We start from the raw sequence: 57,671 nt of genomic DNA on the forward strand, positions 1-57,671 counted from the left end.
ATATCAATGTTAGACTTGAAATTCATCTCAGCAAAAAATGAATCCTGAAAATTAAATTGTGAAGTTTCAACACGTATATATGCCTTTTTACTACTCAAAAAAATATAATCATTGAGAAAATACCCTTGCTTAGCTTCTTCCACAATTTGGAGTAAGTAATCCAACCTTAAAGAATCATCTTCTACTGCTCTTGGAAGGTAAATAGAAATTTCTGTATCTGCACTTAATTTTAACGTGGAAGGATCTTCTGGGTCTTCTTCCTCTATAATTGATAGATCGTCACAGTATAATTCAATCTCATAATCTAAAAAAAACTTCTTAGCTCTTCAAATCTATCTTTAATTAATTCATTTTCAAATAGCATTTTTCTTCTCCCCCTAAATAAAGCTTGTACTCCAAATTATACAATAAAAAACACAATAGGAAATTAATATCTCATATCAAAATGGATGTCCCCTTTATAAAAGTAGGGAGCAATATTATATTAAAAATTATAATTCACTAATCATCTTATTCAATAATATTAATGCCGACTAGCCAATTAAGATACTTAACTAAACTGTTTTCAATAATTTCTACATTTAATTCATTGATAGAATAAGTGATATAGTTTACTAATCATAAACAAACTATTGACAACAGAAGACATGCGTTCTTTCTATGCAAGTGTGGAAGCGGTAAAGCTTGGGCTGGATCCGATGGAAACGCTCCTTGCGGTTGTTGGAGATCCGAACAGATCGGGGAGCATTGTATTAGCCGCCTCCCCTGAATTAAAACGAAAGCACGGCATCAGCAATGTCAGTCGTTTTTATGAACTCCCGGACGATCCGGATATTCATATCGTTCCTGCCCATATGGCGGATTATCTGCATGTTTCCATGGAAATAACAAAGCTCATTAATCAATTTGTACCAATAGAGGCCATCCATCAGTATTCGGTTGATGAAGTCTGGGTAACAATAAACGGATTGGAAAGGCTCTTCGGTAACCGCTGGGAGGTTGCACAAAAAATTAAAAGGATATTTTAGAAAACTTTGGGATAACTTCTTCCATCGGGATTGGTGATAATAAATTTCTCGCAAAGGTCGTGATGGATCTCCATTCCAAAAAGGTTGGAATTGCAGAATGCACCTATGAGGATGTAGAACAAAAACTCTGGCCTTTCCCAATTGAAGATATTTGGGGAATAGGGAGCAGAATGAAGAAAAATCTGAATCGCATGGGGATTACCACTCTCGGTCAGCTCGCCAACTATAACCTGGAACATTTGAAAAAGCGATTTGGAATCATGGGAGAACAATTATACTGGCATGCATGGGGAGTGGATCTTAGCCCTGTATTTGGCAACTTTACCAAGCAGGGGCAAAAGGGCTTCGGCCATGGTATAGCTCTGCTTCGGGACTATACGGGACAGGAGGTTGCTTATTGTATTTTGGATCTTTGTGAAGAAGTATGCCGCAGAGCCCGAACAGCAAATAAGACAGGAAGAACCATTCATTTGGGAATTTCCTATTCCAAGGAAAGCGGTGGCGGATTTTCCCGCTCACGATCTATCGATATTCCTACGAATGTGACCATAGATGTCTATCATGTGTGCATGCAGCTGTTCAAAGAATTTTATGATGGAAATAGCAATATACGGCATGTTTATGTAACCTTGACTAATTTAATTGACAAAGGTAAAGGTCAGGTACAGCTCGATTTATTTGAAGATCGTACAAAGAAAAATGATATCGGCTATGTGATGGATGCTATTCGTGATAAATATGGATCTACCGCAATTCTTCGTGCTTCCAGCTATACCGAAGGCGGCGTTACATTAGATCGGAGCAAGAAAATCGGTGGGCATTTTGCGTAGGACCATCACCATAGAAATCGCAAAAAGCAATTCCCCAATATAGCTGGGTATTTTTAAACGGTTCTCTACAATAGCCTTAATCCTTTAGACCTTCACAGAAATAGAAACGGTGCTGCGGCATGCACTGACAAGCTTCTGTCTGGAGCATCGCTTTTTGCAGGCAGTACTTCAGCTTCCCATGCTATAATATATGCACGATGGCAGTATGAGGAGGCTTACGATAGACATGCAAAGATCAGTAAAGACATTCATTACGTTCACAGCCGTTTTGTTTGCTTTAATTTTAGCGGGCTGTGGAAATCAAGCAGAAAATAGCACAGCGGACGAATCCGGTCAGCAAGCAACTGGACCAATAGAATATCCGGATGTGGAAGAGAATCCGACAGCAACCATGACCATGGAAAATGATGAAAAAATCGTTATTGAAATGTATCCGGATGTTGCTCCAAATACAGTTGCAAACTTCATTTCCTTAATAGAGGATGGGTACTATGATGGCCAGATTTTCCACCGGGTCATCCCTGACTTTATGATTCAAGGTGGCGATCCAAACGGAAACGGTACCGGAGACCCTGGTTATACCATTCCGGGTGAATTCAGCTCGAATGGCTTTGAAAATGATCTAATACATGAACGCGGCATTATTTCTATGGCAAGGTCCAGCCATCCCGATTCAGCAGGATCCCAATTTTTTATTATGGTGGAGGATTCTCCTCATCTGGATGGTGAGTATGCCGCCTTTGGACGAGTGACAGAGGGAATGGAAGCCGTCGATGGAATCGTTGCTCAGGAACGCGATTCGGCAGATAAAGATCAGATTATGAAAGAAGTTGTGGTGGATACCAAAGGTTACGACTACCCAGAACCAGAGAAAATGGATAATGAATGACCAGAAAACCGGCTGCTGGCTGGTTTTTTGGTATATCCAAATCCACTGCCCCCCTTGAGTATCTGCTCCACCCTCCTGCCCATATTTACACCAAATCTCTTTAAAAATTCCTGTAGATTCATGGTTCGGCATGTATATTTTTTAAATATTATGCAGATTATTGCGATATTTGTCACACATAGTATAATAGGACTATAATGCAATCACGCCACAGTATATGAGAGAGGTATTCCCGATGAACTGTCCAACCAAGTTAGACGACTCCATCCTCAAAAGACTAAAGGATATCGAATTTGCCCTTGATGCCTCCACAGGCATCGTCATAATAGATGCCAGCGGGATTATCCAATATGCAAATGCGAAATATTGCGAGCTATGTAAATACGATTTGGAAGAATTAATTGGAAATGATCAAAATATGGTTCATTCAGAATCCCATACGGAAGCTTTCTTAAAAGATATTCAGAAAGCAACCGAATCTGGAAACGTATGGAAGGGTGAAATCAAAAATAAAGCAAAAGATGGCAGTAATTATTGGGCAGATACAACGATTGTCCCGTTTATGGATGCAAAAGGTAAACCATACCAATATATTGTCATTAGCCATAATATTACTGCACGAAAGAAATATGAAGAGATTATTGAATCACTGGCATATACGGATTCACTGACCAAGCTCCCTAACCGGAATCAATTCAGCAAATGGATTCACAATCAGCCAAAGAAACAGGACGGGATCATCACAGCACTTTTTCTTGATCTTGATAATTTTAAAGCAATCAATGATAACTTCGGTCACGATATGGGAGACTTCATATTAAAGACAGTTGCCGGCCGATTAAAGGAAAATCTGCGTGAGACAGGCTTCACAGCACGGTTGGGCGGTGATGAGTTCATCGTCATTTTAAACAATAATGAAAACCCAAAAACAGTCAAAGAGATTGCAAAGACATTAGTAAGGCAGCTGAGCCTGCCTCATAATGCCAATGGGAAGCAGATATTCACAACAGTGAGCATTGGGATAAGCAGTGAACCTATACCCCCCGGGCAAGAATTCAGCCTCGCTTTCATTGAAGCATTAATAAAGGATGCCGATACTGCAATGTATCATGCCAAAAGGCTGGGCGGCAACCAGTTTGGCTTTAATAATGATCATCAGAATATGGTGCTTGAGCGAAATTATCAGCTGGACTTGGAAATGAAAGAAGCACTCCTTAGAAATGAATTTTCTGTTGTTTACCAGCCGATTGTCAATCTTAAAAACAGTAAAATTGTTGGTGCTGAAGCCCTTCTCCGCTGGCAAAACCGTCATTTGGGCACTGTTGCACCAAATGAATTCATTCCAATCCTTGAAAAAAATGGATTGATAGTACCTGTAGGCAAGTGGATTCTTGCTACCGTATGCAGTCAAATGAAGTATTGGCAGGAAAACGGCCATCTCATGCAGCGTATCTGTGTGAATGTTTCCCCTATCCAATTCAAGGATAAACAATTCATTCCAGACTTGAAGGAAATTTTAAATGAATCCCTATTGGATGCATCGTATTTGGAGGTTGAAATCACTGAAGGAACCATTCTTGACATTGAAAACTCTTCAAGAACGATAAATGAATTGAAGGACTTGGGAGTTAAAGTATCAATAGATGACTTTGGTACGGGGTATTCATCTTTAAGCTATCTGAAACAGCTTCCGATTGACACACTTAAGATCGATAAGTCTTTCATTGACGATCTTGACCGGGATGGCGAGATTATTGCCAACACAATCATCAGTATGGGTAAGAACCTGAACTTCAGAGTTATTGCAGAAGGAATAGAAAGCATCGATCAGCTGGATTACCTGAAGAAGCAAAAGTGCCATGAAGGGCAAGGATATTATTTCAGCAGACCGATTGGCAACAAAGAAATTACCGAGCTGTTTGGCCGCTTAGGATAACAAGAGTGCAGAGCGTCGGTAAGCGTACATATGTACTGGCCTGAACGTAAGGCAAAACAGCGGGCGAAGCGAGCCGATGTTGCCTTATCAAGTCTCGCTAGTCGCTGGCGCTCAGATCTGGACGTTGTAATTTTACTTGTTATCCAGATTCAGCAGATTTTTAATTTCCAATACAATAAAAAAACACCAGAATCGCTGAAGATTCTGGTGTTAATTTTTATGCTTTTTCTGAATCCGTTTTTACTTTTTCTGAAACAGCTTTAGTTTTATCTTTTTCTTTATCTTCTTCTGAAGAATCGTCATCCATGAGACTATTAGCAGATGTCTTAAATTCACGAAGTGTCTGTCCTGCAGCTTTACCAATCTCCGGCAATTTTTTTGGACCGAAAATGATTAGTGCTAGAATCACGATAAGAATCAAACCTGGAATTCCTATGTTTGCAAAACCCATTAGGTGTCACCTCCATGCTTTTATTCACTATACCCTACTTTAAAAATGATTATAAGCGATCTCTCTATTTCTTTGCAGGTGAAAATTACTTTATCTTCCTATTAGGAATTCTATCATACCTTTAGCTGCATTAAAAATCAACAAATAGACATAAGATCTGAAAAATCCACTACAAGAAAAATTAGACTAATTGTCCGCCATTTTTAATGTACTTCTCAATGCCTTCTGCAGCACGGTAAGTCAATGCACCTACAGTACCTGTTGGGTTATACCCTGAGTTATGCGGAAATGCACTCGCACCCGGTACAAACACGTTATCAAAATCCCACATCTGCATGTAATTGTTCAGTGCACTTGTTTCAGGATCTGATCCCATAATAACACCGCCAGTATTGTGAGTTGACTGATAAGGAACGATATCATAAGGTCCCTTTTCTCTATTTGTCACAACTTCTGTAGCACCCATTTCTTTCATGATTTTCTCGGATTGGTCACCCATAAACTCTACCATTTTCTTATCCTGTTCTTCGTAATCGAAAGTGATACGAAGCAATGGATTTCCGAATTGGTCTTTATATGTTGGATCAAGATCAAGATAATGATAAGAATAAGGCATAGAAGCACCCTGTGAAGAAACAGTGATTGCTCTATTATGATATTTTACAGATTCAGCTTTAAAATCTTTACCCCAGTTCTTCGTTCCTGGTTTAGTTGTGTTATTGCCGATTGGACGTTTTCCTAGCTGTGTAATAGCAAGGTTACCACCATGCAAGAAATCCAAATCTGCGTGGTCGAAGTTGTCTCCATTAAAGTCATCGATACATGCTCCTAATGCTCCGGCACCAGAATATAAATTGAATTCTCTCTCTTCAAAATAACCTGTAGCAGATCCACCGTTATTTTGATATGCATAGTTTTTACCGATAACACCAGTACCTGTTTCAGGATCATATGGTTTACCCATATTCGATGTTAAGAGCAAACGAGCGTTATTCAAGACATAACTTGTTACTGCAACAACGTCTGCAGGCTGGATGAATTCTTCTCCAGATTGTACATCGATGTATCTTACACCTGTTGCTTTATTGTTTTCGTGAAGAATTTCAACAACATTGGAATGGTCACGAACTTCAAAATTACCTGTTTCTTCAGCAATAGGCAATACCGTTACTACTGGAGTTGCTTTCGCACCATATTCACAGCCGAATCTTTCACAGAATCCACAATATTGACAAGCTGAACGGGAAATGCCATCCGGGTTTGTATAATCTTCCGACAAGTTGGCAGATGGCATCATGTACGGACTGAAACCTAATTTCTCAGCTGCATCGATAAATAATTGAATGGATGGAGAAGGTGTCATTGGCTTTGTTGGATATGGATTAGAACGATGACCTGTTAGATCATTATCTTCTCCTGAAATACCTGCCATTTGTTCAAACTTATCATAATATGGTTCGATTTCATCATATGTTATTCCCCAATCCTGCAAAGTCATGTCTTTGGGAATCTTATTTTTTCCATAACGTTCTTCTGTTAAAGATTTAATTTCGAAATCATATGGCAGGAATCGGAAAGTTTGTCCATTCCAATGGTTTCCTGATCCACCAACACCGGTACCCAATAAAAATGAACCGTATTGACGCATCGGAAGGGCACGCATCTTATCATTATTTCTAAAAGTAATTGTTTCATTGGATAAATCTTGCATTAATTCATAACGCTGTGCATAACGAAGTTCATCATGCGCCATAAAGTAATCTTTAGTCTTTAAGTATTTTCCGCGTTCAAGTCCAACTACTTTATAGCCTTTTTTCGATAGCTCTGCAGCCAGTATTCCACCGGTCCAGCCTACCCCTACTAATACTACGTCTGTTTTTGGTAACGTTTTTGCCATTGTCTTTCTCCTAACCGTTATTATTTTAATTAGTGACTATGTTGAGAATTTAAGCTTTTTGGTTCCATTTCAATGAATTCTTCACTATCTATCATGTCTTTATAGCTCATCTGGTGACCAGGGAAGTTCTTCATCTTCCAGCCTTCCATTCCTGCGTTACCGCCATATAAAGGATCAGCATATACACCCTCAATTGTTGCAGCGCGTAAAACACTGAAGAAGTATGCAGCTGTCACACCCTTCATTTTCACTTTATCCTCGTCGAAATCGGTTAATACTGTATCTTGTTCTTCTTCTGTTAAATCTACAAACGATTTTTCAAAAGAACTTACACTATGCTTTTCCATTGCCTGTAATCCAATATCAAAAATTTGCTGTTTGTTAAGACTGCTTTGGTATCCTTGTGTTGGTTCACCTGGGAAGAATGGGCCTGAAGTATAATCTTTGGCTCCTGTTCCCCATCCTAATGCCAATTGATGATCGATATAATAGCCAACAAGAAGCTCTTTTGCCCCAGGACCATTCTCATCTTCCGGAAAAATTCGTTCAACGGCAGCTTCCGTAATAGCAAGCTGATCCGGCGTAAAATACATCAATGCCATGTTTGGATTTGATGCAGATTTATTTTCTGCGGGCTGGGTCGCTGTAGAAGAAGCCGGTTCCTTATCTTTTCCAAATCCAACTAATCCGCCCAGTACGCCACCGACAACCACACCACCAGCAGCAACACCCGAATTTTTCAGAAACTTACGTCGGGATGAACCCTTTTCATCGAGTTGGTTTTTCTCTGAAACTCCCATATTATTACCCTCCAATTTCTTAATCTCGCAAGAATTTTTATAGATTTATAGTTTAAAGACCCCTCTTTTTAAATCAAATATTCTTAATTAAGAATATAATTGAACATAGAAATACAAAGCAGATTAGGCTCCTTTCCTGTCATTTTTTACAGAAATAGGGAAAATCTACCATGTTAATATCAAAAATAAAAAGAGAAAAGCTGAATCCATAAAAAAATCAGAAACGGCACCAAAATATGTATTCGCTAAAAATGAATTGGCCGAATCCTCTTACTTTCTCACAAGAAAGTATTATAGCAATATAGTTTTTAAAAATCAATATGCAAAAACTTCGCATTGGTTAATCATCTCTCTGGCGGCATTTTTTGGAAAGGTTTACATAAATATGGATTTCTCTAAATTAAGATATTTGAAATGCTCCGATTCTGAATAGACTTTCAACCGGAGTTCCTATATACTACATGGTAAATTAAAATAGTTTAAATAGTGGAAATTCTTTATAAGTTAGGGGAGATTATTGTGGATACAGCATTGAATAATGTGGTTTCTGAATTACACAATTTTTTGGAGGAAAGTCAAATCAGCAGCAATGATTCAATTCTTGAATTGCACAGCCGAGATGAGTCCTACCATCTGCCAAGCAGACCGGATGTTGTTGTATATCCGAAAACGGCGGAACAGGTAGTGGCAATTGTAAAGCTGGCATCCGAGAACAGCGTATCTATCTATCCATTTGGAATGGGTTCAAGCCTTGAGGGACATGTCATCCCGTACGAGCATGGAATCACAATTGATTTTTCATTAATGAATAAGATAATTGACATTAAAGAAAAAGATTTTCTTGTTACATTGCAGCCTGGAGTCACCAGAACGCAGTTAAATAAAGAGCTGAAAAAGTACGGTCTCTTCTTCCCGGTTGATCCCGGTGCAGACGCAACCCTTGGCGGGATGGCAGCAACAAATGCCAGTGGAACGCTTTCCGTAAAGTATGGAACCATGCGGGATAATGTACGCGATATGGAGGTGATCCTTGCAGATGGCATGAAAATACATACCGGCACATTGGCTGCAAAATCTTCTTCAGGCTATCACTTAAATGGCCTTTTCATTGGATCGGAAGGCACCTTAGGCTGTATTACTGAATTAACATTAAAGGTTTGTGGTATTCCCGAGTTTATGACTGCAGCCAGGGCAACCTTTCAGACGGTTGAGGATGCGATCGAAGGCGTTGTAGCAATATTGCAGGCTGGCATACCAATGGGGAGAATTGAAATAGTCGATGAAGAATCAATAAGGCAGGTTAATAGGTTCAGTGAATCCAATTATACAGAACTTCCTACCCTATTCCTTGAATTTCATGGAAACGAGGCAGGATTACAGCAGGATATTGCATTTACTCAGGAAATCGTTGCTGACTTCAACTGCCTCAACATTCAATTTGAAACAGATACCGCTGCCCGCAACCTGCTGTGGGATGCCCGGCATAATTTGGCATATGCTTACATCCATAGTTATCCAGGCAGAAAAATGATGGTAACCGATGTCTGCCTTCCCATTTCCGAATTGGCCGGTGCAATCGGCCATGCAAGACAGGTTCTTGACAAACTTGGACTTCCTGGAGGAATTACCGGTCATGTTGGTGATGGGAATTATCATATCATTTTGATGATCGATATGAATGATCTGGAGGAAGTGCAAAAAGCTAAAGATCTTAACGAACAGATAGTGGAATATTCACTTGCTCGCGGCGGGACTTGTACCGGTGAACACGGTGTCGGAATCGGCAAGCGGAAGTATCAGGAGAAAGAACACGGAGATGCCCTAAAAATAATGCAAAAGATTAAACAAGTGCTGGACCCTAACTCTATTTTAAATCCCAATAAACTGATTTAAGGCAAGTTGATGGGATAACCCTAAAAACACCTCCCGGTTTGGGAGGTGTTTTTAGGGTATTCACGTAAAAATTGCCCGGCGTGCAAATTGCCCCGTCATGCCGCATCGCAGATTCGACAGCGATTAATTCATTTTACATATCCATTCTCCTTTAAGTAATCCACTATTTCCCCGACACATTTTTCCAATGAAAGCTGTTCCGTATTTACAATGACTTCCGGAGATTCCGGTTCTTCGTAAGGGGCATCAATACCAGTAAAATTACTGATTTCACCGCTTCGGGCTTTTTTGTACAATCCTTTAGGATCCCGCTCTTCACATGCTTCCAGACTGCACTTTACATATACTTCAATAAATTCATGTTCATCAAGAATCGCCCTTACCTTATCACGGTCTTTCCTGTAAGGTGAAATAAATGCTGTCAGTGTCACGAGCCCGGCATCAACCATAAGCTTGGATACCTCTCCTATACGGCGGATATTCTCTGCGCGATCTTCGGGGGAGAAACCCAAATTTCTATTCAAACCATGGCGTACATTATCACCGTCCAATCGATAGGTATGTGTCCCTAAGTCATAAAGCTCTTTTTCCAGGGCCACCGTTAAAGTGGACTTGCCTGAACCAGATAGACCGGTAAACCATAGTACCGCACCCTTATGATTATTCAATTTTCCCCTATCCTCTTTCGTTACAATGGAGTTATGCCAAACGATATTTGATGGTTCGCTCATACTTCATTCTCCCTCCTAAAACCACCAGTAATAGCTGATTACAACCGTCATTATCATAACAAGCAAACTGAGTGGTGTTCCTACTTTTATATAATCTTTAAATTTATAGCCGCCTGGACCGTACACAATCAGGTTCGTCTGATAGCCAATTGGTGTGATAAAGCTGGCTGAAGAAGCAATCGCAATGACGACCGCAAAGCCAATTGGCTGAAGTTGAAGGCCCTCTGCCAATTCAAGACCGATTGGAATCATTAATACCGCTGCAGCACTATTGGTAATCAACTCTGTAAAAATATTGGTTAAAAGATAAATAAAAATCAATATAGCGAACAATCCGAGTGGTTTGCCCACATCCAATAATCCCTCCGCAATCCAGCTGGCAAGGCCGGTTTCTGACATCGCAATGCCAATGCCAAAAGAACTGGCTATTAATAGAAGAACATCGAAGTGAATAAACCTTTTCGCTTCCTCTGGCGTAATCACTTTAGTCAGCAGCAACAGAACAACGACAATAGCCATGCCGTTAAGCATACTTAGCACACCGCATGCGACCAGCAGAATCATACATATAAATAAAACAATGGCGAGCCGGCCTTTTGCGGGATTACGTCTCAAAGCCTCCGGTGTTTCCAAAGTGGTAAGCACATAGAAATCATTGGATTGATTATGTTTCTCCACGAAATCTTTCCCCGCCAATAACAGCAGGATATCACCCGGCTTAAGGACAATTTCTCCAATTTTACTTGTAATACGTTCATTTTTGCGATGAACCGCGATTACACCCGCATCATATCGCGAACGGAATTTCAATTGTTTGATGGTCCTGGAATGCAGGGAGGATTGATGAGATACCACAGCCTCCACGAGTTCCGTATTGCCATTTTTTAATTCATCCAAATCCAAATGGGTGCCCGTTCGCAATGTTAACCCCTTCATCATTTGAATACTCTCGATGGTGGATATTAATCCAGTAAAAATTAAACGGTCCCCTGTTTGGATGATAGTTGCAGGACGTACAGGAGATATCCTGTCTTTCCCACGAATAATTCCAATTAAATAAAGGTGATTCAAATCCCTCAATCCTGCGTGCTCCACACTCTGGTTAATATATGGAAAAGACGCTTCTACAATTAGCTCAGCAAGATACTCCCGTGAATCCTCTTTTATCTGCTGTTGGAATCCTTTATGTTCGGGAAGCAGCTTATATCCGATTGTAAAGATATAGATAAGGCCAACAATCGTTATTGGTATACCAACGATTGCCAGCTGGAATAATGAAAAACCATCATAACCATAGTCAACTAACATACCATGGACAATTAGATTGGTAGATGTACCTATAACCGTAATTGTTCCACCGATGATTGTGGCATAAGAAAGTGGAATCAAGAATTTGGATGGTGCAATTCCCCGCTCCTCACACCACTTTTTGATCATCGGTGTAAAAGTGACAACGATTGGTGTATTATTCAAAAATCCCGATAGGAACGAGATTGGTATGAAAAATCGGATCATGGAACCTTTTACGCTTTTACTTCCGGCGAGCCATAATTTCATGATATCTTCAAGGATCCCACTTTTGTGCACAGCACCAGCAACGATAAAAAGAAGTGCTATCGTTATCATCCCTTCATTGGAGAAGCCCCTCAGTGCTTCTCCCGGATTGATTACACCGGTGGTCATGAAAACAGTAAGCACTGAAAAAGACAATAATGGAAGGACTGGCAGCCTCGAGCAGCAGTGCAATCAACATGGCAATAACCATGGCTAGAACAAAAATCATTTCTGCTGACACGGATAGCAACACCCTCTAGTCTGTATTGTTCTGTTTCATTCCTCTGATAAGCACTGCAGCGACTTCAGGACGTGAAAATTCTTTAGGAAGATCTTCACCATTCCGGAGCTTCTCACGTACTTTCGTTCCACTAAGATGGACGTGATGTTCCTTATCATGCGGGCACGTTTTTTCTGTCCCCATGTTCTCGCATTTCACACAATAAAACGCGTGCTCAAATTTAAATATTTGGATGCCAAGTTCCGCTTCATATTCAGAAATTAATTCCTGTGCCTCGTAAGTTCCATAGTAATCGCCTACACCAGCATGATCCCTACCGACGATAAAATGGGTGCAACCATAATTTTTACGGACAATTGCATGCAGGATGGCCTCTTTTGGACCTGCATATCGCATTGCTGCTGGATAGATGACAAGCTCCGTACGATTGGCAGGATAGTAGTTTTTTAGAATGACCTGATAGCTTTCCATACGAATTTCTGCCGAGATATCATCCGATTTCGTTTCGCCGACCAATGGATTCAGCAATAATCCATCTACAGACTCCAGTGCACATTTTTGTATATATTCATGGGCACGGTGAACAGGGTTACGGGTCTGAAAACCAACAATAGTCTTCCAGCCCAATTTGGCGAATAATTCCCGGGTCTCTGATGGATCAAGATAAAAGTCCTTAAAATCATCATGATTAGGTCGATTCAGCATATAAATCGGACCCGCCAAATAGACTTCACCTTTTTCAAATACCTTTTTCACCCCGGGATGGGCTGGATCTGTCGTACCATAAACAAGTTCAGCTTCCTTTTCTTTATCATAACGATATTTTTCTGTTAGCTCTAGAACTCCATAGCATATATCTTCTTCACCAATAAGTGCTATTTCAGAACCTATTTCAAACGATTCCGCCTGTTCGACTGTTGCGGGAAGCGTAATTGGAATGCTCCAGACTATTCCGTTTTCCAATCGGGCATTTTCAACGACACTTCTATAATCCGCTTCCCCCATAAACCCTGTTAACGGGCTGAATCCGCCTATTGCAATCAGCTCCAGATCGGAAATGCTCCAGGCATCTATCTTGAGTGATTTCAGTGTATTTAATTTATGTAGATAGGAATCTCTTTGCTTCCCAGTCAATTCTCTCTGTACAAGCTTCCCTCCATGAGGTAAGATGCCTTGTTCGTTCTTTATTGTCATAATCAAAACCTCCATCTATCATCGTATTTCTTTTGAAAAGAGTCAGCTGTATTTAAAGACGATTCCCTGCAGACTAGTCTGCCGCTAAATATTTTTTGAGTTCAATTACCATTGCACCCATCCTCTGATTTGCCGGCTGGACGACATGGCAGATGCCCTTTTGCTTCAATTGGCTGGCAGTTACTTTCCCTACTGCTACTGCGATGACGTTCTCATTGAAGGCATTAACCATTTCCCTTGCCTCACGGGATCCGCCAAAAAGATTTTCTACCTGCGTTTTGCTTGTGAAAATCACTGCATCAAGGGTTTGATTCATGATGTGCTGCTTAAGGGAAAATAATATCTCTTCAACCGGTTTTCTATACTGATATGGTTTAGAAAGATAGACATCGTAACCAAGGTCTTCCAATTTGTCTCTTAATAGTAGATCGTCCTGATTATACGTCTGTAAAAAGGTGTGATTACGCTCGTCAGGATGAATAGCAGTTAACGATTCCAGCAGATTTTCCATCGTACCATCTTCTGATAGAAAAGTCGGTGATAAGGAGTGCTTTTTTAACCACTTCATTGTCTTACTCCCGCGTACTGCCAGCGGCCTGTTTTTCAGTTCTCCGATAAACTCTGGCAAGCAGTCCAAACGTATGGCAGCATTTTCTAATGTCGTTATTCCAATTCCGGTAGTTAGAACGATCAGATCAAAGGGGTTTGAAATCATTTCCAGGACATCTTGTTCACTCGTTCTTTCATTTAGAATCTGTTCTCCTTGGATCGGAAACAGATGGGATATACCACCGATATTATGAACAAGGGCAGCAATCGCATCTGCTCTGCGGTTTGCTGCAATCCCGATTCTTCTAGTCATTCCCTTCTCCCCCTCTCGCCAATTTCTTTAACCACGTGATGGCCATTAATTGTTGGTGCTTATCTAGAAACCCTTCGGAAAGAAGCTCTTTTAACAGTAATCTTTGATGCAGCTTATCAAGCGAGGTTAGTTTCACAAGCTTGCGACATTCATATAAAAAGTCTACATAATCCTCGTATTTTTCATCATAAAGTGATTCCAGCTGCCTTCTGATTTTTACAGCCAGCTGTGGACTCGCTCCATTGGTTGAAATGCTAATATTTAACTTCCCGCGTCTAAAGGTTGAAGGAAAGGCTACATTTCCCTTATCTGCTTCTGCTGCCGCATTGATCAGTGCACTTGAGGGCGCCTTTTGGATTACCTCCTGATTTACAATCGGGTCACTGGTTGCAACTATAATCAGAAAGGCATCTGCAAGATCACTCGTTTGCACGTTTTTTCTTTCCAGATTAAAAGGTCTTCTTCCCATAATGCACGGATGCCTTTTTTGATTTCAGGACTAATTACAGTAATAGAAGCACCGCTCTTTAGAAGTGTTTTAGCCCTTCGTTCGGCTATAGATCCGCCTCCAGCAATTACAACCTTCTTTTCGTCCAGGTCAATCATAAGAGGTATTAATGCCATTTTCGTACATCCTTTGGTTTTTCATATAGTTTTAACTGAGCTGCAGGCTTCATGAACACGTTCCTGCAGCGCCTTTTTCATGGATGAGTGGTTCCCTAGCTGCCTGCATAGAATGATGCTTTTATTTTCCCCTTGCGATTCTGCCACCCTCGTTTCAAGAAACTGCATGAGCACTCCCGTAAACCATAGATACGGCACAATGAAAAGCTGCGCATGACTTTCTCTAAGGGATGTCTGAAATTCTGTTTCAAAGGAAGGTTCGCATGCTGCCAAATAGCAAGCATCCACAGGGATATTCATTTTCTGCTGCAGATCAGCTGTAACCTGTTCAATATCCCTTTTAGTCTGGGGATTGCGGCTGCCGCGGCCAACAAGCAATACCTTTGCGTCCGGTTCAATAGGAACATCCGTTTCGTTAATTCGAGCTGCCAATACATCCGTAATCCGTTCTTGTATACCAAGTGGCTCGCCATAGGTAAATTGAACTCTGGGATATTTCCTTCTTATCTTATTTACCTCTGCCGGAATATCCTTAAAATAATGGCCAGCACCCAACAATAGGACTGGTACAATGGATATCCGGGAAGCTCCCTGTTCGATTAGAAGATCTATTCCCTGGGCTACAGTCGGTTCTGAAAGCTCCAAAAAACAAATTTCCTGGTGGGCCACATTAACTTGATTTTTTACGGATTGGATAAATGCACTTGCTTCCGCTGTTGCTTCCATCACACGGCTTCCATGGCTCACATATAAAATTCCCTGCATCGATTCCCCCCCTGTCACCCGAAAATGGCTTCAGCACTTAACTGATTTTCCAAGTCCTCTTTTTCAAACCACTGAATCCTGTCTCTGAGGCGAACGACCTCTCCGATAATAATCATAGAAGGGTTTTGAAACAAATGGGTTTGATGCAAAATACTTACAAGTGTCCCTGTAACCGTATGCTGCTGATCGGTTGTGCCCCAGTGAATTACGGCAATAGGAGTATCTTTATCCCGTCCATAGCGGACCAGCCTTTCACAAATCCCCTTCAGACTCTTGACCCCCATGTAAATACAGAGGGTATCCGAACTTTGCGCCAGATGTTCCCAATACTTTTCATACGCTTCGCCACTTTTGCTTACTCCCGATACAAAGGTTACGGATGAACTGTAATCCCTGTGGGTTAGTGGAATTCCAGCATAAGCGGGCGCTGCAGAACCGGAAGTTATCCCCGGGACGATTTCATAGCTGATACCCTTTTGCTTGAGTACTTCTGCCTCTTCCCCACCTCTTCCGAATATAAAGGGATCCCCGCCTTTTAATCGGGTGACCACTTTATCCTGTTCGGCATATTCACAGAGCAGCTGATTTATCTTTTCCTGTGTAAGTGAATGATGATCTGGCTGCTTGCCGCAATAAAGCAACTCTGCTTCTTTTGGAGCGTAAGCAAGTAATTCTTCAGGTATCAAACGGTCATATAAAATGACATCGGATTGCTGTATCGCCCGTAACCCTTTCACAGTAATCAGTTCTGGATCCCCAGGACCGGCACCGACTAAGTAAACCTTTCCCATTCCTTCACTTCCTTTCTGGAGTATACCTTCTTACTTTCTTGTGCTTTCCGTTGTATGAAAATCCAGTCCGGAATGAACTTCCTCAACATATCCTGCACGTATAACGTAATCGCCAAAATGTTCCCCTTCCTGCCTATCCTTTGCATATTGCAAGATGATAGGACGAAGGTTTTGAAGAATTTCTTCTTCACCAATATTTTCACGATAAAGCTTGTTCAGACGATTCCCATTAAAGCTGCCCCCGAGATACATGTTATATTTTCCTGGCGCTTTCCCGATAAAAGAAACCTCTGCCAGCGCCGGACGAGCACAGCCATTCGGACAACCCGTCATTCGGATGACGATTTCTTCTTCTTTTAGGCCAGCCTCTTCCAATATGACTTCGATTCGGTCAAGAAGCTGTGGAAGATACCGTTCGGATTCCGCCATCGCAAGACCGCAAGTCGGAAATGCAACACATGCCATTGAATTTCTGCGCAGGCCTGAATAATGCTTGCCCTCTGTGAGTTGGTATTTCTTGACCAGTTCATCGATTTCCTGTTTCTTTTCGCTGGTAACATTAGCAATAATCAAGTTTTGATTCGGTGTCAGCCGGAATTCTCCTGTATGGATTTTAGCAATTTCCCGCAAGCCTGTCATAAGCGGATAATCTTCAAAATCTTTAACACGGCCATTTTGAATAAATAGTGTTAAGTGCAAGCTGTCTTTACCTTTCAACCAGCCATAATGATCTCCATTTGATTCAAAATGATAGGCATGCTCCTTATCCAGATCCCATCCCAGCCGCTCATTTAGCTCATCTTTAAACCATTCAATTCCTCTGGCATCAATCGTATATTTGAATCTAGCATTCTTTCTGTTTGTACGGTTTCCAAAATCCCGCTGTATCGTTACAACTTTCTCTGCCACTTCCGTTATTTGATCCGGTGTGCAGAAGCCAATTACCCTGGAAATCTGCGGATATGTTTTGGTATCTCCATGTGTCATCCCCATGCCACCGCCAACAGCGACATTAAAACCTTTCAGCTTACCATCTTGGATGATTGCAATAAATCCAAGATCCTGTGAAAAGATATCAACGTCATTCGATGGCGGAACAGCAATACCAATTTTAAACTTCCTTGGCAGATAGGTAGATCCATAGATAGGCTCCGTTTCATCGCGGCTATCTACTATTTTTTTATCATCCAGCCAAATCTCATGGTATGCATTGGTTTCTGGCAATAAGTGATTGCTAAGCTTTTTCGAGCATTCATAGACTTCTGAATGAACAGCTGACTGCTCCGGGTTCACATTACACATAACGTTTCTATTTATATCTCCGCAGGCAGCAATGGTTGTCATTAGTGCCTCATTCATTTCCTGCAGCGTTTCCTTCAGATTCCATTTTAAAATGCCATGTAATTGGAAGGTCTGCCTTGTAGTCAGTCTGAGGGAGCCATTTCCATTTTTTTGGGCGAGTTCATCCATTACCAGCCATTGATCTGGTGTTGCTACACCCCCAGGCAACCTGACACGGATCATAAATTGATAGGCAGGCTCCAGTTTTTTGCGCCTCCGTTCATCACGGAGATCTCTGTCATCCTGCTGGTAGCTTCCATGGAATTTCAGCAGTTTATTATCTTCGTCAGAAATTGCACCAGTAATACGGTCCCTCAGCCCTTCTTTTATGGTCCCCCTCAGATGATTGCTTCTTGCCTTAATATGCTCCATTTCATCTAACTGTCCATCCTGATTTGGAAATTTAGATTTATCCATTCAGATATTCTCCTTTCCATATTCTTTAATATACATCCCGTTGGTAGCGCTTCTGTTTACGCATTTCACTCAAATACACTTCTGCCTCTGCATCACTTAAGCCGCCCTCCTGTTGGAGAATGACTGCCAATGTAGCATGGACGTCACTAGCCATTTGTTTTTCATCACCACATACATAGACATGGGCACCTTCTTCGAGCCATTGATACAGATCTTTGCTTTGTTCCAGCATACGGTGCTGGACATATACCTTCTCTTTTCCATCTCTAGAGAACGCCACATCCATTCTGCTCAGCACCCCATCCTTCAACCATTTCTGCCATTCAACCTGATACAGAAAGTCTGTTGCAAAGTGCTGGTCGCCATAGAATAGCCATGTTTTCCCTTGAATTCCATTCTCTTCGCGTTCCTCCAGGAAGGAGCGGTATGGTGCAACCCCTGTACCTGGTCCAATCATGATTACCGGCATATCGCCACGCTCTGGAAATTTGAAATTAGGATTGCGATGAATATAAATTGGCAGGAACCCTCCTGGATCCACGCGGTCTGCACATTGTCCGGAACAAACGCCGAATTGTTCTTGTCTGTATGCAGGATAACTTACTTTGCCAACTGCAATATGTACCTCATCGGGATTTGCTTTATAACTGCTTGTAATGGAATACAGGCGTCCCGGCATCTTCCGGAGTATTTGGATAAAATCTGCCGGAGTCACTCCGTGCGGCGGATAATCTTTGACCAGATCAATGACATCCCGGCCGGTGATATAAGCTTTTTGCTGCTCCACGTTATTCGGATTCAGCAGTTCTTTAAGCTCATCATTGCCAAAGAGCTGTGATGCCTTTTCAAGTAATGGTTTTGTTATTCTGGAAATTTCAAAATTAGAGAGCAAAGCTTCCTGCACGGAGCGCATTTCTCCCTGCTTATTTATTGGTACACTTTCTTCCGGTTCCCAATTCATTATATTGATGAGTTCCTCAACCAGGAGAGGATCATTTTGTGGATAAATTCCCAGGCTGTCACCCGGCTCAAATGAAAGATTCGAACCCTCCAGCGATAACTCGATATGACGCGTTTCTTTATTTGAACCATTTGCATTTAGATTCAGATTCTCCAGCACTTCCGCCCGGAATGGGTTGGTCCGCGAATACACGGGTTGTTCAGCAGACAATGTTCCGACTACAGCACTCGTCTGTTCCATTTCAACCAAGGATTGTGTATCATCAAGTGCATCCAATATTCCATCAACCCATTCGGCAGCAGGTTCATCAAAGTCAACATCACAATCAATGCGCTCGTAAAGCCTCTCTCCACCGAGTTCCTCCAGACGTCTATCGAAATCCTTGCCCGTCTGGCAGAAAAACTCATAGGATTGGTCACCCAGAGATAGAATGGAAAATCGGACATTCTCAAGTTTCGGCGCCTTTCTGGAAAAAAGAAATTCATAAAATGATAAAGCGTTGGCAGGAGGATCTCCTTCACCATGTGTCGCTGTTACAATTAGCAAGTCCTGAACTTTCTTTAAGTCTTTCGGTTTGAAATCATCCAAAGAACTAACGGTCACTTTCAAATTTCGTTCCTCAATCTTCTGACCTAAATCCTCTGCAATTGCCTGACCATTTCCGGTTTCAGAACCGTAAAGAATCGTAACATCTCTTAAATTTGCCTGATTAATCTCTTGGATAGATCCCTGGGGTTCTTCATTATTCTTTACCGCAGCACCTAATCCTTCAGCGTTCTGTGGAACGGCAAGGTATCCGCTCAACCACATTCGTTGTGTATCCGTCAATGATGGAAGCAGTCTGTTCAGATGCTCCGCTTGCTCCTCGTTAAAAGGACTGTTTGTTACCTGCAGCTGCATGGAAATTCACCTCACAATGTAAAATTTTCTCAGGATATAGTTCTATTTGCTTAATTACTAGTTAACATAGTAATTTACTTGGTTTTATAGATAAAAAATTACCCGGATTACCCGAACTGCTCCAGATAATCCACCAGCTATTTTGATGTGTGAAGGCCACACTCTGTCTTATTTACACCCGCCCATCTCCCAGCACGAGAATCAACTGAATCCGTTACCTGAGATGTGCATGGTATACAGCCAATGCTAGGATAGCCATTATCGTGCAATTCATTATAAGGAAGCTCATTTCCACGGATGTATTCCCATACATCGTCCCAGCTCCAATGGATTAATGGACACACTTTGATAGATTTAAATCGCTCATCTTTATTGACAAAATCTGTTTTGCTGCGTGAAACCGATTGTTCCCTCCTTAGTCCGGAAATCCAGGCTGGAGCCCCACTTAATGCTTCCTCAAGCGGTTTTATCTTTCGAATGTAGCAGCATTGATCGGGCTTTCGCTTCCACAAGGCGGAACCGTGCTGTTCTGCCTGTTCCTCTAAGGTATATTTCGGTTTCTTCATTTGAATGCGAAGCTCCGGATATTTTTCTTTTACCTTTTCAATAAGATCATAGGTTTCCTGGAAATGGAGATCAGTATCAAGAAATACAATTTCTGCATCTTTTTTTATTTTCGATATCAGGTCAACCAGCACTACCCCTTCCGCCCCAAAACTGCATGCATAAACCACCCTGTTTCCATAAGTTTCATAGGCCCATTTCAAAATCGCAGCAGCACCTTTTGTCCTATCCTCACTTTCAGGAATGAAATCTTTAAAAGGGTCTTCAATAAAATCTCTGTAGGTAACCGAATTGGCAACCATGTGACATCCCTCCAACGAAGAAATTTTATACAATCGCAAGTATCTTTAAAAAAGAATAGGCAGTTTTCTCAAAGTTTGTTGTTTTTACATAAAATATATAAAATGCGACGTAACAGCAATGCCCGATTTCCGCTCCGGGCAGTCGCTTTCCGCGGGCACCGCTTCAGCTTCCTCAGAAGCAAGCCCGGCTTCTTGCGGGATCTTCAGCCGTTGCTTTTCCCGCTGGAGTCGACTGCCCTGCGCTCCAATCAATCAGCTTAATAACTGAATATCAGCAAATCGATTCAGGATTCAGAAGCCAAATCATAGCGGAGGAAATACACGAAGACTCCTTGAAATTGCATTCACAATTTCTGCGTGCGATGTCTTGCTGCCGCAGCCTTCCTTGTCCTGCGGGAAAGCGAAGACGATGAGACCCCACAGGGAGCGAACTTTGCGAGCGAGGAGACTCATCGCGAGCCCGCGGAAAGCACAGTGTATTTCCGGAGTACGGATAAAGCACCAATGATTTCTAGTTATGTCGCTGTTTTTATCAAATACAGAGTTAGAAATAACAACAATACTTACGAAAAGAGCCAAAAATAAAACCCTCTTCTTACCATAAGAAGAGGGCTCTAGCCGTAGACCTGTCGGCTGGCTTCTGCTCTTCTTATCTTCCAGACAATTGTCTGCAGGAGTTGGCACAGTATACTTTATAATCTGTTGCCGAGGTTTCACAGGGCCCTTCCCTCCGCCTCTCTTGATAAGAAAACATTAATCATAGTATTACAATATGAATTGTTAGTATTGTATCGTTAAAGTATATTCAAGTCAACCGTAATTGTTAAAAAGTAATTCAATTAGGAATATTGTACTAATGGGCGTATTTCTATCTAAAACACGATACTATTTTTAATTATGACACTATAAAGAATCCATTTTTAATAGTTTAATAATAGAAATAAGGTTTACAAAAATAAAAATCAGCAGTAAGATTAAATATACTTAATTAATAATAGTAGAGGCACGAAATAATAGTGTCTCTATTTTCTAATGACAATTCGTATAAATCAAAACATCCTTTGTGACCTTCAAGTGTAGTCAGTTGATTTTGAAATACAGTAATTCAGCAGGATAAGAAGGAAGTCATACAGGCAGAAATTCAGCAGGAGATGACCTTATGGAAAAACAAAACACGCGAGCACCAATTTGGACAAAAAACTTTATCAGTATAACATTGACGCAATTTATCGTATTTGTTGCTTTTTATACTTTATTAACAACATTGCCGCTATATGTAATCAAAAATCTGGGGAGAAGCGAGGCAGATGGTGGACTAATTGTTACTGTCATGTTAATCTCAGCAATCATAATCCGACCGCTTTCAGCGCTGTTTCTCGAAAAGGCAGGCAAGAAAAGAGGACTATTGATCAGTGTCCTGGCATTTACAGCAACCACATTTTTGTATATTTGGATTGAGTCTTTCATACCTTTACTTGCTGTCAGATTTCTTCATGGTTTATCATTCGGGATAGTAACGACCGCTACAGGAGCAATTGCTGCAGATGTTGTACCGGACAACAGACGGGGTGAGGGTCTTGGATATTTTGCAATGGCAAACAATCTCGCTGTCGTAGTTGGTCCATTTATTGGTTTACTGTTAATTCAATATGTTTCATTCCAAACATTATTTTTGCTACTAAGTTTAATCGTACTTAGCGGCGCAGTATTCTCCTTCATAATCGACATCCCCGATAACAGGAGAGCAGCTTCACAGGTGACCAAAAGAAAGCTGTCCATTCACGACTTATTCGAAATCAAGGCATTGCCAATAGCCTTAATCAGTACACTTGTAGCAATCTCATATTCAAGCATTCTTTCCTATTTATCTGTCTATGCAGATGCTATTGGCCTAGCAAAAGCATCCAGTTATTTCTTCCTGGTATTTGCATTTTTAATGTTATTATCAAGACCATATTTAGGAAGAAGCTTTGATTTAAAGGGGCCAAATTTCGTCATTTTACCTGGACTTTTCATCTTTGCTATTGGACTTGTCTTGTTAGGATTTACAACAAGTGCATGGATGCTGCTGCTGGCTGCCGGATTTATCGGACTAGGATATGGCTCCTTGCTCCCGAGCTTTCAAACGATGGCAATTCAATCGGCACATCCAGCGCGGAGTGGTCATTCCACCGCAACCTTCTTTACATTTTATGATATTGGTGTCGCATTAGGATCTGTTATTTGGGGAGCCATCGCTGGAATCTATAGCTTTACGATTTTGTATATCCTCAGTGCAGGTGTAGCGATAGTGGTTGTTATTGTCTTCACCCTTTACCAGAGACGTCATAAAAAAGTTACGGCCGATCAATAACCATATTGATTCCTTCGAATACAAAAGAGATTCTTCATTAAGGAAGAATCTCTTTTTCTATTACTTCACTCTGCTTACCATGTGGATTAACGCTTCCATGATAACCGGATACTCTTCAAAGGCATTCTTTATATTCAGCCGTTCCGTTCGTTTATGCGCGTCCTGTCCGTATGGTCCAACGTTTAGAACAGGGGCATTCAATTCCTGCATCTCCTGGAATGGCAAGGTATAGCTATCTCCCCAGACTGGTGTATTCTCTTCAAACGTCTTCCATCCTTCTGCAGTACCAGAATAGCTGACATAACTGAGATCACATATTCCATTCAAATAATGGCTTCGCTTAATTGGCAGATCAAACTTCTTTTTAGCAAAATCCATTACAAATGATGTACAGGCTTCAATCAGTTCATTTCCTGTAGAATTGACTGCTGGATAATAAGGTGGCGCCAGCAGCACGATAATGGCAGGGGCAAGCTCCTGACATTGAATCATTATTTTATCGGTTATACGAAGCGACTTTTCTCTATCATCCCAAGAATCATGATAATGAATATCAGCTTTCACTTCGCGAACATATTCCTCACCCAGTTTACCGGCTGCATAAGTCAATAAGTCTTTATACCGAATGACCTTTACCTTACCGATAGGATCCACATGATGCTTTTTACAAACCTCTCCATAAGCCTTATTACACTTTTCTGCAGCAGTCTGTGCTACCTCTTCAAATAAGTTGAAGGCTTCCTTTATTCCTCTTTTCATCAGAAAAATATTATACAAAGCAGATGAACGATAAGGAGTCTGTGTCGAATAAAGCAAACGCAGATCCGTCTGCTGCAGGGTTACCGGCAATGGTGTCGTCTCGCCCATAACTGTCTCAAGAAACAAATCATTCCATTCCATTTCCCTTGTCAAAAAGGACGATATATACGGCGAGGTGATTCCACCCAGCGGCTCACCTGCATGGGTCTCTTTTCCATAAAACAAGGAAGCAGCCAATACTTTTCCAATTGATCCTGTATACATATAGTGAGACGTATCTGTTGGTTCCTGACGAAAAGTTGGTTCTCCATTCAAGAATAGTTTATAAGTGATGCCATATTCCCTCTGGATTTCCAAAAGTACTGGAACGGCATGCCGCATCCCGGCTGAGTTTACTTCTTCATCCGGGACAGTCAATAATAATAGATTAATTGGCCATTTTTCTACACTGGCTTTTTCAATCAGACTCATATGCATGACGAGCCCCATCTTCATATCCATTGTTCCGCGCCCAAACAGAAATTCTCCAGTTTTCAGATCTTCTCTTACCTGTCCCTGGAATTCATCGCTTTTCTCCTGCAATACCTTTGTAAGCTCTTCCGGTTGAGTGGCCAGCGGCTCCAGAACGCCGTATTCCTCCGTGTTTACCGTATCAAAGTGACTTATTAGACAGATTGTTTCCTTTGCATTAGGATGTTTATATAATGCAGTCAATGATTTGCGCCTTAAATCTGCATCATGCAATGCAAGTTGACCAGGAAATTTCTGAAAATATTCCAAGTCCTGCAGTTTAGCCTGAAGCTTTGCAGGAAACTGCCTCTCCCCTTCAGACATTGTCATACTCTTCCAGCTCACAATTTCATCCAGCAAAGTCCTCAGATCTTCAGGAGTGCCCCATCGCAACTCATCCATACAAGTTCCCCCTTTTCCCAAATGCATCGCTTTAATTTTATTTATAGCAATGGCTTCTCTTTTAGACAGCATTCATTACACAATCAATTATAGCAATCAAGAGTCAGAATTTACACACATTTAAAAAATAGCTAACTCTTAATCTGATCTCCAACCAGACACTTCCGAATAAATTTCCTATTCAAATTTGAAAAATAATGAGTAATACCAGTGTATGCCAAAGATCCTAAGCGCGGCCAATAAAGAACAAGCAGACCGATACTGCCAAAAAGTACTTATCTATCGCCGAAACAAGCTGATATTCCCCTCACTTTACGAACATCATTTATCATATGAAGCCATTTTTAATAAGTTGCCATGCTCTTCACCCCCAAACCGGCTGTTCATTCGATTGTAGTTATAACAAAGTAACATTAATAAAATAGGAGATTGGAGGATATGGGAATGAATGAGAGCAAAAGGAGCTTCACATTTGAAGAGATATTCAGCCAGAATGAAAAAAGGATTCATTATTATATTAATCGTCTTGATATTCGAGATCCAAACGAAGACTTCTATGAGGAAGGGCTGTTCGCATTATGGAAGGCCTATGAGACTTATGAGCCGGACAAAGGGCCAATGACAACCTATTTCAATTATTTGATTAAACATCGATTGATCGATCGTATCCGTAAAGAAAATAATTCTAAGAAAAAGCTGGAACATTTTAAGCTTGTAAACAGGGCATTCTTTAATGATGGCAACTACAAATGCGGACTGGGAACCAATACAACACTCAAGCAATCTGAAGACATCACGGCTGCAAACGATCAGCTTTGGAGTAATCTGAAGCAGCATTTGTCGGAGAATCAATGGAAATGGGTAAAGTATTTTATTTTGGAGGATCTGTCCGTAAAAACAATCGCAGAAATGGAAGACACCTCCATCGAAGCAGTAAAAAGCTGGGGAAAAGAGGTCAGGAAGAAGCTGCGCGGTACATCTTTCAGAGATAAAATCGGCTGGATTATTGAGGATGGCTGATTGTAAAACATACCTCTCTCATATTCATGGATTTTCCATATGGTTACACAACCAAAATACTTGGCATAAACATATCTGAAAAAAGTGATATGTGATTGGTAATACCTTCATTACTCGTGAGTATTGCGCTTCTCTGCGTATTTCCGCGGTTCTCTTGATTATTCCGCGATTCTGCGCTTTATTCCGCGTTTCTAGCGATAATTCCGCGGTTCTCCCGATTATTCCGCGCTCCTCTCGTTTATTCCGCGCTCCTCTCGATTTTTCCGCGCTCCTCTCGATTTTTCCGCGCTCCTCTCGTTTATTCCGCGATTCTCTCGATTATTCCGCGATTCCCACCTTTTTTCCGCGCTCCTCTCGATTATTCCGCGATTCCCACCTTTTTTCCGCGATTCTCTCGTTTTTTCCGCGCTCCCCAAGATATCTCCGTGCTCCTCACAATCATTCAGAGCTACCCTCGTTTTTTCCGATGATTACTTATCGTATAAATCCACATAGAGATTCTTTTTCGAATCCATTTGTGCCATAAAGACATCTTTGAAATCCTTCGCCCCCTGTTTCTTAATTTCTCCCGTCAGCCATTCTCTAGAATAGCCAAGTTTCTGAAGGCTTTTATTAAGTACTTTCCCGTCCATTATAAGAATGGATGGCCCATGTTCCGGTTCTTGATGGATTGCTAGTGTAGTTGGGGTAACGGGCTGCTGATCCGTCTTTAGCATGACACTAAGCTGACCGTTTGTTTCCAAAACAGCCATCTCAACATCCGAAATCTTAAATACACCCTTTTCTCTTAATAACAGGATCAATTCATTTATGGTTAATACATTCTTCCTCATATTCTTCTCTAGCACTTCACCGTTTTCAATCAAAATGGTCGCCTTCCCGTCAGTTATATTGGAAAATATCCGTGACTTCATGCCAATATAAGCTAAGATAATCGGGAATAGTCCCCAGATAAACAATGACAAAAGCCCGTTGACTATTTTAATATTTTGATCAACAGACATGGTTGCTGCAATCGACCCGATGGTAATTCCTACACAATAGTCGAAAAAGGTGAGCTGTGAGATTTGTTTTTTCCCCATTATACGTGCCATTAGCAATAATAAAAGAAAAGCACCAATCGATCGAATCAGAATTAACATTATTTCTGACATCATAATTTCATCCTTATCACTTTTTGATATGTAAGTTTTTTTATTATTGGACAATATAGGGATAACCATTCATGCATTAGGAGGGTGAGCATAGTGATAAAGAAAGCGGGTATCTATTTACTGGTGTTAGTGGCGCTTTCAGGATGTGCAGGCAAGATTGGCGGTGATTATTTTTTTAATCAGATTGATCAGCTTGAACAGGCACTGGATGATTCGGAGTGGAAGAAGATGAATGCACAAGCTGCTCAACTTAAAGAAATCTATCAAGATAATAAATGGAAAATACAATTACTTGGAGATGAAGGTGAATACGAAGGGTTATATCAAAGTATCAATAAATTAATTGCAGCAGCAAAGGAAGAAGATACCGTCAACTTCAGAATAGAGCTTTCGACAATAAGATCTTTTGTGGAGGATATTTATTCGTTGTAATATTGCATATAGGCTCAGCTGTTTATTCGGTGCAGAGCCTATATTGCTCAGTTGATTATAGGTTTTCTATCACTGGCAATTTCCGGCCTTGCAGCATTGTACCATTGCAGACAGAGTATGAAAATCAAAATTAAATCAACCATATCTCCACCGTAGTACATCAGCATGGCACCAGCCTCCGCATCTGAAACAGGCACTGTTGCCGGCGGATTTGAATAGATGTATTTGGACAAGATTGCATGGGAAGCGATTGCCAGAATCAACACAATCGATCGGTACCTAAAACTGTAGCGATGTGAAATGGGATCTATGTAAATCATTGCTGCTGTAAACACATATCCAGCAAGAAAGACATGGAGATGTATGAGTATATTTATGACAAGGCTATGATGCATCAGCATATATAAATCAGTCGCATATAGAACCCATAACCCACCCATATTTAAAACGGAAGCATTTATCGGATGGCCGACAAAGCGTACAGGAAGGCTATTTAAGAACCCCGTTACTCTCTTTGCCCAATTTACAGTTAAGGTTCTCAGCAGTAAAGTCATGGGTGCCGATAGTACTAGCAGGATTGGTGCCAGCATTCCAAGGAGAAGATGACCAAGCATATGTATTGTGAAATCAGCGTGGGCAAGGTGTGCTAAAGGCCCAGTGACGGCTGCTGCTGCACACATATTTCCTACCAACCAGAAAATATATCTGTATAACGGCCATTTTCTAAGTCTATTACACCGGCTTGATACAATTCCCGCCCAGAAATATAAACCTATAAGAATGAAGAAACCTGAAGCCAATATAATTTCAAGTACCAGACCGGTAGTCTCAGTCATCCCGCCATGAGTCATCTCGACTTTCGCCCCTTCAAATGATTTCCCGTTTTGATAAGGATATAAGCGCCTCCAATAATCATAAATGCTGCAAGTATATTCCAGATTAAATCATATTTCAAAACATTATCCACATAGCGAATTTGATGAAGTTTCATCATTTTATGCTGAATAATGCCATCATATAATTGGAATGCTCCAGCTCCCAAGAACATTCCACCTATCCATCTTTTTAACCAAAACCCGGCCCTCCTCCTCAAATCAGCAACCATAAACATACCGCCTACTGTCGCGAACCAACTGAACGCATGGAATAATCCATCAGATAACAAACCAATCTCTGATGTTGATTTATCGTAAAAATGATGCCATTGCAATAACTGATGGAAGACAAATTCATCGATAAATGCAACCAAACCCAATCCGAATAGAAAACCCGACCATAAATTACGGGACAAGAAATTTATTTGATAGGGGTTTTCATGATGGTGTAACGATTTGTTTCCCCCAGACACAGTCATAAACTATTCTCCTATCTATTATTTTTGTCGTTTATTAATAGTATTTTACCCAGGTGGTATTTACATAAACCCCTAAGCATCGATAAAATGAAAAAGCCGCTCGATAAATCCATCATCGGATCTATCGAACAGCTTCCTTCCTTGCAGATGATTATCTAACTGGTGTTTTTGTAACTAGATTTGTATTATTTGATGATTGTTTTGTATTCTCTGTTGAAGAGTAACTGTTTGATTTAATATCGTCTTTTGTAGACAGCAGCTCATCCTTTGCGTCCACTGATTTATCTTTAACCTCTTTAAACTCCGATTGTGCCTCTTTAGCTGTAGAAAATACTTCTTTCGTATCATCCACTACATCTTTTGTTGTGTCTTTAATATCCTTTACTTGTGTATCTAAAATCTCCTGAATTTTGTTAATCGCTTCCTTGGAGATTTCTGTTGCATTCTGTACACGGGTAATAATGGCTTTCCTTGTTCCATTCGGATCATCTTTAATCGTTGTTGCATACTTGCTCACGGAGTCCTTCATTGACTTTGAAGTGTCCTTTACTTTTGAACGTGCATTGCTATTAAGCAGAACAAGCGAAGCACTTGCAAGGACTCCGGCCAGGATTAAACCTGTTTTTGCTCTTTTTGGATTTTGTACAGCTGTATTCATTGTTCCCAATGTAAAAACTCCTTTCAAAATTAAATAATTATTGTGTGTTGATATTTAAATTCCCGTTGTCAAGTAAATTAAACCTGTTTACTTACAGCTCGGCCATTAATATTTGCCAGAGAAAAGAAAACTGCAGTTGCGGACCATACCCTCCTCTTGGTTATTCCGCAGTTCTCTGGCTTTTTCCGCGCTTTCCTTGATTATTCCGCGATTCTGCTCTTTTTTCCGCGCTCCCCTTGATTATTCCGCGGTTCTGCTCTTTTTTCCGCGCTATCCTAGATTATTCCGCGATTCTCACGCTTTTTCCGCGCTCCTCTTGATTATTCCGCGGTTCTCTGGCTTTTTCCGCGCTCCTCTTGATTATTCCGCGGTTCTCCCGTTTTTTCCGCGCTTTCCTTGATTATTCCGCGATTCTGCCCTTTTTTCCGCGCTCCTCCTGATTATTCCGCGATTCTGCTCTTTTTTCCGCGATCCTCTTGATTATTCCGCGGTTCTCTGGCTTTTTCCGCGCTCCTCTTGATTATTCCGCGGTTCTCCCGTTTTTTCCGCGCTTTTCCCGATTATTCCGCGGTTCTATCGTTTTTTTCCGCGCTCCTCATTGTTCGTTTCTATCCACTTTCCGGCAGTTTTCATGGTGTCAACATTTCCTTAGCTTCAAATTATAATTAATTTTAAATATGTGAAACATTTACTTAATCAATTCGTATAGGTATAGTAGATTCGATAATGGAGGTTTTGAACTTATGTCAGAAACAGCAATGGAACTAATTGATGTCAAGAAAGAGATTGGCAGAAAGAAAATTATTAAAGGGTTGTCTTTTACGATCAATAAGGGAGAAGTGTTCGGTTTTATCGGGCCAAATGGTGCCGGTAAAACAACTACTATTCGAATGATGGTCGGCTTGACGCAGCTATCTGAGGGCGATGTCCGCATCCTGGGCAAAAGTATTAAAACAGATTACAAAGCGGCTGTTCGCGAAGTGGGGGCGATTGTGGAAAACCCGGAAATGTATCCCTTTATGACAGGAATGCAGAATTTAAATCATTTCGCCCGTATGATTCCAGAGATAACAAAAGAGCGCGTACAGGAAGTCATCCAGCTTGTTGGACTGGAAAAAGCAATGAAGGAAAAAGTGGGAAGATATTCTCTTGGAATGCGTCAGCGTCTTGGAATTGCTCAGGCACTTTTACATAATCCATCAATACTTATTCTGGATGAGCCGACGAACGGGTTGGATCCTGCCGGAATAAGAGAAATACGTATGTATATCCGAAAACTTGCAGTAGAGCAAAATGTAGCTGTAATCATCTCAAGTCATCTATTATCTGAAATCGAACTCATGTGTGATCGAATTGGAATCATCAAGAATGGTGAGCTTGTTGCCATTCAGCAAGTGCATGAGAAAAACGAGAACAACAGCATGAAACAGGTTCAAATGGAAGTAGCACCAGTAGAGAAAGCTATGGAACTATTAAAAACAGTACATGGGATAGATGCCTTAAAAGCAGAGCAAGGCATATCCTTCCAGGGGGAAAGAGAAAACATTCCGAATCTGATTCAAACCTTGGTAAATAACGATGTGTCCGTGTTCCAAGTGGGGCTGACTAAATCTACATTAGAGGATAAATTCTTTGATTTGATAGGAGAGAATACGATTGAATAACTTTTTTAATTTAACCTATAACGAACTGTTCAAGGTCTATATTCGGAAATCAACTTGGGCGATGTATCTAATCCTTGCCGTAATCATTTTCGGTATTGGTCTTATTGCCAATATATATGGGGAAATAGAAGAGGGCTATAATGACACTAATTGGCAGCAGCAGCTGGAGGAAGAGAATGCTAAGCTGACCACAGAAATGGAAAATGATGAATTTTCACAGGGCTTTAATTCCACAATCATTGAGAAAAACAATTATTATCTCGAGAATGATATTCAGCCTGCTGGATATGGGGCATGGCAATTCGTCATGGAAAATGAAATGCTATTATCGATCGTCAGCCTGCTTACCATCATCATCGCTGCAGGCATTGTGGCTAATGAATTCAGGTGGGGAACCATCAAACTCTTACTGATCCGTCCGATTACAAGAACCAAGATTTTACTCTCTAAATATACCGCAGTGCTATTATTTTCTTTCTTTACCCTTCTATTTGTATTATTGTTTTCCTGGATCATCGGGGCAATTTTCTTTGGGGTAGAAGGTCTGAATCCATCTATTGTATTAAATACAGACAACGGATTGGAATATGTATCGGTTATTGGTGAAATAATCTCCGGCTACGGGTACCAGCTCGTCACACTCGTCATGATGGCAACTTTTGCCTTCATGATTTCCACAGTATTCCGAAATAGCGCTCTAGCAATCGGCACAGCTATCTTCTTAATGCTTGTAGGAAACCAGATCGTATTCTTTCTGGCAGAGCGTTCTTGGGCAAAATATATTCTTTTTGCAAATACGGACCTGACGCAATATACCGATGGCAACAGCCCGTGGATTGAGGGAATGACACTCGGATTCTCTATTACCGTATTACTTGTTTATTATATTTTGTTTTTATTTCTTGCCTGGCTATTTTTCGCCAAAAGAGATGTTGCTGGTCAGTAAATTAAGGACGTACAGACAGCGTGAATGCGACTTTCCTTAACAGTAAGCATAGTTCCTACCTTGGGAAAAATCCAATCAACATATGATTTCGCAGCATAAATAACAATTCAAACAGCAAACAAAAAGCTTGAGGGCACTATTATCGCCCTCAAGCTTTTTCATCTTTAATAAAATAGTTAAAAATAGTTTCCATGTACATTTTAAGATATTTGCTAACAGTTCAAAGGGACCTGATAATGTTGCCATCATATGGTTACTGCGTTCTTCCTGAGTTGTACTTTTACTTTATTCCTTGGCTATGTGTACAATATGAATCCAACCTAAAATTACAGTAAACAGCAACTTAAATTTTAATCCCTTTCAACTATGGTTTATATCTCTTTCTCTTTCATTAGCCTGCCCGGTTAGTAAAAAACAACATATATTGAATGATCTTCTTGGTGTGCTAAAGCTCCCGTTACTTGAATAACTTATACCAATACAAAGTGGTTTCTATATTTGGATTATATGACTGTTTCAATGTGTCAACTCCACCTAGTATGAATCCTTGTTTCACATAAAACCTGCACGCTCCAAGATTATCATCTTGAGCCTCTAGAGACATTCCGATAAGTTCTCTTTGTTTTGCCCATTCTTCCGCTTTAGTTAAAAGCAACTTCCCGATTCCATATCCTCTAAATGCATTTTTTGTAGCGATATTTTCAATATAACAGAAGTGATTCCAATCCTTAATTATTCTAATTTGCCCAATGCAATTATTGTTCTTATAAGCTAAAAATAGAGCTTTATCTTCACGGTTTATATATCGGTTCCAATCAAGTTTATCATCCGGGAAACGAATTTCTTTAGTTTCATCAAATAGATTCTCTTCAATAGACCATTTTCCTGATTGAAAACTGGGAACAACCTTACCGAACACTTTAAAATAATCATTTGTTTTATTGATGTCCTCAATTAATTCATCCTTTAATGGAGAAATTATGATTTCCTCTGCAATATTCATTTTGACACCTCTTCATTCTGAAAAAGAATTTTACTAGCACAACCCTATATACCTAGTCTATTCTACATTACCGCCCGTTAGTGAAAAAGAACGCATATTGATGATCTCCTTGGTGTGCAAAAGCTTGAAGAAATTACATTTTAATAAGACCTCACAGGAGAAATGAGTTGAAGATGAGAGTCGTTTCCAAACGGAACAATCAAGATAGGTCTCATTGAACCATTAAAACTTAAACTTACCTCGCCCTCTTTTATCGTTTTTAAGGCATCCATCATAAAATTACCATCAATAGAGACATTTAAATCTGCTTCTCCCGATATACTCTTAATGTATTGTATTTCTTCTACTTGACCCACATCTGATGATTTTGAGGAAATTTTGATTTTTGATTTGTCTTCTATTTGAAAATTTATATTGTTATTTCTCCATTCACTTGCAAATATACAAGCCCTCTCAATACCTTTTAATAATTGTTTAGTATCTAGTGTAACCATTGTACTTGATTTTCGAGGAATTAAACCTGAAATATTAGGATAACTCCCTTCAATTAGCCTTGAATATAAAGAAATGGTATTAGATTTAAATAAAATATTGGTCTCTGTGACAAATATATCAATTTCTTTTGTGTAACTATTAATTAACTTTAAAAATTCAATTAAAGATGTACTGGGCACGATAAATGATCCATTTAAATTTGATTGTATTTTATGATCTACTAAGGACAATCTTTGAGAGTTTGTTGCAACGCAAGTAAGTAAATCTTTTTGAAAATAAAAATTGACTCCAGTAAGTACTGGTCTTGTTTCACTTTTAGAGGCAGCAAAAACAGTTTGCTTAATAATATCTAATAAAACATCACTCGCTATTCTAATGCTATTACTTAATTTAAATTCAGGCAGCTTTGGATATTCTTTGGCATTAAGACCATTTAATTTAGTAACTATTTCTTCAGATTGTATAGTCATTGATTGATTTTCGTTTACTTTTATGTAAATGTCATTAGGCAATTTTTTAATTATTTCACATAGATACTTAGCTGAAATTACTACACTCCCTGTTTCATAAACCTCTAATATATTTAATCCTTCACTTGCTTTAGGAATTTCTCTTTCAATAACAATATCTGAATTACTTCCTATGAGTGTTAAACTATCAGCCTTTGCTACTATTTTAATTCCGGTTAATATTGGGTGGGGGGTTTTAGACGATACTGCTTTGCTAACATCTGATATAGCCTTATTGAAATAGTCATTATTTATTTTAAACTCCATTAAAAAGACCCCTGTCATTATTATTTTTCTATATTTAAAATTCGACAAGATTTTTAAAAATACCTTCTTCAACTCTTCTGCCAGCTAACTTAATAACTTCTAAAAATATAATATCACAATATTATAAAATAAAATTTGTATTTTAGCCATAGAAAAAGATGATCATACTTGAAACTCCTCTTTTGACTACAACTTCTTCAAAGATTTTTGAGTTATTTTCTTTAGCCCAAACGCCAAGATTAGGCACCCCTTCTACTTGATAGTTCCAGTCAACAGCAAAAATATCATCTTTGCATTTCATTAGCTAGTTTAAAGCCAAACTGATGGCGTTCACTCGCAGTCAATTTTAGGTCACCCTTGCGGAAGGCATTGTATTCATTATTCAAACTAGCTCCGTTTTCTTTCAGAACCTCCAGAGCCACCTTGGTTGGACGGAATTTTTTCAGACAGTCCACTACAATGCTTATTTCTCGTTGCCTTTTTTCTGTCAAAACATCTACAGTCTCCGGCATAAACATATCACCATTTTCTGGGGTATCTAAATGGGTAGTTCCTAAAACTAATACTGTTGGTTTACGTTTAATAGCAAATCACTCCCTTTCCTCCATTACTTATAGTCTTCCAAGTTATACGGGACAAAAATGATTTAAGTTTCAAATCATTCTATATTACAGCCCTTAAGCTAAACAGTTCTCCTTCATAAAAATTAAATTGTACCTTCTCATACACAAAAGCAACAAAATTTACGAAAAGAGCCTTCAATAATAACTCCACTTATAGTACCTACCAATATTCCAAGGAAACCACTGACCGTCACAAATAATATTTCAATATCTTTCCAACCACCAACCGCTTCTATGCTATAAATTACGATTCCGACACAAACTAAACTCAAAACGGCGGAAATTAAAATGAGAGCTTTTCTAGAAATCTTAAGAGATATAAAAAAGATGATAATTGCAACACCAATTCCAATATCCTGATCCGGCGACTCAACAACTTATTACTGATAGCCTTGTTCAACTATCGCTCCAATTAATGTAACAATTTTTGTACTTTTTCAGATATGTAGTTCCGCAGCAATATAAGTTCACCCTTATCGAAAAAATAAGTTCCTGTCTTATTCGCATAACTATTGACTACTTTTCTAATAGTAATACTTAATTCTTGTGGAAAAGTTTGCAACCCCCAGTTACCAGCTTCTTGCTTTGATGAAATAGCTCCTTCTTTTAGGTACCAAAACACTCTAATCAAATTTAAAGAACAATAAATTGGGTCTTCTTCAATATTTCCCAAACACTCCTGATAATCACCTAATATTGACGATATATAATCCAGCTTTGGAATTGAAGGGAAAACTTCGTCAATAGGTTCACCTTCTACACATATTCCTCTGTGATTGGTTATGGTTATATGGGCTGCTAAATCTGTATCCGTATTAACTTCATCATTCAGAAATGTATATGTACCCCTTAACAAATCATTTTCGTATCGTTTTCTCCAGAAATCGCTATAATGAAAATCAAATGGACAGGGATGTTTCCAATCCTTTAATTGTTCAGTATTCAGGAAACTTATTTCGATTGGATACGGGGAATTAGAATAATTTAGAAAGAACTGTGCTAAATTCCTTTTATCCTCAACTTTCATTGATTCGTTAGTAATAACCAAAACATCAATGTCACTGCTTTTAGGATTAAATCCCCCCATAGCTAAAGAACCGTGTAAATAAAAACCTACGAAGCGGTCATTTACGATTTCACTAATGCCTTTTTGCAGATTAATGATAAAATCCTTTACGTCAGAAGGACAAGCACTCAAATCATACCCCATTTTAAACTTCCTCCTCCCTTCTTGCCACTTTCGTTAAAAAGGATCGCCGTACCGACTGCCCCTTATTTTGTTCTTAAAGCATCCGTTGCTTTAAGAAACCATTTTTTCCTGACTGTTATTTTCATCAATAAATTTAAAATAGGATAAACATATCCCTGCTAAGGAAACTCCACTAATCAATAGACCAATTAAAAGGTACAATGGTCTGACACCAAACACTTCACTTAATACACCACCAACAAGCACTCCTAACGGCATAACGCCCCTTATAATTAGCAAGCGAACTGAAAACACTTTACCCATTAGGTCATTAGGTACAGCTTTTTGAATGATGGTTGTATTATGGATGTTAAAAATAGCCATTACTATACCTGCGATAGTTTCTGTTGCTATTGCTAAAGGGATACTATAATTAAAGCATAGTGCAATGTAGGTTAGCCCACCTATAAAAAGGGAACCAAGCATGAGATATCTACGGCTTTTATATTTAATTCGAGTTACTAAGATAGTACCTAGTATGTATCCAATAGGAAATCCAGCCATGAAATATCCATATTCAGCATATGTCCCACCCAATCCTTCCGTAATGTATGGCAGAGTAGTAACCATCGTCACTCCTACCCCAAATTGAACAAAGGCTAAAAAAAACCCTAACCAAACAATAATTTTTTGAGAAAAGAAAAAAGATATCCCTTCCATGAAATCGGCTAACCATGTTTTTCTAACTTCTATATTTTTTCTTTTTTCCTGTATAAAAAGTAATGTAAAACCACTCATCATTAGCAAAGAACTCACAAGAATAAGGGTGAGATGAACACCAGTATACTCTATTACTATTCCAGCTACTATAGGGGATAAAAAGGTCATTAAACGGACTGTTCCATCAATGTAAGCATTTGCTGATTGTAATTGATCTTTTCCAACAATAGTTGGCGTAATTGCATGATTAGCAGGAACATAAAAGGGCGTGATTAAACCGACTACGCACTGAACAGCATAAATGTGCCAAACTTCAAGGTTTCCTGATATTAATGCAGCTAACGGGATGACAAATACAGCTCCCCTTGTCCATTGTGAGAATATCATTATCCATTTTCTGCTCCAACGGTCAATATAGGGACCAATAAAAAGTTGCAGAATCAGTGATGGTAAAAAGTACAAAAGCCACATACTTCCAAGTGCCAGAGTTGAACCTGTAAGTTGAAAGATTAATATTGAATTGCAAAAGGTACCAAATGCTCCACCAAGCTCGGATATTCCATTTCCTATCCATGTAGATACAAACGAACGATTCCTAAATAGAGAAGGATTCATGATTTCTCCTTTCATGATTGTTTTATATACTGTTCTAGTTCCTTGAAAAGTAGTTCTATTACATTTCCTTTTAAGGAATATTTCCCCTCTGTTATATCAACCAATTTAGCTGCACGTAAAATTTTCAGATGATGATGAATGGTAGTTTTTCCTATGTTTAATTGATCGGTGAGTTCTTGCAATGATTGGTTATTTTCCGATAACAACTTTATTAAGCGAAGTCTAAGCTCATCACCCAACGCCTTATGCTTCAGAACTAAAAAGTTATTTGGCATATATTTATCATCTGGTGAAAGACTTTCATTCGCTACTGGATAGTAGAAGACTTTTGTATCTTCTATGTCTGCTTCAATATTCCAAGGACGATAGACATATTGAGAAATAAGTAATACCTTATGTACACTTGGTTCAGGAACATAATTTATTCCTCCAGTTGCCCACTGGACAAGCTCTTCAGGCGACAGCTTTTCTTTCATCTGCTTTTTGGACTCGTAATCGGTTCGTAAAATTTGAACCGTTCGTTCTATATCTGGGCTTATCACTGCTTCATACCAAAATGTCATAACGTCCATCAGATGTTTTTTTAGTTTTTGGGTGTCCGTTGTACTAATGAACTCTATATACTTGGGGAAAAATGGGTTATCGTGTGTTATCCTTTTAAGTTCTGATCTAGCATTTTCATCTCCAGCCGCAGCTTTTTTTCTTATGTGCTGAAACTTCTCCCCGATATATGGCAGACAGATAAATTTAAAGTTTATATCTTCCAACAAATCGATACTGTTGCAGAATTCATCGAGTGTATTGCTTTCATCGTGGTGGAGCAATTGTAACAGTGCTTTCCAGGTATCATTTTTCTCGACGTAATCTAAATGATGGCTAAGATTTTCAGATAATGATTCTCTGAGCTTTTTCCAATAATTTGCTGGTTTATCTAAAGTGTTTATTAATCGGGAATTCGTTACCGCCGCTATCCCAAGAGCACATTCCCATAAAGGAGAATAAGTAAATTGAACCTCGTATGTCTCTCTTTTTCTGCTTGTTGCCTGTAATATTTCCAAAAAATCACCTCTAATAAATATTCTTGTTGGAATGGATTATACAGAAATACAGCTCTTAGTTCAAATATTATTGAATATATTATTCAATTATTATCGAATTACTTCTCCTTTCAACGAAATATAAACAACAAAAAAACGTAGTTGATTTTTATAAGTAATCAATACGTTTCCCCATTTTCTTCTATTGAAGAATGATTAAAAATTATCTCATTCCTGTTACTCAAACCTCTCCCGTTAATACAATGAGTTCAGCAAACCGGCAATTAAACCTTATTTGAACTTTATTACTTAAAGTATTAAACTTTATTACTTAAATTATTATAGTAACTTAAAATCAAAAGCATTTTTCTCAACAGAAATTTTTTCCTTGTTACTTTTAATTATTATATCGAAATTATTACTATATGTATGCATAAAAACCTCGTACTGAATGCGTCGCTCATTGTGAGATTGCCTTAAATAATTGATTTCCGTTCGTCTTTCCTTTATGTCCCGCCCTAACCGTCTCTCAAGTTCCGTATCACCATCTGTATAAAAATAAATTAAAAGATCAAATAGCTCAGGATTAGCAAAAGCAACGCTCATACCTTCAACAATGGTTAATTCCTTCTGTGAAGAGAGGATTTCACTTTTTAAATAATGAGTGTCAATCGTGAGCAAATTCATATTTTCTTTTAGCATCAATACATCTCTTTCTAAGGAAGGTATATGATGTGCCGCGGGATGGCATGCTGTCATTTTATAATGATGTAACTTCCCTTTATGTTTGTAATCTATCAATGCATATTTTCGTAAAGAAGAATTCACTATATATGGGTCTGTATTAAGATAGTTTACATCGTACTTTATCTCTTCCATTAACATATTTGCAAAAGTCGTTTTTCCAGCAGCTCCATGACCAGAAATCCCAATAATCAGCCTTTTATCCGAACTATTTATCCAACGCATTACTTCTTGTATTAATGTGTTCATCATTTACCCTCTTTTCTACAATCTCTCTTTTATTTTGTGAAAGAGAGCCTTTGCATAATACAGAAACACCGAATTTAACTTGTTTCGTAAACCTATCTCATTATCTCAATATCTATGTCCGTAACTTTATTTCCAATCTGCAGCTAAAAGCCCATAAATAATTTCGTCTTCATAATGATCATGTAACCATTCCGCCTGTCTTATTCTTCCTTCTTCTAAAAATCCAAAACGCTTTGGAAGAGCTTTGCTACGTTCATTTCCAGCTGCAATATAAGCTTCAATCCGATTAAGTCCAAGTTCTAAAAAGCCATAATCTATAACTGCTTTAAAAGCCCTCGACATGATGCCTTTCCGTTGAAAATCTTTACCAAGCCAATAGCCCAGTTCCCCTACCCCATTGATTTTTTCAATGTCATTAAATCCTATGGTACCAGCAATTTTTCCTTTATACATAATAGCAAACCACATAGGATATCCGCGGTTTTCTGCTAACCCTCGAATTCTTAGTTTTAAACTTTCATCAGTATCTGCTTTACTTTCAACAGAATCCACCCAAGTAATCCATTTTTTTAGGTGCGACTTTGAATCAATTAGTAAATTATAAAATTCCTCGTCATCATCCTCAGTGAACAATCTTAAAGAAACTTCTTCATCGATTATATGCTTCAACAAATCTTTTCGCCTCCATGACCTTTCTATACCTCAATCAATAATTAATTTTTTACATTCTTAAATAAATCCAAAACATAGGTGTATATGTATACTCGGGATAGAAACTCGCCCCCGCGGGACTTGGTTTCGTCAGCTATAATCACTTATATCTTTTCTTGAATAAAACAGAGACATTTGCATCCTTTTGAATGTAATAGGGTTTATTATTTTCCTTTATAAAAACGTAAATAAATCATTAACATCTGTATGTATACATAAACGTAAATGATTCCTATTCCCATGATGAATTCTTTTGGCACTTTGGAATTTTCCAAGGTATGGTCAATTCCTAACCGAAAAGCATATGAACTGGATTTTCGCAAGTGCCAAGGTGAGGTGACTATAACCGCATTTTTCAATCCTCTCTCATGCATTATTTCTCGGGATTTTACCAAATTTTCATAAGTGCTCCTTGCTTTCGTTTCTCGTATGATTTGTCTACCATCCACTTCTAATTTGGCTAAGGCTAGTGCCATGACATCTGCCTCAACATGATTATTTGCTACAGATGCACCCGAACAAATAACAACTTCAGCAATTCCAGCGTGATAAAGCTCCGCTGCTTTATTGATCCGTTCTCGCAAAATTGGAGACATGCTTCCATCCTTATTTGCGGGATAACCAAGTACAATCATAACATCTCTTTTTTGCCCATGATTATAACCCGCTTTTTTAAAATGCATACGAATAAACATAAACTCCACCATAAAGCACATTAAAATTAAGCATAAAATATACAATCCTATCATTTAACATATCTCCTCCCTTTCTATCAATCAGTAGATAAAAAACTTTGTATTGGGTACACCACAGATATAATAGCCACTGTTCCGTATACAATGAATATCGGGAGAATTAAGTCTACTATTAGTAAAAACTTCATTTTAAATATCAATACTATATTCCCCTAATCAAGTTAGTCAGTATCTTTACCGCTTCTATACTCTAGAATGTCACCAGGCTGGCATTCCAACACCTCACAAATAGCCTCTAAGGTTGAAAATCTGATAGCCTTTGCCTTTCCATTTTTTAATATAGAAATATTAGCCATCGTTATCCCAACCCTATTTGAGAGCTCAGTTACACTCATTTTCCTTTTTGCTAACATCACATCAATATTGATTATAATTGCCATTGTTTTCACCTCAAACTGTTAAATCATTCTCTGACTTTATATCTATAGCATTTCTTAATAGTTTCTGAAGAACTCCAGCAAATACTGCTATAACAACTGAGGCAAAAATTATTATAAAGCCGATAATTGCTATTCCTGGATGTAAAGCACTTTGTGACATAAGTAAGATGGACCCAATTACATACAAGATACTTATAATAACCGCACAATACTTAATTAGGTTTAAAGAATTTACAGATGACTCTGAAAAGGCATCTTCATTGTCAATGAACCTTAAAAGTCTTATAGCCTGGTATAAAGAGATAAAAAGCGGGATTGCAGTTAAATACAAACCAATTAAAACGGGATACTGTAAATATGCAAACTCTGGAAACATTTCTGCCGTATCATTTGCCAACCACGGCAGTAAAAAAATACACAAAGCAAGTACGATAACTCCAATAAGAAAAACAGCGGTCTTTAAGAAAATTGTTGATCCTCTTTTCATTAAAAAGGCACCTCACTTATTAACTGATAAATTTATCTTATTATAATTATTATTGATTTTCAATAAATTTTTATCGTTTTTTATATTATTGTTGTTATAAATGTATCCTTCAATTTCAGGTAAAAATAAAAGCATTCCTATATCACAAAGAAATGCTTTTAAACTTTAACTTTCTCATAATTATTAATCCTTCTTAAACTATACTACCCAATTAATTTAAGAACCGAATTTTCTTAATTAAACCATATTTTAGCATATAATCGTATAAAGCCTATGTAGTTTTCTGAACGGGATAAAAATGATATACAAAAAACCAATACAATAACACCCTCTATCGCACGATGACAATATCCATTGTCAAGATGTTATTAGGGGTGCTATTTGCAATGCTAGTTCTGGCTTATTCTGTTATAGAAATGTTAACATATCAACAAAAAATGGCCTGCTATTTACTATGCTGCATCTATGCGAATTCATATGCTATTTAGGTGTTTCTCCATAAAAGCGGAACTATTAGTTTTAAAGGAAGTAGCTTTTTTCCATATCTATCCAACAGACCTTTTCTTTTTATTCTTCTTGCTCCAAACGAGGATAGAAGTTACAGCCAATGTCCCTAGTATAATCGGTTCTCTCTTTAATCGATTATCTTTACTGCAAAAAACGTCCTTTACGATTAGATTCATATTCTGAGGTCTTTCTGCAAGCCTTCGCATGAAATAACCGAACCAGTCATTGCCGAATGGAATATAGGTGCAGAAATTATACCCCTCTGCAGCAAGGTCATAATGCATTTCCGTTCTAAAACCATAAAGCATTTGAAACTCAAATTTTTCTGTTGGAATATTATTTTCCTCAATGAATTGTTTTAACTCGTCAATAATCCTGTGGTCATGTGTGGCAATGGAAGTAAACGAATCTCCAAGCAGCCTCATTTTTGCCAACTGTATGAAATTCCGGTCAATCTCTGCTTTTGTCTGAAAAGCGACGGACACATTTTCCTTATAAGCACCTTTAACAAGACGAATCCGCACTTCTTTAAGCTGTTCAAGATCCTCTTCGGCACGATATAAATAGGATTGAATTACCGTTCCAACGTTGCTGTATTCCTTGTGCAGCTCCTTCAATACATCTAAAGTTTTATCATAATGGACATATTTTTCCATATCAATATTGATGAACAGACGATACTTCTCTGCCGTTTCCAGAATCTCTTTCATATTCGCAATACAGAATTCCTGATCAATATCCAAACCAAGCTGTGTCAATTTTACTGATAGATGACAGTCCAGATTTTCATCATATATTCGATCCAGAATCCGAATGATTCCTCTCTTCGCTTCTGTTGCCTCCAGCTTATCCGTTACAAACTCGCCCAAATTATCCAGCGTACAGCAAATATGATGTTGATTGAGCTCCTTAACGATATCGACTACGCTTTCGAGATCAGTACCAGCCACAAACTTTTCTGCTCCGAGGCGGAATCCCCATCTTTTCGCATTGGCATTCAGCAATCTATTATTTGATAAACCAATAAAGAAATCTCTTGTTAGATTAGGCATGTCATGACCTCCATTAAAAAGTGACAATCGTTCCATTAGAAAGTCACCTTCTGCAAATTAAAAGATAATTCGCGGCAAGCATCCCCATACTTGCCGCAACGTATTGCTAGAATGTTTCAGAGACAACCTTCGCCTCGAGGAAATGCTGCAGATAATCTGGTCCGCCGGCTTTGGAATCCGTACCAGACATTTTAAAGCCGCCAAATGGCTGATAGCCTACGATTGCTGCCGTACAGCCCCGATTGAAATATAAGTTACCTACATGGAACTCATAACGTGCACGGTTAAGATGTTCACGATTATTGGAAATTACTGCACCTGTGAGTCCATATTCTGTGTTATTTGCAATCTCAAGTAATTCATCAAAATCCTTGGCTTTTGCAAAAGCAACGACTGGTCCAAATATTTCTTCCTGCATGATTCTCGCCTTTGGATCAAGATCTTTAAAGATGGTCGGATAGACAAAGAATCCTTCCGAATCATCGACTTCCCCGCCATATACCAGTTCGCCTTCACTTTTGCCGATTTCGATATAGTCTTTGATTTTATCGAGCTGCTTTTGATTAACGACAGCTCCCATATATACATTGCCTTCAGCGGGATTGCCGACCGTTAATTCTTTTGTCAGTTCAATAGATTTCTCGAGCACTTCATCGTAGACTTCCTGATGGATGACAGCCCTTGAGCATGCAGAGCACTTCTGACCCGAGAATCCAAAAGCAGAATTTACAATTGCATCTGCGGCTAGATCAAGATCGGCATCCTTATCCACAATAATCGTGTCTTTCCCGCCCATCTCTGCTACAACACGTTTAAGAAATTGCTGACCTTCCTGAACTTTGGCAGCCCTTTCGATAATACGTATCCCGGTAGCTCGTGAACCTGTGAAATTGATAAACCTTGTCTCCTTATGATCGACAAGATAGTCACCAATCTCCGCTGGATCACCCGGTACAAAGTTAAGAATCCCTTTAGGCAGGCCTGCCTCTTCCAATACCTCAACCAATTTATACGCAATAACCGGTGTGTTTTCAGATGGCTTCAAAAGTACCGGATTTCCGGCAACAATTGGTGCCGCTACGGTTCCGCAAACAATCGCAAATGCAAAGTTCCACGGCGGAATGGTCACACCAGGACCCATTGGCTGATAAAAATAATCATTATGCTCTGCCTCATGATCGACCAATTTCTTACCTTCAGCAAGTTCAATCATTTGGCGTGCATAATATTCCAGAAAATCTATCCCTTCTGCAGTATCACCATCCGCCTGGTTCCAAGGCTTGCCGGCGTCATACACGAGCCACGCAGAGAATTCATGCTTACGTCTCCTTACAATCGCCGCGGCACGATACAGGACATCTGCACGTTCTTTCGCTGACCATTTTTTCCAAGTTTTAAAGGCTTCAAGAGCTGCCTCAAATGCTTGGTCGACATGTTCCTTTGTAGCTTTTGAAACCTTTCCCACTACCAGATCTTTATTAGAAGGACTAACTGAAACCAGCTTGTCATCAGTAAATATCTTTTCCCCATTAATGACCAATGGATATTCTTTCCCCAACTCACCTCTGACCGTCTCAAGTGCTGCTTCAAAATATTTACGGTTTGAATCTTCACTAAAATCGGTAAACGGTTCATGTTTAAATGGCAATACCATATAAAAACCTCCTAAGAATAGAATTGTTGTTTGCTAGAGTGAATTTATTAATCATCTAGTATATCTTTAAAAAACACTCTTTCACATTTATATAGCAAAATCCGTGCCAATTACTCTATCAATCCATCATTTTTGTCTGTACGCCTTGATTCACCTAGATAAATAAATTTTTTACCATATCAAAATAGAAGGAACTGTCTGAATATAGTTGTAAATTTTATTTACACTGTTGTAAACTAGTTATACAGCGGTGTAAACAGTGACAAATCTTTTAGCTGAGGTGATTTTGTTGAATCCTTTTCCCTATTATTTGGATGCTGTACTGGCAGCAGAAGACGACGCCATAACCATCATCAATCAAGATATGGAGGTTATTTACTGGAATGAAGCTGCCGTAAAAACCTATAATATACAGCAGCCAGATATCCTGAATAAGCCAATCACTGACTTCTTTGACAACGATAATCTGATGGTGCTAAAGGTGCTGCATACGATGGAACCCGTCAATAATGCCTACCATCGTCCGCGACGCGATAAGCATGTCGTGGTCAATGCCGTACCGATTATGGATAATGATAATCAGTTAATTGGTGCGTTATCTGTTGAGAGAGACATCACACAGATTGTCAAATTAAATGATAACCTTGAGACAACATCAGCAGAATTAAATGAACTGAGACAAAAAGTATATACGAATCATGAAGAGTCTCCCTTCTCCAAGTTAAAGGGGAATAGCCTTCCACTGCAGCAGACCATCCATATTGCGCGAAAGGCAGCGAAAACAGATGCTACTACCTTGATACTTGGTGAAAGCGGAACTGGAAAGGAAATTTGCGCAAGGGCGATTCACGAGGCGAGCAACCGCAATAACGGTCCATTTATACCTGTTAACTGCGGGGCCATTCCGAGCGCATTATTTGAAAGCGAACTCTTCGGCTATGAGGGCGGTTCATTTACAGGTGCAGAGAAAAAAGGCAAAGCAGGTAAAATTGAGATGGCTGATGGGGGCACACTCTTTCTGGATGAAGTTGGCGAGCTGCCTCTCGAAATGCAAGTGAAGTTACTAAGAGTGCTGCAGGAGAATACACTCTACCGGATTGGTGATTCACAAGGCAGACAAGTCGATGTCCGTTTCATTGCGGCTACAAACCAAAACCTGGAGCAGCTCATGGAAGAGAAACGATTCCGTTCAGATTTATTTTATCGACTGAATGTTATTCAGCTTACAATGCCGCCACTCCGCTATCGGGTTGATGATATCCCTGAACTGGCAGATATGTTCCTTAGACACTTTTCCTCCCATTACCAGGTGCCAGTCCCGGTTATCGAAAAGGATGCATTCCAATTGCTCCTTCAGTATAATTGGCCCGGAAACATTCGGGAATTGCGTAATTTGATGGAAAGGATTGTTATCCTTACTGAAAAATCAAAAATTACAAAACAAGATCTTATAAATTATCTGCCAAACACATCACCTATCCGCACGCAAACGATTATCGATGCGAATAACTCGCTGCCGCAGGAAAAAGAAATTATCGAAAAACAATTAATAGAGAAGATCTTAAACCAAACAAACGGCAATAAATCAGAAACTGCCAAAAGATTAGGCATTTCCCGTGTAACCCTTTATAACAAGATGAAAAAATATGGAATTGACCATTAGTGCACGTGAATAAAGACTCCTTTTTCAGAAGCAAAAGGAGTCTTCCAGTCTTGGAAATTAAATCAAAGTGGAATTACTGTTTACTGATTTAGAGGTAAAAATTATTTTCTGCCATCGTTTAGTCTTCGGGCTTCTTCAGGACTTGACATCTTCGTCGAACCTTTATAGCGAAGTCCTGTGTCCCTATCTGATTCCACGCGTCCACTTTCTCTTAACTTTTTTTCCTGGCGGTCTTTTGCCATCATGAACACCTCCTATTATGTAAGATGGGAAGTTTGAGAAAGATTTATTCATCAGTTTTTTGCAAAGGCCATTCTAACTTTCTCCTTCAATCCACCCTACTGCTTATATAATTAAAAGTTGTCTGAACGGTTGATAAGGATAATTATTTAGAATATAGTAAAATAGAATTGCTATTCCTAACATTAAACTTCCCTTTTTTCTACCTTAGTTGACATTCAGTTGCAATGAATCATCGTCAATATTTTGATTTTTATGAAACCTTTTACATACCTATACCGTATATAAGGTACAGAAGCTTTTACAACTCATATAAAGGATTTGATGCATATGACCATTTTTGGATATCCGATAGAGAACCTTTATTTATTTACGCTTGTCATTGCCGGACTATTGACGTTGCTCTATATATTTTTCGGTGATATTGCTGATGGAATTGGCGAGTCTCTTGGTTTTCTAAATCCCGCCTTGATTTTGGCATTTATTACGTTCTTCTCGGCATCTGGCTATGTGCTCGAATTTCTAACATCTCTACCAAGCTTGGCTATCATCATAATCGCCGCTGTAATTGCATTGGTTCTGGACACTCTGCTGAACGTTTTTGTCCTTATTCCAATGTCTTCTGCAGAAGAGTCACTTGGCTATACAGAAGAATCGCTAAAAGGAAGGATTGGAAAAATCATTATTCCAGTCCCCCAGGATGGATTCGGAGAAATTGTTATAGAAAGCAAAAGCGGGATGATTTCAAAGCCTGCAGCGAGCTATGAAAATCAATCCATTGAAGAAGGCCAGCAGGTTCTCGTCATTGAGATTGAGAAAGGCGTTGTCTATGTGATCCCATATGAAAATGATTTGGATTACGGATACTCTGGTTAATCATATCTATCCTTAGGTAGGTATTTTTATAAAAAAACAATTTTTAAGGGAGGAATAAAAATGACGGGAATATGGATTGTCACCGGAATCGCGGCATTTATTGTGTTAGCACTTATTGGTGTATTTATAACCAAATACCGTACTGCCGGACCCGATGAAGCATTGATTGTAACCGGCAGCTATCTGGGCAAAAAGAATGTTCATATTGATGAGTCCGGCAATAAAATTAAAATCATTAGAGGTGGAGGTACATTCGTCCTGCCGGTTTTCCAGCAGGCTGAACCACTTAGCTTGCTGTCAAGCAAACTAGAGGTTACCACGCCAGAAGTATACACAGAACAAGGTGTTCCTGTAATGGCAGATGGAACAGCAATCATTAAGATCGGTGGTTCCATTGGTGAAATTGCCACTGCCGCCGAACAGTTTTTAGGAAAAACAAAAGGCGACCGGGAAAACGAAGCTAAAGAAGTACTTGAAGGCCATCTCCGCTCCATTCTTGGTTCGATGACCGTTGAAGAAATTTATAAAAACCGCGATAAATTTTCCCAGGAAGTGCAACGAGTCGCCTCACAGGATTTGGCAAAAATGGGATTGATCATTGTCTCCTTCACCATTAAAGAAGTACGGGACAAAAACGGCTATTTGGAATCACTAGGGAAGCCTCGAATTGCCCAAGTGAAACGAGACGCTGATATCGCGACTGCCGAGGCAGATAAAGAAACCCGTATCAAGCGGGCCGAGGCTGCTAAAGATGCGCAAAAAGCTGAATTGGAACGCGCAACCGAAATTGCCGAAGCTGAAAAAGAGAACCAATTAAAGACGGCAGATTATCGTCGTGAACAAGATATTGCAAAGGCCCGTGCCGACCAGGCATATGATTATGAAACAGCTCGTGCAAAACAACAGGTTACTGAGCAGGAAATGCAAATAAGAATCATTGAGCGCCAAAAGCAAATCGAATTGGAAGAAAAGGAAATACTTCGTCGCGAGAAGCAATACGATTCTGAAGTCAAGAAAAAGGCAGATGCAGATCGTTACGCTGTTGAGCAGGCAGCAATCGCCGATAAGGCCAAACAGCTCGCTGCAGCTGATGCGAATCAGTACAGGATTGAAGCAGAAGCCAGAGCCGAAGCAGAGCAAGTGCGTGCTGAAGGTCTCGCAAAAGCCGATTCCACAAGAGCACAAGGTGAATCTGAAGCAGAAATCATCCGTCTGAAGGGACTTGCTGAAGCTGAAGCAAAAGAAAAGATTGCTGAGGCATTCGAGCAGTTTGGCGAAGCGGCAATCCTTGATATGGTCATGAAAATGCTTCCTGAATATGCTAAAGAAGTGGCAAGCCCACTCGCCAACATCGATAAGATTACCGTGGTTGATACCGGCAGCAGTGGTTCAGACGGCGGGGCGAATAAAGTAACAGGCTATGCAACAAATCTAATGTCCACCCTGCAGGAGTCGCTAAAAGCATCCTCAGGAATTGATGTGAAGGAATTACTGGAAAACATGACAGGATCAAGCCAGTCAAACGACCTAGACCTTAACCGCATCAATTACGAAGCCGAACTGGAAGACAACAGACTTAAAAATACCAAAGCAGAATCAAAAAGCTAACACCAAAAAAGGAACAATCCCAGCGATTGTTCCTTTTTCCTGCCTTTTTGGTGCCTGTCACTTCCCGTTTTTTGTCGAAAAATGTCATTTATTTTAACCACCCAAAACTCTGCGTCAGCTGCCATAGACAAGTCAATTTATTCTTCTTTAATATCTTTAATATAAAGTCTCCTTTATTCAGGGAAAGAGTCTAATTTTGTAAATCCAGCGCTAGACGAATCATATCCCTGCACTGGATATTGTTCTCCATTATTTCTTCATTGTAGTTTCTTATAAAATAATCTCTTTCAATTCCGGTAATCCTGAAACCGCATTTTTGATATAGTGCCAATTGACCGATACTTGAATTCCCCGTCCCGACCTCTATCGATTTATATCCGCTTGACTTGGCAATCTGAATCGCATACATTACCAGCTGCTTTCCTATTCCTTTTCCATGTTCTGTTTCTTTAACAGCAATATTAGCCAGCTCCACCGTTCCAGGCCTTGTCTGAAGCAATACAAAAACGCCTATCAATTGATTATCCATTTCCGCTATAAAACATTGTCCTCGCTGTAAATAGTCCTCAATATAAGCTTGCGACGGGTCAGCCAACAACAGTAAATCGAGCGGGGCAGCTTCATCGCCGTTCCATCTTCGTACTTCTATCGTGCAACCCCTTTTAAAAATCAAGTCATTATCTGTATCATAAAACTTCATATGGGGCTTCTCTTTTTTGTAGTAAGCAAGGCGATCTTGTAATGTACCCGTGTGAAATTCAAATTTATGACCGTCTGGATCAGCAAAGTATATAGACCCTTTGTCTTGAGCTTCTCTTTTGCGCCCTGGCAAAATACGAATATCCAATCCTTTCAGATACGTGCAAATATCATCAAATTCTCTTTCATCTACTGAAAAAGCAAGATGGGTATAGGACTGATTAATTTCATTGCGCGGTATGCCCCTCTCTTCATTAAGGGCAAGCCAAATACCATTAAGATCGAAATAGGCGGTAGTCTTTCCTTTGACCAATAACTTCGCATCAAATACTCGCTGGTAAAAATCAATCGATTTATCTAAATCTGAAACAGAAAACAAAAAATGATTAACTCCTTTAATTCGCATACCCATCCCCCTTTACAATCAATAAAAAAAACTGTGAAGAAAAACCCAAAACCAAATGACGTATTACAATCGTTATTAAGGGCAGTCCCACTGATTGAGGCCCTTTCTCTTTAATTGAAAGTAAGGTCCATCATTTTATAATTCTTTATAGACCATTTCACGATACCTTACAAATTTATGCTTCTCATAAAATTCTTTTGCGACTGTGTTTTCAAGCCAATAATCAAGTTCAACCAAGTCTATTCCGCAGTTTTTTGCTAGTTTATAAATGTGCTCCATCAGGGCAGTTCCATAACCTTGATTCCTTTTTGAGGCATTGATGCTGATTTGATGAACATAGACAGATTTATAGCCCTTTTTCAGCGGACTTTCCGGATAGTCTCTCATCTCTATCCAAGCATATCCAACGGCTTCCCCTCCGTTCTCCAAAAGAAGAAAAGTGAAACCTGTATCCTCAACCAGCTCCTTGAAAATTTCCTTAAAGAGCTCCTCATTATATTTATTGAAGTACCTTGGATATAGATGATAATGCAAATCATGCACATGCTTGTTTAATGCAGCCACTAATTTATAATCCTTCGTCTCACTTATCTTCATCCTATCACCCACCCAACTATATTAGATACAATACTCGAAGCCCTTCTTTAAAGATGTGCATAGTATTCATATATAGAAAAAATATATCTGGAGTCTTCCTGCATGGTTAATAACGATTTAGTTTATGAAATAATCAATATAGTAGATAAATGTGGCAATTGCTGATATCAATGTGTAAATAACCGCTGTTACAAACGTAACGGTTGGATTAAAGTTCTTTTTTTCTTCCTCTATTTTTATACCTGTCTGTGCCTGGACATTCATACGAATAGAGCTTGAAACGATTCCCCCTGATGAATTGGTAAACCAAATGACGACTGCTACCATAAGACCAATAAAGAAGGAGTAGTCAATAAAGCTCCCACCAATTAAATGGACCGCAGCCCAGTTTAGAACAAAGATGACTATTAATGTACCGGCCGACCAAAACACTTTCCCCATCATAATCCCCCTCTTTTAGAGTCATACGAACAGAACCGCACCTTTGTTTCAAATAGATACCAAATAGGTGCCTGTCACTTCCCGATTTTTGTCGAATGGTATTCAAGCAATAAAAAATCCGAACTTACTTTCAAAATTCTCCCTTTAGAATTCGAATAGTTCGGATTTCCTATTATTTATGCCTTTGATTCTGTTTTTATCTATCTTTTTCCTGCGTATGTTAATTCTGTCCAGCCAATCCTATCGTCAGCAGATGATTGGAAACTGATACGTAAAAGATTAGCCCATATAGACACTATCACATGTTCCGGGCGCTGGTTCATAAAAGCAATGCTGCTTAAATTGACCGGTAAATGGCTGGTCATACCATGTCGGCGGGCATGGTCCACTGGGATTAAAATACCAAAGTGCAAATTTCGCTGGATGGTCTCTCCAAGACTGCAAATTCCGTTCTGCCAATCTTCTTTCGGATTCTCTTGCTCTTTGGTAAAACACATTGCCCTTTTGCACCGCTTCAAAAGAATAATTTCCTCCTTGCACGTGAAAAATAACATCTTCAACTGTACGCAAATCATTAAAATCAACACAATCAGCTACAACTCGATTAACAATTACATTTCCAACATATAGCATCCCTTGTTTTCCTTCACCCTCAGCTTCTGCCCTCATCATTCTTGCCATTAAACTAACGTCAGCATCTCTGTACGCTACTCTCGCCATTTTTCCACCTCCAAAATATAGTATGAAAAAAGCCCGCATTGATGTTTTTGTTCATAATAAAAGGATCTTTTCTTAAGTATTGTTGTTATTTCTAACTTTGTATTTGATGGAAACAGCGACGTAACAAAAATGATTGATGTGGTAATCGCCACTCCGGAAATACACTTCGCTTTCCACGGGCTCGCGATGAGCCTCCTCGCTCGCAAAGTTCGCTCCCTGTGGGGTCTCATCGTCTTCGCTTTCCCGCAGGAGTCTTCGTGTATTTCCTCCGTTGTGATTTAGCTTTCTGAAAAAAATTACTGATATTCAATTGTTAAGCTGATTGATTGGAGCGCAGGGAAGTCGACTCCAGCGGGAAAAGCAACAGGTGAAGATCCCGCAGGAAGTGGGTTTCTTCCGAGGAAGCTGAAGCGTTGCCCGCGGAAAGCGACTGCACGGAGCGGAAATCGGCAGTTACTTCGCAGTTTATATATTTTATGAAAAACAACAATCTTTGAGAAAACAGCCTAATAAAAAGAAGAACTACCTACGCTCAATCAAACCGATCTGCAATGTACGATGATTTTGCTTTGGACTAACTTAGTCAAATCCTCGGTTTTGCCGTTCCTCTATATCCGATCAATAAAACAGGTCAGTACTTGGGCACCATCGTCATCCACAGGAACAAACAGGTGTGGCTTGGATCCTTGGAAATAAGCACTGTCGCCTTTTTCCATTAATTGCTCATTCCCGTCATAGAGCAAATTTATTGATCCTTCTAATATGTAGATAAATTCGTCTTGTGAATGGGTATATGTCTGATCGAGCCGCTGATTCAGTTTTCTGGGGGTTACATGGACAATCGTCGGCTCAATCCCACTATACTTCGACCTATTTGCCAGAAGCTCATAGGAATACCCCATCCCTTCATCTCCGAACCTCGTTTGCCGATTAGAATTCTTTTGGAATACGATATCCTGTTCAGTTTTATCATCCAAAATCCACGACAACTGCACTCCCAATGCATCGCTAATCTTTGATAAAGTAGCAACAGCAGATGTCGTCTGTCCATTTTCAATTTTCGATAAAAGACTTTTGGAAATTCCGCAATCATCAGCAATTTGCTGCTGTGTTTTCTGATTACGCAAACGTATTTGCTTTATTTTTTTTCCGATATTCTGAAGATCTATAGAAACTCATTCCTTCCATAAGAAATCATATGTATGTTTTTTTATTTATCATAGATGAGGCAATAATTGCAGTCAAGGTACTTCTTAGCTGGAAAATGTTAAAAGGGAAGGCATCTACCCTTGTGTCCATCCCCCAACATAAAAAACTAAGCTAGTTTTATAGTAGACTATTTATCTTCCATTATGAATTTTAATCTCAATAAATTCACAAAAAAAAGACACCTCATTCTCATAGCAACCTATAAAATGAAAAGTGTCTTCTGCTTATTAGATTGTTGAAATACCAGAATCCATGCCGTAAAATCAAATCTCCATATTCCAGCGTTCTTTCTCTGTTTGCTTTAACTGTTCTTCTGTTTCCTGTGGATATACAGTTCGGAACTTATGATGAACCGCCGGTATGATTTCAATCATTTTCTCAATCATATCTGCTGGGTCAAACTGATTTTTCAACCCTTCTTGCTGTTTGAGTATGTCCTCTTTTCTCGTAAAGTTCTTCCCACTGTCGAACCATTTCCATATCTCTTCACCGCTGCGATCATTAAATCCAGTATTATAAGCCCCTGGATTAATGGTCGCCACCTGAACCCCAAATTCGTCAAGCTCCGTTTTTAAGGTCTGTGCAATCCCTTCAAGAGCGTGCTTCGTTGCACTATATGGACCAACATACGGAGTAGCTGAGATACCAGCCATCGAGCTCATAAACACAATTTTTCCGCTACCTTTTTTTACTAGCTTCCGGGCCGCAATTTGCACGGTTTCGAGTGTTGCAAACACATTTACTTCAAACAGCTCCCTGAATCGATCCATCGGCACCTCTCCAAGGGGTCCGCCTTCATTGATTGCTGCGTTTGCCACAAATACATCAAAATCATAAGCCTCTATTTGTGACCGATCTCTCTGATTGGTTATATCGAGTTTAAACACTTCTATATCCAATTCCTTTTCTCTTGCTTCTTGCAACAGATCGGTTTTCTGCGAAGTCAGTTCGGTTGTCGCAATCACATGATGACCATTTTCCGCCAATCCAAATGCCGCCCCTCTTCCAAGCCCGCTCCCAGCGCCAGTAATGAAAATTGTCTTTCCCATCTAATTCCTCCCATTATCCTTTTCTTATATCCATTTTCCCACTAACTCCACTCTTAAAACAATCGGCCCAGTGTATAAAAGTGCTTCAATCTCCCAAAAGAGCAGACCATTTAAAATACTTCTATACAAACGAAGTAGATAAACGTAAAATAATACTTAAATTAAATCTAGAATTCCAGGAGGAAATAGTATGATAACAATAAGAGATGCCGTCATCGAAGATCTTCCAGCTCTATTGGAGATTTATAATTATGCAATAGAAAATCTAACCGCTACGTTTGATTTACAGCAGCAGACTCTGGAAGAACGAAAAAATTGGTTTGATAGCCATGGGGGAAAATATCCGCTAATCATCGCCGAAGAGGATGGCAATGTCATTGGATACAGCAGTCTAAGTCCCTATAATAAAAAATCGGCCTATTCAACAACAGTCGAAATTTCGATATACATAGCTCCAAATCAGCAAGGAAAAGGAATTGGGAGTAAGCTGATGACGGAGATTCTAAGCCTTGCCTCGCAGCTAAACTACCATGCCATTATTGCCGGAATAACGGGCGGAAATGAGGTAAGTGTTCAATTACATAAGAAATTCGGTTTCAAGCTCGCTGGCTCTCTAAAGGAAGTAGGATTCAAATTCGGAGAATGGCAGGATGTTCATTATTATCAATTGATTGTTGGAAAATGATCATCAAAAAACGGCACGCAGGTCCTTCCGCCTCCGTGCCGTTTTTGCTATTTATTTTGAAGCTTCTTGACCAACAGCCAGTCGTAAATTCAGTTAGCCGCTACATGCAATGATTTTGGCTTATCCCAATTGCTCACAATAATCCTCCCACTGCTTCTCCAATGCCTCTTTCTCCTTAAATAATTCCTGTAATTGCACCAAATCGGTTATATCTGCGAGCAACAGATCTATTTCTTCGATCCTTTGCTCCAGTTTCGCTATGGTTTGCTGAAGGTTTTCATGCCATAAATTGCGCTTATTCGTTTCTCGGTTCCCAGATGCGGACTCATCTCTTCTTTCCTTAAAAGCGTTAGAATCCAGTTTATTCAATGGCCCATCTTCCTTGTACAATTTCTTTTCTGCCATTTTCCCCTTGGCATACGTGTAGTTCCCTGCAAACCCATGAACTTCTTTATTTTCAATCCAGTAGATCTTGCCAAATAATTTATTAAGAAAATACCGATCATGCGAGACAGCTACAATAGTTCCTTCATAATCATCCAATGTATCTTCCAGCACTTCCCTAGACTCGATGTCCAAATGATTTGTTGGTTCATCCAAAATAAGCAAGTTAATCTCTTGATACATCAACTGTGCCAAACGCAATCTCATCCTTTCTCCGCCACTCAGCTGAGAAAGTTTTCGAAATACCGCATGGCCATAAAACAGAAACCTGGCCAGAATTTTCCTGGCATCTCCTTCTGCAACCTTCACTTCGTTACGAAATGCTTCAATAATGGATACATCCTCCGTTTCTGAAAATATCTGCTGCGATAGATAGCCGATTTTTACATTGCTTCCAACCTTTACTTTGCCTTCATCTGCCGATATCTGATTAAGCATGAGCTTGATCAATGTTGATTTTCCGGTTCCGTTTTCGCCGATAATCGCCACTCTCTCCTGGTAGGTAACATGCATGTTAACATGTCTGAAAAGCTCCCTCTCACCGAATCGCTTTGTCACTCCCCTTAGTATCATTACATCATTCCCGCTTCGATCAGAAGAATCCATATCAAGACTCATTTTTTTCCTATTTAAAATGGGCCGGTTCAGCTTTTCCATCCTTTCCAATGCCCGTTCCATATTTCTTGCCCTTTTATGAAGACCTTCATTTGGGGGATTTGCTCTATTCGCCCAATCTCTTAGCCGCTTAATCGCTTCCTTCATCTTCTTTATCTTCTTTTGCTGCTCTTCATAGGCATGGAACTCTTGGAGGAGTCTCTCTTCCTTTGCTTTTACAAAGCCGGAAAAGTTTGTAGGATAACTGTCCAAGTTCCCGTCTTCCAAATCAAGAATCTTATTGACAACCTCGTCCAGAAAGTATCTGTCATGGGATATGACGACAACCGTTCCAGCATAATCCCGCAGGAAATTACCAAGCCATTCAACAGCCATTAGATCAAGATGATTTGTCGGTTCATCCAATAATATTAGATTAGGCTTTTTCAATAATGTTAGACAGAGGCCCACTTTCGTCTTTTCACCCCCACTTAAAGAAGAAAACTGCTTAGCCAATAGTTCCTTTATGTTTAATCCATTTGCAATTTTTTCGATATTGGCTTCTATTTCATATCCTCCATTTAGACGAAAACGATCTTGGATATCTCCATAAACCTCCATTACCTTTTGCAGCCTATCCGGGTTTGTTTCTCTGCTCATTTCTCCCTCTATATTCTTCATATCCGCTTCTATTTCCATCAGTTCAGAAAAAGCAGTCATCACTACCTCTTTTGCAGTTAGCTTGCTTTGATAATCTGGAATTTGCTCCAGATAACCGATTTTTAACTCTTTTTTCCAATGGATCTGCCCGCTATCAGGAGTTTCTCTTCCAGCCAGCAACCGAAATAGCGTTGTTTTCCCGCTTCCGTTGCGTCCAACTAAACCTACTCTGTCTTTTTCTTTAATTTCAGTCGTTATATCTTCAAAAATGGTCGTCCCACCATACATCTTTTTCACTTTACTGACACTGCATACAATCATGTAACATTCCTCCTTCAATTAAGACACTTTCTTAAAAATCGTTATTTTGAAAATTAGTTATAAACTGCAATTTTAAACCGATGATGCGCCCAATCTCCCTTTAAAAAGTGAGGATTTGGGCATATTAGCCGTTGCAGCTAGGCTGTGTTCAACATTAAGCAATGATTAAAAGCACAAAAAGGAGCCAACACAAAAAAGCCATGGAAATAAACACTCTCCCATGACTCGATAAATTAGGA

General features: G+C 39.5%; 53 protein-coding genes, 3 pseudogenes and 1 riboswitch. Of the genes and pseudogenes, 13 read left to right on the top strand and 43 right to left on the bottom strand.

The features are described 5' to 3' along the window. Positions 1–647 precede the first annotated feature (647 nt). From OMHG_RS07500 to OMHG_RS07510, 3 genes and pseudogenes are all read left to right on the top strand, one after another. Positions 648–1,858: pseudogene (locus OMHG_RS07500) on the top strand (Y-family DNA polymerase). Between the two features lie 226 nt (positions 1,859–2,084). Then, on the top strand, positions 2,085–2,747 hold the full coding sequence (locus tag OMHG_RS07505) for a peptidylprolyl isomerase (RefSeq protein WP_010649736.1): 663 nt from the start codon (positions 2,085–2,087) through the stop codon (positions 2,745–2,747). A 235-nt stretch (positions 2,748–2,982) separates the two neighbouring features. Continuing rightward, positions 2,983–4,683, top strand: coding sequence for a sensor domain-containing protein (locus OMHG_RS07510; RefSeq protein WP_010649737.1), 1,701 nt, complete (start codon positions 2,983–2,985; stop codon positions 4,681–4,683). Positions 4,684–4,900: 217 nt separating this feature from the next. Here the strand turns inward: OMHG_RS07510 and OMHG_RS07515 are convergent, their stop codons facing one another. From OMHG_RS07515 to OMHG_RS07525, 3 genes are all read right to left on the bottom strand, one after another. Beyond that, a complete protein-coding gene (locus tag OMHG_RS07515; protein WP_010649738.1) occupies positions 4,901–5,134 on the bottom strand; it encodes a twin-arginine translocase TatA/TatE family subunit in 234 nt (77 codons plus the stop codon). 181 nt (positions 5,135–5,315) lie between these two features. Continuing rightward, positions 5,316–7,031: a GMC family oxidoreductase gene (locus OMHG_RS07520; RefSeq protein ID WP_010649739.1), complete on the bottom strand. Its 1,716-nt coding sequence runs from the start codon at positions 7,029–7,031 to the stop codon at positions 5,316–5,318. A 29-nt stretch (positions 7,032–7,060) separates the two neighbouring features. Further along, positions 7,061–7,831 carry a gluconate 2-dehydrogenase subunit 3 family protein gene (locus OMHG_RS07525; RefSeq protein WP_010649740.1) on the bottom strand — a complete coding sequence of 257 codons (771 nt, stop codon included), beginning with the start codon at positions 7,829–7,831 and terminating at the stop codon, positions 7,061–7,063. A 519-nt stretch (positions 7,832–8,350) separates the two neighbouring features. Here OMHG_RS07525 and OMHG_RS07530 point away from each other — a divergent pair. After that, positions 8,351–9,724: an FAD-binding oxidoreductase gene (locus tag OMHG_RS07530; protein ID WP_010649741.1), complete on the top strand. Its 1,374-nt coding sequence runs from the start codon at positions 8,351–8,353 to the stop codon at positions 9,722–9,724. A 128-nt stretch (positions 9,725–9,852) separates the two neighbouring features. Here OMHG_RS07530 and cysC read toward each other — a convergent pair whose 3' ends face one another. The 11 genes and pseudogenes from cysC to OMHG_RS07580 all read right to left on the bottom strand — a co-directional run bounded on the left by cysC (position 9,853) and on the right by OMHG_RS07580 (position 20,971). Then, positions 9,853–10,455, bottom strand: a complete 603-nt coding sequence (gene cysC, locus OMHG_RS07535; protein WP_010649742.1) for an adenylyl-sulfate kinase — start codon at positions 10,453–10,455, stop codon at positions 9,853–9,855. Positions 10,456–10,470: 15 nt separating this feature from the next. Further along, complete coding sequence (locus tag OMHG_RS07540; protein WP_336884685.1) at positions 10,471–12,153, bottom strand: SLC13 family permease; 1,683 nt, start codon at positions 12,151–12,153, stop codon at positions 10,471–10,473. 112 nt (positions 12,154–12,265) lie between these two features. Next, the gene (gene sat / locus OMHG_RS07545) at positions 12,266–13,444 is read right to left on the bottom strand and encodes a sulfate adenylyltransferase (RefSeq protein WP_010649746.1); all 1,179 of its coding nucleotides are present in this window, start codon (positions 13,442–13,444) and stop codon (positions 12,266–12,268) included. 73 nt (positions 13,445–13,517) lie between these two features. Beyond that, a complete protein-coding gene (locus OMHG_RS07550) occupies positions 13,518–14,306 on the bottom strand; it encodes a uroporphyrinogen-III synthase (RefSeq protein WP_010649747.1) in 789 nt (262 codons plus the stop codon). After that, positions 14,299–14,442, bottom strand: coding sequence for a hypothetical protein (locus OMHG_RS19435; RefSeq protein WP_390621673.1), 144 nt, complete (start codon positions 14,440–14,442; stop codon positions 14,299–14,301). Before OMHG_RS19435 ends, OMHG_RS07550 begins: the two co-directional genes overlap by 8 nt. 6 nt (positions 14,443–14,448) lie before the next feature. Then, positions 14,449–14,930, bottom strand: a pseudogene (locus OMHG_RS19440) (NAD(P)-binding protein); the annotation flags it as partial. Between the two features lie 21 nt (positions 14,931–14,951). Then, positions 14,952–15,695, bottom strand: coding sequence for a sirohydrochlorin chelatase (locus tag OMHG_RS07560; RefSeq protein ID WP_010649754.1), 744 nt, complete (start codon positions 15,693–15,695; stop codon positions 14,952–14,954). A 14-nt stretch (positions 15,696–15,709) separates the two neighbouring features. Further along, complete coding sequence (gene cobA, locus OMHG_RS07565; protein WP_010649756.1) at positions 15,710–16,486, bottom strand: uroporphyrinogen-III C-methyltransferase; 777 nt, start codon at positions 16,484–16,486, stop codon at positions 15,710–15,712. A 30-nt stretch (positions 16,487–16,516) separates the two neighbouring features. Then, positions 16,517–18,244, bottom strand: coding sequence for an assimilatory sulfite reductase (NADPH) hemoprotein subunit (cysI, locus tag OMHG_RS07570; protein WP_010649757.1), 1,728 nt, complete (start codon positions 18,242–18,244; stop codon positions 16,517–16,519). A 25-nt stretch (positions 18,245–18,269) separates the two neighbouring features. Next, positions 18,270–20,105 carry an assimilatory sulfite reductase (NADPH) flavoprotein subunit gene (locus tag OMHG_RS07575; protein WP_010649759.1) on the bottom strand — a complete coding sequence of 612 codons (1,836 nt, stop codon included), beginning with the start codon at positions 20,103–20,105 and terminating at the stop codon, positions 18,270–18,272. 137 nt (positions 20,106–20,242) lie between these two features. Next, the gene (locus OMHG_RS07580) at positions 20,243–20,971 is read right to left on the bottom strand and encodes a phosphoadenylyl-sulfate reductase (protein WP_010649761.1); all 729 of its coding nucleotides are present in this window, start codon (positions 20,969–20,971) and stop codon (positions 20,243–20,245) included. Between the two features lie 646 nt (positions 20,972–21,617). Continuing rightward, a riboswitch (SAM riboswitch) is annotated at positions 21,618–21,720 on the bottom strand. Between the two features lie 410 nt (positions 21,721–22,130). Here OMHG_RS07580 and OMHG_RS07590 point away from each other — a divergent pair. Next, a complete protein-coding gene (locus tag OMHG_RS07590) occupies positions 22,131–23,324 on the top strand; it encodes an MFS transporter (RefSeq protein ID WP_010649765.1) in 1,194 nt (397 codons plus the stop codon). A 60-nt stretch (positions 23,325–23,384) separates the two neighbouring features. On the opposite strand, the gene OMHG_RS07595 is transcribed toward OMHG_RS07590, so the two are convergent. After that, positions 23,385–24,995, bottom strand: coding sequence for a M20/M25/M40 family metallo-hydrolase (locus OMHG_RS07595; RefSeq protein ID WP_010649766.1), 1,611 nt, complete (start codon positions 24,993–24,995; stop codon positions 23,385–23,387). A gap of 444 nt (positions 24,996–25,439) precedes the next feature. Between OMHG_RS07595 and OMHG_RS07600 the strand changes: the two genes are divergently transcribed. Next, positions 25,440–26,015, top strand: a complete 576-nt coding sequence (locus OMHG_RS07600) for a sigma-70 family RNA polymerase sigma factor (protein ID WP_044476862.1) — start codon at positions 25,440–25,442, stop codon at positions 26,013–26,015. A 470-nt stretch (positions 26,016–26,485) separates the two neighbouring features. On the opposite strand, the gene OMHG_RS07610 is transcribed toward OMHG_RS07600, so the two are convergent. Next, positions 26,486–27,169, bottom strand: a complete 684-nt coding sequence (locus OMHG_RS07610) for a DUF421 domain-containing protein (protein ID WP_010649772.1) — start codon at positions 27,167–27,169, stop codon at positions 26,486–26,488. A gap of 93 nt (positions 27,170–27,262) precedes the next feature. Between OMHG_RS07610 and OMHG_RS07615 the strand changes: the two genes are divergently transcribed. Beyond that, positions 27,263–27,601, top strand: coding sequence for a DUF4363 family protein (locus OMHG_RS07615; protein WP_010649773.1), 339 nt, complete (start codon positions 27,263–27,265; stop codon positions 27,599–27,601). A gap of 47 nt (positions 27,602–27,648) precedes the next feature. Here OMHG_RS07615 and OMHG_RS07620 read toward each other — a convergent pair whose 3' ends face one another. The 3 genes from OMHG_RS07620 to OMHG_RS07630 all read right to left on the bottom strand — a co-directional run bounded on the left by OMHG_RS07620 (position 27,649) and on the right by OMHG_RS07630 (position 29,622). Next, positions 27,649–28,452 (bottom strand): cytochrome c oxidase assembly protein, encoded by an 804-nt coding sequence (locus OMHG_RS07620; RefSeq protein ID WP_010649776.1) that lies wholly within the window; start codon positions 28,450–28,452, stop codon positions 27,649–27,651. Then, positions 28,449–28,955: a DUF2243 domain-containing protein gene (locus OMHG_RS07625; RefSeq protein WP_010649777.1), complete on the bottom strand. Its 507-nt coding sequence runs from the start codon at positions 28,953–28,955 to the stop codon at positions 28,449–28,451. The genes OMHG_RS07620 and OMHG_RS07625 overlap by 4 nt, the downstream gene beginning before the upstream one ends. A gap of 151 nt (positions 28,956–29,106) precedes the next feature. Further along, on the bottom strand, positions 29,107–29,622 hold the full coding sequence (locus tag OMHG_RS07630; protein WP_010649780.1) for a hypothetical protein: 516 nt from the start codon (positions 29,620–29,622) through the stop codon (positions 29,107–29,109). Positions 29,623–30,356: 734 nt separating this feature from the next. Between OMHG_RS07630 and OMHG_RS07635 the strand changes: the two genes are divergently transcribed. Together OMHG_RS07635 and OMHG_RS07640 are read left to right on the top strand one after the other, a co-directional pair. Beyond that, the gene (locus OMHG_RS07635; RefSeq protein ID WP_010649782.1) at positions 30,357–31,277 is read left to right on the top strand and encodes an ABC transporter ATP-binding protein; all 921 of its coding nucleotides are present in this window, start codon (positions 30,357–30,359) and stop codon (positions 31,275–31,277) included. Next, a complete protein-coding gene (locus OMHG_RS07640; protein ID WP_010649784.1) occupies positions 31,270–32,223 on the top strand; it encodes an ABC transporter permease in 954 nt (317 codons plus the stop codon). Before OMHG_RS07635 ends, OMHG_RS07640 begins: the two co-directional genes overlap by 8 nt. 457 nt (positions 32,224–32,680) lie before the next feature. On the opposite strand, the gene OMHG_RS07645 is transcribed toward OMHG_RS07640, so the two are convergent. The 15 genes from OMHG_RS07645 to pruA form a co-directional block, all read right to left on the bottom strand. Next, positions 32,681–33,226 carry a GNAT family N-acetyltransferase gene (locus tag OMHG_RS07645; RefSeq protein WP_010649785.1) on the bottom strand — a complete coding sequence of 182 codons (546 nt, stop codon included), beginning with the start codon at positions 33,224–33,226 and terminating at the stop codon, positions 32,681–32,683. A gap of 140 nt (positions 33,227–33,366) precedes the next feature. Next, entirely contained in the window at positions 33,367–34,497 is a 1,131-nt protein-coding gene (dnaN, locus tag OMHG_RS07650; RefSeq protein WP_010649787.1) for a DNA polymerase III subunit beta, read from the bottom strand. A gap of 142 nt (positions 34,498–34,639) precedes the next feature. Next, on the bottom strand, positions 34,640–34,798 hold the full coding sequence (locus tag OMHG_RS18290) for a hypothetical protein (protein WP_154648227.1): 159 nt from the start codon (positions 34,796–34,798) through the stop codon (positions 34,640–34,642). Then, a complete protein-coding gene (locus OMHG_RS07655; protein ID WP_010649788.1) occupies positions 34,782–35,009 on the bottom strand; it encodes a DUF5694 domain-containing protein in 228 nt (75 codons plus the stop codon). The genes OMHG_RS18290 and OMHG_RS07655 overlap by 17 nt, the downstream gene beginning before the upstream one ends. A gap of 209 nt (positions 35,010–35,218) precedes the next feature. Beyond that, positions 35,219–35,473 carry a YesK family protein gene (locus tag OMHG_RS18295; protein WP_147629049.1) on the bottom strand — a complete coding sequence of 85 codons (255 nt, stop codon included), beginning with the start codon at positions 35,471–35,473 and terminating at the stop codon, positions 35,219–35,221. Positions 35,474–35,532: 59 nt separating this feature from the next. Further along, positions 35,533–36,330 carry an aminoglycoside adenylyltransferase domain-containing protein gene (locus OMHG_RS07660; RefSeq protein ID WP_010649791.1) on the bottom strand — a complete coding sequence of 266 codons (798 nt, stop codon included), beginning with the start codon at positions 36,328–36,330 and terminating at the stop codon, positions 35,533–35,535. A 90-nt stretch (positions 36,331–36,420) separates the two neighbouring features. Further along, on the bottom strand, positions 36,421–37,644 hold the full coding sequence (locus OMHG_RS07665; protein ID WP_010649793.1) for an MFS transporter: 1,224 nt from the start codon (positions 37,642–37,644) through the stop codon (positions 36,421–36,423). An 11-nt stretch (positions 37,645–37,655) separates the two neighbouring features. Then, positions 37,656–38,702, bottom strand: coding sequence for an ArsR/SmtB family transcription factor (locus tag OMHG_RS07670; protein WP_010649796.1), 1,047 nt, complete (start codon positions 38,700–38,702; stop codon positions 37,656–37,658). A gap of 318 nt (positions 38,703–39,020) precedes the next feature. Then, positions 39,021–39,674, bottom strand: coding sequence for a uridine kinase family protein (locus OMHG_RS07675; protein ID WP_010649798.1), 654 nt, complete (start codon positions 39,672–39,674; stop codon positions 39,021–39,023). A 126-nt stretch (positions 39,675–39,800) separates the two neighbouring features. Next, the gene (locus OMHG_RS07680) at positions 39,801–40,346 is read right to left on the bottom strand and encodes a GNAT family N-acetyltransferase (protein WP_010649799.1); all 546 of its coding nucleotides are present in this window, start codon (positions 40,344–40,346) and stop codon (positions 39,801–39,803) included. A 203-nt stretch (positions 40,347–40,549) separates the two neighbouring features. After that, on the bottom strand, positions 40,550–41,134 hold the full coding sequence (locus OMHG_RS07685; protein WP_010649801.1) for a YdcF family protein: 585 nt from the start codon (positions 41,132–41,134) through the stop codon (positions 40,550–40,552). Between the two features lie 167 nt (positions 41,135–41,301). Next, positions 41,302–41,520: a helix-turn-helix domain-containing protein gene (locus OMHG_RS07690; protein WP_010649803.1), complete on the bottom strand. Its 219-nt coding sequence runs from the start codon at positions 41,518–41,520 to the stop codon at positions 41,302–41,304. 10 nt (positions 41,521–41,530) lie between these two features. Continuing rightward, the gene (locus tag OMHG_RS07695) at positions 41,531–42,007 is read right to left on the bottom strand and encodes a DUF2975 domain-containing protein (protein WP_010649805.1); all 477 of its coding nucleotides are present in this window, start codon (positions 42,005–42,007) and stop codon (positions 41,531–41,533) included. Between the two features lie 545 nt (positions 42,008–42,552). Beyond that, a complete protein-coding gene (locus OMHG_RS07700) occupies positions 42,553–43,566 on the bottom strand; it encodes a proline dehydrogenase family protein (protein ID WP_010649806.1) in 1,014 nt (337 codons plus the stop codon). Positions 43,567–43,672: 106 nt separating this feature from the next. Further along, on the bottom strand, positions 43,673–45,220 hold the full coding sequence (gene pruA, locus OMHG_RS07705) for an L-glutamate gamma-semialdehyde dehydrogenase (RefSeq protein ID WP_010649808.1): 1,548 nt from the start codon (positions 45,218–45,220) through the stop codon (positions 43,673–43,675). Positions 45,221–45,479: 259 nt separating this feature from the next. On the opposite strand from pruA, the gene OMHG_RS07710 reads away from it, so the two are divergent. Further along, on the top strand, positions 45,480–46,883 hold the full coding sequence (locus tag OMHG_RS07710; protein ID WP_010649809.1) for a sigma-54 interaction domain-containing protein: 1,404 nt from the start codon (positions 45,480–45,482) through the stop codon (positions 46,881–46,883). Positions 46,884–46,984: 101 nt separating this feature from the next. Here OMHG_RS07710 and OMHG_RS17850 read toward each other — a convergent pair whose 3' ends face one another. Then, positions 46,985–47,125 (bottom strand): YpzI family protein, encoded by a 141-nt coding sequence (locus tag OMHG_RS17850; RefSeq protein ID WP_010649810.1) that lies wholly within the window; start codon positions 47,123–47,125, stop codon positions 46,985–46,987. A 328-nt stretch (positions 47,126–47,453) separates the two neighbouring features. Between OMHG_RS17850 and OMHG_RS07715 the strand changes: the two genes are divergently transcribed. Together OMHG_RS07715 and OMHG_RS07720 are read left to right on the top strand one after the other, a co-directional pair. Continuing rightward, complete coding sequence (locus OMHG_RS07715; RefSeq protein WP_010649813.1) at positions 47,454–47,999, top strand: NfeD family membrane protein; 546 nt, start codon at positions 47,454–47,456, stop codon at positions 47,997–47,999. A 60-nt stretch (positions 48,000–48,059) separates the two neighbouring features. Continuing rightward, a complete protein-coding gene (locus OMHG_RS07720; protein ID WP_010649814.1) occupies positions 48,060–49,607 on the top strand; it encodes a flotillin family protein in 1,548 nt (515 codons plus the stop codon). A 190-nt stretch (positions 49,608–49,797) separates the two neighbouring features. Here the strand turns inward: OMHG_RS07720 and OMHG_RS07725 are convergent, their stop codons facing one another. The 7 genes and pseudogenes from OMHG_RS07725 to OMHG_RS07755 all read right to left on the bottom strand — a co-directional run bounded on the left by OMHG_RS07725 (position 49,798) and on the right by OMHG_RS07755 (position 54,728). Continuing rightward, on the bottom strand, positions 49,798–50,256 hold the full coding sequence (locus tag OMHG_RS07725; protein WP_044476865.1) for a GNAT family N-acetyltransferase: 459 nt from the start codon (positions 50,254–50,256) through the stop codon (positions 49,798–49,800). 39 nt (positions 50,257–50,295) lie between these two features. Next, positions 50,296–50,712: pseudogene (fosB, locus tag OMHG_RS18755) on the bottom strand (metallothiol transferase FosB); the annotation flags it as partial. A gap of 135 nt (positions 50,713–50,847) precedes the next feature. Continuing rightward, complete coding sequence (locus tag OMHG_RS07735) at positions 50,848–51,309, bottom strand: GNAT family N-acetyltransferase (RefSeq protein ID WP_010649819.1); 462 nt, start codon at positions 51,307–51,309, stop codon at positions 50,848–50,850. Between the two features lie 117 nt (positions 51,310–51,426). Beyond that, a complete protein-coding gene (locus OMHG_RS07740) occupies positions 51,427–51,750 on the bottom strand; it encodes a hypothetical protein (protein WP_010649821.1) in 324 nt (107 codons plus the stop codon). A 279-nt stretch (positions 51,751–52,029) separates the two neighbouring features. After that, positions 52,030–52,470, bottom strand: coding sequence for a cell wall hydrolase (locus tag OMHG_RS07745; RefSeq protein WP_010649823.1), 441 nt, complete (start codon positions 52,468–52,470; stop codon positions 52,030–52,032). A 608-nt stretch (positions 52,471–53,078) separates the two neighbouring features. Beyond that, positions 53,079–53,639, bottom strand: a complete 561-nt coding sequence (locus tag OMHG_RS07750; protein WP_044476823.1) for a helix-turn-helix domain-containing protein — start codon at positions 53,637–53,639, stop codon at positions 53,079–53,081. Positions 53,640–53,942: 303 nt separating this feature from the next. Beyond that, on the bottom strand, positions 53,943–54,728 hold the full coding sequence (locus OMHG_RS07755) for an SDR family oxidoreductase (protein WP_010649826.1): 786 nt from the start codon (positions 54,726–54,728) through the stop codon (positions 53,943–53,945). A gap of 190 nt (positions 54,729–54,918) precedes the next feature. Here OMHG_RS07755 and OMHG_RS07760 point away from each other — a divergent pair, with 190 nt between their 5' ends. Beyond that, on the top strand, positions 54,919–55,413 hold the full coding sequence (locus OMHG_RS07760; RefSeq protein ID WP_010649827.1) for a GNAT family N-acetyltransferase: 495 nt from the start codon (positions 54,919–54,921) through the stop codon (positions 55,411–55,413). A 120-nt stretch (positions 55,414–55,533) separates the two neighbouring features. Here the strand turns inward: OMHG_RS07760 and abc-f are convergent, their stop codons facing one another. Continuing rightward, positions 55,534–57,432, bottom strand: a complete 1,899-nt coding sequence (gene abc-f / locus OMHG_RS07765; RefSeq protein ID WP_010649829.1) for a ribosomal protection-like ABC-F family protein — start codon at positions 57,430–57,432, stop codon at positions 55,534–55,536. Positions 57,433–57,671: the final 239 nt, after the last annotated feature.

Origin of the sequence: Oceanobacillus massiliensis str. N'diop (genome assembly GCF_000285495.1) — a bacterium.
In the GTDB taxonomy this organism is placed as follows: Bacteria; Bacillota; Bacilli; order Bacillales; family Amphibacillaceae; genus Oceanobacillus; species Oceanobacillus massiliensis.

Bases quoted from the DNA above. Each gene is read 5' to 3' on its own strand.
- OMHG_RS07505 (WP_010649736.1), top strand. From the start codon at position 2,085: ATGCAAAGATCAGTAAAGACATTCATTACGTTCACAGCCGTTTTGTTT.
- OMHG_RS07510 (WP_010649737.1), top strand. From the start codon at position 2,983: ATGAACTGTCCAACCAAGTTAGACGACTCCATCCTCAAAAGACTAAAG.
- OMHG_RS07515 (WP_010649738.1), bottom strand. From the start codon at position 5,134: ATGGGTTTTGCAAACATAGGAATTCCAGGTTTGATTCTTATCGTGATT.
- OMHG_RS07520 (WP_010649739.1), bottom strand. From the start codon at position 7,031: ATGGCAAAAACGTTACCAAAAACAGACGTAGTATTAGTAGGGGTAGGC.
- OMHG_RS07525 (WP_010649740.1), bottom strand. From the start codon at position 7,831: ATGGGAGTTTCAGAGAAAAACCAACTCGATGAAAAGGGTTCATCCCGA.
- cysC (WP_010649742.1), bottom strand. From the start codon at position 10,455: ATGAGCGAACCATCAAATATCGTTTGGCATAACTCCATTGTAACGAAA.
- sat (WP_010649746.1), bottom strand. From the start codon at position 13,444: ATGACAATAAAGAACGAACAAGGCATCTTACCTCATGGAGGGAAGCTT.
- OMHG_RS07550 (WP_010649747.1), bottom strand. From the start codon at position 14,306: ATGACTAGAAGAATCGGGATTGCAGCAAACCGCAGAGCAGATGCGATT.
- OMHG_RS07560 (WP_010649754.1), bottom strand. From the start codon at position 15,695: ATGCAGGGAATTTTATATGTGAGCCATGGAAGCCGTGTGATGGAAGCA.
- cobA (WP_010649756.1), bottom strand. From the start codon at position 16,486: ATGGGAAAGGTTTACTTAGTCGGTGCCGGTCCTGGGGATCCAGAACTG.
- cysI (WP_010649757.1), bottom strand. From the start codon at position 18,244: ATGGATAAATCTAAATTTCCAAATCAGGATGGACAGTTAGATGAAATG.
- OMHG_RS07575 (WP_010649759.1), bottom strand. From the start codon at position 20,105: ATGCAGCTGCAGGTAACAAACAGTCCTTTTAACGAGGAGCAAGCGGAG.
- OMHG_RS07580 (WP_010649761.1), bottom strand. From the start codon at position 20,971: ATGGTTGCCAATTCGGTTACCTACAGAGATTTTATTGAAGACCCTTTT.
- OMHG_RS07590 (WP_010649765.1), top strand. From the start codon at position 22,131: ATGGAAAAACAAAACACGCGAGCACCAATTTGGACAAAAAACTTTATC.
- OMHG_RS07595 (WP_010649766.1), bottom strand. From the start codon at position 24,995: ATGGATGAGTTGCGATGGGGCACTCCTGAAGATCTGAGGACTTTGCTG.
- OMHG_RS07600 (WP_044476862.1), top strand. From the start codon at position 25,440: ATGAATGAGAGCAAAAGGAGCTTCACATTTGAAGAGATATTCAGCCAG.
- OMHG_RS07610 (WP_010649772.1), bottom strand. From the start codon at position 27,169: ATGTCAGAAATAATGTTAATTCTGATTCGATCGATTGGTGCTTTTCTT.
- OMHG_RS07620 (WP_010649776.1), bottom strand. From the start codon at position 28,452: ATGACTCATGGCGGGATGACTGAGACTACCGGTCTGGTACTTGAAATT.
- OMHG_RS07625 (WP_010649777.1), bottom strand. From the start codon at position 28,955: ATGACTGTGTCTGGGGGAAACAAATCGTTACACCATCATGAAAACCCC.
- OMHG_RS07635 (WP_010649782.1), top strand. From the start codon at position 30,357: ATGTCAGAAACAGCAATGGAACTAATTGATGTCAAGAAAGAGATTGGC.
- OMHG_RS07645 (WP_010649785.1), bottom strand. From the start codon at position 33,226: ATGAATATTGCAGAGGAAATCATAATTTCTCCATTAAAGGATGAATTA.
- dnaN (WP_010649787.1), bottom strand. From the start codon at position 34,497: ATGGAGTTTAAAATAAATAATGACTATTTCAATAAGGCTATATCAGAT.
- OMHG_RS18290 (WP_154648227.1), bottom strand. From the start codon at position 34,798: ATGAAATGCAAAGATGATATTTTTGCTGTTGACTGGAACTATCAAGTA.
- OMHG_RS07655 (WP_010649788.1), bottom strand. From the start codon at position 35,009: ATGCCGGAGACTGTAGATGTTTTGACAGAAAAAAGGCAACGAGAAATA.
- OMHG_RS07660 (WP_010649791.1), bottom strand. From the start codon at position 36,330: ATGGGGTATGATTTGAGTGCTTGTCCTTCTGACGTAAAGGATTTTATC.
- OMHG_RS07665 (WP_010649793.1), bottom strand. From the start codon at position 37,644: ATGAATCCTTCTCTATTTAGGAATCGTTCGTTTGTATCTACATGGATA.
- OMHG_RS07675 (WP_010649798.1), bottom strand. From the start codon at position 39,674: ATGAACACATTAATACAAGAAGTAATGCGTTGGATAAATAGTTCGGAT.
- OMHG_RS07685 (WP_010649801.1), bottom strand. From the start codon at position 41,134: ATGATAGGATTGTATATTTTATGCTTAATTTTAATGTGCTTTATGGTG.
- OMHG_RS07690 (WP_010649803.1), bottom strand. From the start codon at position 41,520: ATGGCAATTATAATCAATATTGATGTGATGTTAGCAAAAAGGAAAATG.
- OMHG_RS07695 (WP_010649805.1), bottom strand. From the start codon at position 42,007: ATGAAAAGAGGATCAACAATTTTCTTAAAGACCGCTGTTTTTCTTATT.
- OMHG_RS07700 (WP_010649806.1), bottom strand. From the start codon at position 43,566: ATGCCTAATCTAACAAGAGATTTCTTTATTGGTTTATCAAATAATAGA.
- pruA (WP_010649808.1), bottom strand. From the start codon at position 45,220: ATGGTATTGCCATTTAAACATGAACCGTTTACCGATTTTAGTGAAGAT.
- OMHG_RS17850 (WP_010649810.1), bottom strand. From the start codon at position 47,125: ATGGCAAAAGACCGCCAGGAAAAAAAGTTAAGAGAAAGTGGACGCGTG.
- OMHG_RS07715 (WP_010649813.1), top strand. From the start codon at position 47,454: ATGACCATTTTTGGATATCCGATAGAGAACCTTTATTTATTTACGCTT.
- OMHG_RS07720 (WP_010649814.1), top strand. From the start codon at position 48,060: ATGACGGGAATATGGATTGTCACCGGAATCGCGGCATTTATTGTGTTA.
- OMHG_RS07735 (WP_010649819.1), bottom strand. From the start codon at position 51,309: ATGAAGATAAGTGAGACGAAGGATTATAAATTAGTGGCTGCATTAAAC.
- OMHG_RS07740 (WP_010649821.1), bottom strand. From the start codon at position 51,750: ATGGGGAAAGTGTTTTGGTCGGCCGGTACATTAATAGTCATCTTTGTT.
- OMHG_RS07745 (WP_010649823.1), bottom strand. From the start codon at position 52,470: ATGGCGAGAGTAGCGTACAGAGATGCTGACGTTAGTTTAATGGCAAGA.
- OMHG_RS07755 (WP_010649826.1), bottom strand. From the start codon at position 54,728: ATGGGAAAGACAATTTTCATTACTGGCGCTGGGAGCGGGCTTGGAAGA.
- OMHG_RS07760 (WP_010649827.1), top strand. From the start codon at position 54,919: ATGATAACAATAAGAGATGCCGTCATCGAAGATCTTCCAGCTCTATTG.
- abc-f (WP_010649829.1), bottom strand. From the start codon at position 57,432: ATGATTGTATGCAGTGTCAGTAAAGTGAAAAAGATGTATGGTGGGACG.